At 64.0% G+C, this 56,941-nt stretch carries 47 protein-coding genes (1 of these 47 only partly in view); 20 read left to right on the top strand and 27 right to left on the bottom strand.

Annotated elements, in window-relative coordinates; translation table 11 throughout:
- Positions 1–746, bottom strand: partial view of an alpha/beta fold hydrolase gene (locus Q5H89_RS01705; RefSeq protein WP_305017557.1) — the 5' portion only. Its footprint begins 178 nt before the window's first position; 746 of the gene's 924 nt are visible here — the first part of the coding sequence; it begins with the start codon at positions 744–746; the stop codon falls past the left edge of the window.
- A 263-nt stretch (positions 747–1,009) separates the two neighbouring features.
- Between Q5H89_RS01705 and Q5H89_RS01700 the strand changes: the two genes are divergently transcribed.
- The 5 genes from Q5H89_RS01700 to Q5H89_RS01680 all read left to right on the top strand — a co-directional run bounded on the left by Q5H89_RS01700 (position 1,010) and on the right by Q5H89_RS01680 (position 4,751).
- The gene (locus tag Q5H89_RS01700) at positions 1,010–1,201 is read left to right on the top strand and encodes a cold-shock protein (RefSeq protein ID WP_151087837.1); all 192 of its coding nucleotides are present in this window, start codon (positions 1,010–1,012) and stop codon (positions 1,199–1,201) included.
- A gap of 128 nt (positions 1,202–1,329) precedes the next feature.
- The gene (locus Q5H89_RS01695; protein ID WP_305017556.1) at positions 1,330–2,529 is read left to right on the top strand and encodes a DUF1624 domain-containing protein; all 1,200 of its coding nucleotides are present in this window, start codon (positions 1,330–1,332) and stop codon (positions 2,527–2,529) included.
- Between the two features lie 112 nt (positions 2,530–2,641).
- Entirely contained in the window at positions 2,642–2,872 is a 231-nt protein-coding gene (locus Q5H89_RS01690; protein ID WP_305017555.1) for a hypothetical protein, read from the top strand.
- Positions 2,873–2,955: 83 nt separating this feature from the next.
- Positions 2,956–3,771 carry a PhzF family phenazine biosynthesis protein gene (locus tag Q5H89_RS01685; RefSeq protein ID WP_305017554.1) on the top strand — a complete coding sequence of 272 codons (816 nt, stop codon included), beginning with the start codon at positions 2,956–2,958 and terminating at the stop codon, positions 3,769–3,771.
- 251 nt (positions 3,772–4,022) lie between these two features.
- Positions 4,023–4,751, top strand: a complete 729-nt coding sequence (locus Q5H89_RS01680; protein ID WP_305017553.1) for a LytR/AlgR family response regulator transcription factor — start codon at positions 4,023–4,025, stop codon at positions 4,749–4,751.
- Here the strand turns inward: Q5H89_RS01680 and Q5H89_RS01675 are convergent.
- The 4 genes from Q5H89_RS01675 to ruvC form a co-directional block, all read right to left on the bottom strand.
- Positions 4,726–7,377, bottom strand: coding sequence for an ATP-binding protein (locus Q5H89_RS01675; RefSeq protein WP_305017552.1), 2,652 nt, complete (start codon positions 7,375–7,377; stop codon positions 4,726–4,728). The genes Q5H89_RS01680 and Q5H89_RS01675 overlap by 26 nt on opposite strands.
- Before the next feature lie 151 nt (positions 7,378–7,528).
- Positions 7,529–7,981, bottom strand: coding sequence for a hypothetical protein (locus Q5H89_RS01670; RefSeq protein WP_305017551.1), 453 nt, complete (start codon positions 7,979–7,981; stop codon positions 7,529–7,531).
- 321 nt (positions 7,982–8,302) lie between these two features.
- Complete coding sequence (locus Q5H89_RS01665; protein ID WP_305017550.1) at positions 8,303–8,797, bottom strand: carboxypeptidase regulatory-like domain-containing protein; 495 nt, start codon at positions 8,795–8,797, stop codon at positions 8,303–8,305.
- Between the two features lie 170 nt (positions 8,798–8,967).
- Positions 8,968–9,552 carry a crossover junction endodeoxyribonuclease RuvC gene (gene ruvC / locus Q5H89_RS01660; protein WP_305017944.1) on the bottom strand — a complete coding sequence of 195 codons (585 nt, stop codon included), beginning with the start codon at positions 9,550–9,552 and terminating at the stop codon, positions 8,968–8,970.
- Between the two features lie 126 nt (positions 9,553–9,678).
- Between ruvC and Q5H89_RS01655 the strand changes: the two genes are divergently transcribed.
- From Q5H89_RS01655 to Q5H89_RS01645, 3 genes are all read left to right on the top strand, one after another.
- Complete coding sequence (locus Q5H89_RS01655; RefSeq protein WP_305017549.1) at positions 9,679–10,641, top strand: lysylphosphatidylglycerol synthase domain-containing protein; 963 nt, start codon at positions 9,679–9,681, stop codon at positions 10,639–10,641.
- Between the two features lie 313 nt (positions 10,642–10,954).
- Positions 10,955–11,956 carry a glycosyltransferase gene (locus Q5H89_RS01650; RefSeq protein WP_305017548.1) on the top strand — a complete coding sequence of 334 codons (1,002 nt, stop codon included), beginning with the start codon at positions 10,955–10,957 and terminating at the stop codon, positions 11,954–11,956.
- A 116-nt stretch (positions 11,957–12,072) separates the two neighbouring features.
- Positions 12,073–12,609 (top strand): c-type cytochrome, encoded by a 537-nt coding sequence (locus Q5H89_RS01645; protein WP_305017547.1) that lies wholly within the window; start codon positions 12,073–12,075, stop codon positions 12,607–12,609.
- 154 nt (positions 12,610–12,763) lie between these two features.
- On the opposite strand, the gene pulA is transcribed toward Q5H89_RS01645, so the two are convergent.
- On the bottom strand, positions 12,764–14,827 hold the full coding sequence (gene pulA / locus Q5H89_RS01640) for a type I pullulanase (RefSeq protein ID WP_305017546.1): 2,064 nt from the start codon (positions 14,825–14,827) through the stop codon (positions 12,764–12,766).
- Between the two features lie 213 nt (positions 14,828–15,040).
- On the opposite strand from pulA, the gene Q5H89_RS01635 reads away from it, so the two are divergent.
- Entirely contained in the window at positions 15,041–15,475 is a 435-nt protein-coding gene (locus Q5H89_RS01635; RefSeq protein ID WP_305017545.1) for a hypothetical protein, read from the top strand.
- 82 nt (positions 15,476–15,557) lie between these two features.
- Here Q5H89_RS01635 and Q5H89_RS01630 read toward each other — a convergent pair whose 3' ends face one another.
- The 3 genes from Q5H89_RS01630 to Q5H89_RS01620 all read right to left on the bottom strand — a co-directional run bounded on the left by Q5H89_RS01630 (position 15,558) and on the right by Q5H89_RS01620 (position 19,550).
- On the bottom strand, positions 15,558–17,039 hold the full coding sequence (locus tag Q5H89_RS01630; protein ID WP_305017544.1) for an ATP-binding protein: 1,482 nt from the start codon (positions 17,037–17,039) through the stop codon (positions 15,558–15,560).
- 67 nt (positions 17,040–17,106) lie between these two features.
- Complete coding sequence (locus Q5H89_RS01625) at positions 17,107–18,018, bottom strand: MBL fold metallo-hydrolase (protein WP_305017543.1); 912 nt, start codon at positions 18,016–18,018, stop codon at positions 17,107–17,109.
- Between the two features lie 176 nt (positions 18,019–18,194).
- Positions 18,195–19,550: a sigma-54-dependent transcriptional regulator gene (locus tag Q5H89_RS01620; RefSeq protein WP_305017542.1), complete on the bottom strand. Its 1,356-nt coding sequence runs from the start codon at positions 19,548–19,550 to the stop codon at positions 18,195–18,197.
- 85 nt (positions 19,551–19,635) lie between these two features.
- On the opposite strand from Q5H89_RS01620, the gene Q5H89_RS01615 reads away from it, so the two are divergent.
- Both Q5H89_RS01615 and Q5H89_RS01610 read left to right on the top strand, forming a co-directional pair.
- Positions 19,636–19,932: a hypothetical protein gene (locus Q5H89_RS01615; RefSeq protein WP_305017541.1), complete on the top strand. Its 297-nt coding sequence runs from the start codon at positions 19,636–19,638 to the stop codon at positions 19,930–19,932.
- Positions 19,933–19,947: 15 nt separating this feature from the next.
- Entirely contained in the window at positions 19,948–20,340 is a 393-nt protein-coding gene (locus Q5H89_RS01610) for a YbbC/YhhH family protein (RefSeq protein ID WP_305017540.1), read from the top strand.
- Positions 20,341–20,371: 31 nt separating this feature from the next.
- On the opposite strand, the gene Q5H89_RS01605 is transcribed toward Q5H89_RS01610, so the two are convergent.
- From Q5H89_RS01605 to Q5H89_RS01565, 9 genes are all read right to left on the bottom strand, one after another.
- Positions 20,372–21,205, bottom strand: a complete 834-nt coding sequence (locus tag Q5H89_RS01605) for an ATP-binding cassette domain-containing protein (RefSeq protein ID WP_305017539.1) — start codon at positions 21,203–21,205, stop codon at positions 20,372–20,374.
- 211 nt (positions 21,206–21,416) lie between these two features.
- The gene (locus Q5H89_RS01600) at positions 21,417–22,193 is read right to left on the bottom strand and encodes an ABC transporter permease (RefSeq protein WP_305017538.1); all 777 of its coding nucleotides are present in this window, start codon (positions 22,191–22,193) and stop codon (positions 21,417–21,419) included.
- 168 nt (positions 22,194–22,361) lie between these two features.
- Positions 22,362–24,140: an OmpA family protein gene (locus Q5H89_RS01595; RefSeq protein ID WP_305017537.1), complete on the bottom strand. Its 1,779-nt coding sequence runs from the start codon at positions 24,138–24,140 to the stop codon at positions 22,362–22,364.
- A 192-nt stretch (positions 24,141–24,332) separates the two neighbouring features.
- Entirely contained in the window at positions 24,333–25,325 is a 993-nt protein-coding gene (locus Q5H89_RS01590; protein ID WP_305017536.1) for a hypothetical protein, read from the bottom strand.
- Between the two features lie 19 nt (positions 25,326–25,344).
- Positions 25,345–26,007 carry a hypothetical protein gene (locus Q5H89_RS01585; protein WP_305017535.1) on the bottom strand — a complete coding sequence of 221 codons (663 nt, stop codon included), beginning with the start codon at positions 26,005–26,007 and terminating at the stop codon, positions 25,345–25,347.
- Between the two features lie 195 nt (positions 26,008–26,202).
- Positions 26,203–26,883, bottom strand: coding sequence for an outer membrane beta-barrel protein (locus Q5H89_RS01580; RefSeq protein WP_305017534.1), 681 nt, complete (start codon positions 26,881–26,883; stop codon positions 26,203–26,205).
- Between the two features lie 195 nt (positions 26,884–27,078).
- Positions 27,079–27,753 (bottom strand): outer membrane beta-barrel protein, encoded by a 675-nt coding sequence (locus tag Q5H89_RS01575; RefSeq protein ID WP_305017533.1) that lies wholly within the window; start codon positions 27,751–27,753, stop codon positions 27,079–27,081.
- A 119-nt stretch (positions 27,754–27,872) separates the two neighbouring features.
- The gene (locus Q5H89_RS01570; protein WP_305017532.1) at positions 27,873–28,355 is read right to left on the bottom strand and encodes a DinB family protein; all 483 of its coding nucleotides are present in this window, start codon (positions 28,353–28,355) and stop codon (positions 27,873–27,875) included.
- Positions 28,356–28,416: 61 nt separating this feature from the next.
- On the bottom strand, positions 28,417–28,794 hold the full coding sequence (locus Q5H89_RS01565; RefSeq protein ID WP_305017531.1) for a group III truncated hemoglobin: 378 nt from the start codon (positions 28,792–28,794) through the stop codon (positions 28,417–28,419).
- A 51-nt stretch (positions 28,795–28,845) separates the two neighbouring features.
- On the opposite strand from Q5H89_RS01565, the gene Q5H89_RS01560 reads away from it, so the two are divergent.
- From Q5H89_RS01560 to Q5H89_RS01530, 7 genes are all read left to right on the top strand, one after another.
- Positions 28,846–29,460 carry a sce7726 family protein gene (locus tag Q5H89_RS01560; RefSeq protein ID WP_305017530.1) on the top strand — a complete coding sequence of 205 codons (615 nt, stop codon included), beginning with the start codon at positions 28,846–28,848 and terminating at the stop codon, positions 29,458–29,460.
- Between the two features lie 70 nt (positions 29,461–29,530).
- Positions 29,531–31,270: a circadian clock protein KaiC gene (gene kaiC / locus Q5H89_RS01555; protein ID WP_305017529.1), complete on the top strand. Its 1,740-nt coding sequence runs from the start codon at positions 29,531–29,533 to the stop codon at positions 31,268–31,270.
- A gap of 19 nt (positions 31,271–31,289) precedes the next feature.
- Positions 31,290–31,619 (top strand): circadian clock KaiB family protein, encoded by a 330-nt coding sequence (locus Q5H89_RS01550; protein WP_305017528.1) that lies wholly within the window; start codon positions 31,290–31,292, stop codon positions 31,617–31,619.
- A gap of 3 nt (positions 31,620–31,622) precedes the next feature.
- Entirely contained in the window at positions 31,623–31,946 is a 324-nt protein-coding gene (locus Q5H89_RS01545; protein WP_305017527.1) for a circadian clock KaiB family protein, read from the top strand.
- Positions 31,943–33,643 (top strand): sensor histidine kinase, encoded by a 1,701-nt coding sequence (locus Q5H89_RS01540; protein WP_305017526.1) that lies wholly within the window; start codon positions 31,943–31,945, stop codon positions 33,641–33,643. The genes Q5H89_RS01545 and Q5H89_RS01540 overlap by 4 nt, the downstream gene beginning before the upstream one ends.
- Before the next feature lie 41 nt (positions 33,644–33,684).
- The gene (gene dinB, locus Q5H89_RS01535) at positions 33,685–34,779 is read left to right on the top strand and encodes a DNA polymerase IV (RefSeq protein ID WP_305017525.1); all 1,095 of its coding nucleotides are present in this window, start codon (positions 33,685–33,687) and stop codon (positions 34,777–34,779) included.
- Between the two features lie 175 nt (positions 34,780–34,954).
- Positions 34,955–35,341 (top strand): nuclear transport factor 2 family protein, encoded by a 387-nt coding sequence (locus Q5H89_RS01530; RefSeq protein ID WP_305017524.1) that lies wholly within the window; start codon positions 34,955–34,957, stop codon positions 35,339–35,341.
- Positions 35,342–35,416: 75 nt separating this feature from the next.
- On the opposite strand, the gene Q5H89_RS01525 is transcribed toward Q5H89_RS01530, so the two are convergent.
- From Q5H89_RS01525 to Q5H89_RS01515, 3 genes are all read right to left on the bottom strand, one after another.
- Positions 35,417–38,065 carry a hypothetical protein gene (locus Q5H89_RS01525; protein ID WP_305017523.1) on the bottom strand — a complete coding sequence of 883 codons (2,649 nt, stop codon included), beginning with the start codon at positions 38,063–38,065 and terminating at the stop codon, positions 35,417–35,419.
- A gap of 32 nt (positions 38,066–38,097) precedes the next feature.
- Positions 38,098–38,589, bottom strand: coding sequence for a T9SS type A sorting domain-containing protein (locus tag Q5H89_RS01520; protein ID WP_305017522.1), 492 nt, complete (start codon positions 38,587–38,589; stop codon positions 38,098–38,100).
- A gap of 1,104 nt (positions 38,590–39,693) precedes the next feature.
- Positions 39,694–41,634 carry a CocE/NonD family hydrolase gene (locus tag Q5H89_RS01515; RefSeq protein WP_305017521.1) on the bottom strand — a complete coding sequence of 647 codons (1,941 nt, stop codon included), beginning with the start codon at positions 41,632–41,634 and terminating at the stop codon, positions 39,694–39,696.
- A 187-nt stretch (positions 41,635–41,821) separates the two neighbouring features.
- Between Q5H89_RS01515 and mgrA the strand changes: the two genes are divergently transcribed.
- Entirely contained in the window at positions 41,822–42,817 is a 996-nt protein-coding gene (gene mgrA / locus Q5H89_RS01510) for an L-glyceraldehyde 3-phosphate reductase (protein ID WP_305017520.1), read from the top strand.
- 204 nt (positions 42,818–43,021) lie between these two features.
- Here the strand turns inward: mgrA and Q5H89_RS01505 are convergent, their stop codons facing one another.
- On the bottom strand, positions 43,022–46,336 hold the full coding sequence (locus Q5H89_RS01505; RefSeq protein WP_305017519.1) for an AsmA-like C-terminal region-containing protein: 3,315 nt from the start codon (positions 46,334–46,336) through the stop codon (positions 43,022–43,024).
- Positions 46,337–46,554: 218 nt separating this feature from the next.
- On the opposite strand from Q5H89_RS01505, the gene Q5H89_RS01500 reads away from it, so the two are divergent.
- Positions 46,555–47,589: a LacI family DNA-binding transcriptional regulator gene (locus tag Q5H89_RS01500; protein WP_305017518.1), complete on the top strand. Its 1,035-nt coding sequence runs from the start codon at positions 46,555–46,557 to the stop codon at positions 47,587–47,589.
- Between the two features lie 135 nt (positions 47,590–47,724).
- On the opposite strand, the gene Q5H89_RS01495 is transcribed toward Q5H89_RS01500, so the two are convergent.
- The 5 genes from Q5H89_RS01495 to Q5H89_RS01475 all read right to left on the bottom strand — a co-directional run bounded on the left by Q5H89_RS01495 (position 47,725) and on the right by Q5H89_RS01475 (position 56,920).
- Positions 47,725–49,635: a DUF294 nucleotidyltransferase-like domain-containing protein gene (locus Q5H89_RS01495; protein WP_305017517.1), complete on the bottom strand. Its 1,911-nt coding sequence runs from the start codon at positions 49,633–49,635 to the stop codon at positions 47,725–47,727.
- A gap of 91 nt (positions 49,636–49,726) precedes the next feature.
- Positions 49,727–50,404, bottom strand: coding sequence for a 3'-5' exonuclease (locus Q5H89_RS01490; protein WP_305017516.1), 678 nt, complete (start codon positions 50,402–50,404; stop codon positions 49,727–49,729).
- A gap of 120 nt (positions 50,405–50,524) precedes the next feature.
- Complete coding sequence (locus Q5H89_RS01485) at positions 50,525–51,208, bottom strand: 4'-phosphopantetheinyl transferase family protein (RefSeq protein ID WP_305017515.1); 684 nt, start codon at positions 51,206–51,208, stop codon at positions 50,525–50,527.
- 80 nt (positions 51,209–51,288) lie between these two features.
- A complete protein-coding gene (locus Q5H89_RS01480; RefSeq protein WP_305017514.1) occupies positions 51,289–55,800 on the bottom strand; it encodes a Pls/PosA family non-ribosomal peptide synthetase in 4,512 nt (1,503 codons plus the stop codon).
- A 244-nt stretch (positions 55,801–56,044) separates the two neighbouring features.
- Complete coding sequence (locus Q5H89_RS01475; RefSeq protein WP_305017513.1) at positions 56,045–56,920, bottom strand: glycoside hydrolase family 16 protein; 876 nt, start codon at positions 56,918–56,920, stop codon at positions 56,045–56,047.
- Between the last annotated feature and the right edge of the window lie 21 nt (positions 56,921–56,941).

Here is a 56,941-nt window from a genome sequence, read left to right as displayed (position 1 = left end):
GGCTGGTCCCACTGCGGGAAGTGGCCGCAGTTATCAAACCAATAGAGGCGGGCGTCGGGAAATTTTTGCAGCGCCAAAGCAGCCTGGCTAGGCAGGCACACTTTGTCTTGCCGCCCCCAGCCAATAACCAGCGGCGCGCTGATGCTGCCCCGCGGTGCGCCCTGCTGCACCTCGCCATAGGCCAGGTTGCGCAGCAGCTCGTCGAACGACGGGGCCTGGGCAAACGTGCGCATCTCGGTCAGCGCCACGTGCGCCGGAACTTGCCAGGGGTGGGCCGAAAACTGGGCAAATAACAGCGTGCGGGTTACTGCATTGCCCGTCAGAAAGGGCATGGCCGGCTGCAACGCGCGCACCAGCCGGGTCGAGAGGTCGACGCTGTGGTAGAAAACCGGAATCTGCCAGCCCTGCCAAAACCCGCCGGGGTCGAGCGATACCACCGCGCCCAGCACGCCGCCGCGCCGGGCTAGCTCCAGCACCAGCCGCGCGCCCATCGAGCTGCCCACGGCATCGATGCCCAGCAGGTTGTGCTGGCGCAAAAAATCCGTTACCGCATCGGCCAGCGTGGCAATGGTTACGGGGCCGCGCAGCGGCGGCGTGTCGCCAAAGCCGGGCAGGTCCACGGCAATTACCTCGCGCTCCTGGGCTAGCCCGTCCAAAATAGTTTGCCACGAGCGCCAGCTGCCCCCAATACCGTGCAAAAGCAGCAAAGGCGGGCCCGTGCCGCGCCGAATGAAATTCATCTCCATAAAAATTCTGGTTTAAAAGAAAAATGACCCTGGCAGCTAGTGTGCGCCGTATTTTACTCTACGGCAAACCGCCCGCAATCGCCGTTCACCGGCCCGCCCGTAAGCTCATCGGCTGCCGGGCGTGGCCCCACGCAGCAAATCCGCCGTACCTTTAGGGCACAAAAGGCAAATCGCCACGTTTCAGTACCGTTAGGGTAGTTCGCTACATTAATACACAGGTTCGCTGCTGCTTGCTTTCATCACCCCATTTTTTCCCTAGCATCATGCAGACAGGAACCGTAAAATTCTTCAACGAAACCAAAGGCTTCGGCTTCATCAAAGTAGACAGCACCGGCGAGGACGTATTTGTCCACGTAACCGACCTCGTAAACGAAATCCGCGAGAACGACAAAGTGCAGTTTGAAATTGCCCAGGGCAAAAAAGGCCCGAACGCAGTTAAAGTATCGCTGGTGTAGCTTTTAGCTGCTTCAGTACGAAAAGCCCCCGCTAGCCTGCTAGCGGGGGCTTTTTTTGTTTATCGGGTGCCGGGGCAAGGAGTGCAGATACGGCGTACTTTGGCAGGGCCATTCAGGCGCTTCTCCTTATGAGCCAACCTGCTACTCTTTCGCTGCCCGGCCTGGCAGCCCCCGGCGAGGCGGCGGCCCGCCCCCGCGTGCTGGCCATTGATGTGGTGCGCGGCCTGGCCATGGTACTCATGGCCATCGACCACATCCGCGAGTTTTGGTGCCCCACCCCCGTGCGGCCCGAAGACGTAGCCCAGGCCCCAGCGGCGCTGTTTCTGACGCGCTGGATTACCCATTTTTGCGCGCCCACGTTCGTGTTTCTGGCGGGCGTCAGCATTTTTTTATATCAGCAAAAGCAGCCTGGGCGGGGCGCAGTCAGCCGCTTTTTGCTCACGCGTGGGCTCTGGCTGGTGGTGCTGGAGCTAGTGGTGATTAATTTTTTGCTGCAGTGGGGCTATCCGCTGCTGGTGCTCGAAGTAATCTGGGCGCTGGGCTGGAGCATGGTACTGCTGGCGGGGGCCATTTGGCTGCCGCGCTGGCTGCTGGCTAGCCTGGCGCTGGCCATCATTTTTGGGCAGCACCTGGTGCCCGCTGCGCAGCCCGTAACGGCGGCTAGCGCCGGTTGGGCCTTGCTCTACCATAGCCCATTTTTATTGCCCATGCAGCCCGTGTCCGTGCTGGCAGCCTATACCGTGTTGCCCTGGGCCGCCGTGATGGCCGCCGGCTACGTGGCCGGGCCCTGGTTTGGGGCGCCGCCGGCCGTGCGCACGCGTTGGCTTCGCTTAGCAGGTGGGGCGGCGCTGCTGTTTTTTGTGGGCCTGCGTGCCACCAACTGGTACGGCGACCCTAGTCCGTGGAGCATGCAGCCGCGCGGGGCCGGCTACACCCTGCTCTCGTTTTTGAACGTCACCAAATACCCGCCGTCGCTGCTGTTTCTGAGCCTCACGCTTGGCGGGGCCCTGCTGCTGCTGGCCGTGGCCGGGCGCCGGCCGAGCCGCCTCAGTGGGTGGCTGAGTACGTATGGGCGGGTGCCGCTCTTTTACTTCGTGCTGCATTTTTGCCTCATCAGCGGCGGGGCGTATGTGTGGACGCGCCTGGCTTTTGGGCAGGCTATTAACCTGTCGTTTGCCGCCGTAAAAGACTGGCCAGCCGGTTATCAGCCCAGCCTGCTGCGCCTCTATGCGGTATGGGTAGTAGTGGTGGCGCTGACGTACTGGCCCTGCCGCTGGTACCAGGGCTACAAGCAGCGGCATGCCTATTGGTGGCTGTCGTACCTGTAACGGCCCTAGGCGGGTGGCGATAGAGGGGGCTGCTTGTCGATAGCTGCCCTAGTCGGCGCCGCGCTGGTAGGTGTTAGGCAGGCAATGGGTTATAATTAATTGATTTTCAGAGATGAGTAATTTTTTGCATACCCTAGCCTCCTACACCATTACCGTGGCGGTAGACGCTACGCTGCGCGACGGTGGGTTTGCCATCACGGCGCCCGGGCTGGCCGGAAAAACGATAGTGACCTCGCCCGCCGTCACGCAGCAAATTCTGGCTTCGTCCGAGTTCGACCAGCTTTTGGCAGGGGCTAAGGCAACCCGGATTTTGGAAATCGTGCTAGCCCAGGCCGGGCACTAGGGTGGGTTGGCGGGCCAGTGCGCTGCATCTTTGCGGCCGGGCTAGGGCATCCTGGTCCCGTCGCCGCGCCTTTCCCATCCGCCATGACTACCCCGATTTACCAAGTCGATGCCTTTGCCCGCCGGCCCTTCACCGGCAACCCCGCCGCCGTGTGCCCGCTCGAAGCGTGGCTGCCTGCCGACACCATGCAGCAGATTGCCGCCGAAAACAACCTGGCCGAAACCGCCTTTTTCATTCCGCTAACCGGCGAAGAAGCTGATTTTCACTTGCGCTGGTTCACACCCACCTTCGAGATTGACCTCTGTGGCCACGCCACCCTGGCCAGCGCCCACGTGCTCTGGAACGAGCGCGGCTTTGCCAAGCCCGAAATCGCGTTTCAAAGCAAAAGCGGCCTGCTTAAGGTGCGCCGCGAGGCCGATGGCCGCCTGGTGCTCGATTTTCCGAGCCGCCCGCCGCGCCCGCTAGCTCCCGCCGAGCACCCCGAGGTGCTGCTGCGCGCGCTGGGCCCCGGCGCGGCCACGCCGCTGGCCGTGCTGGCCTCGCGCGATTTGGTGGTCGAATTTGCCCACGCCGACGAGGTGCTGGCGCTGCGGCCCGACTTTGCGGCCCTGGTCGACCTGGGCTACATTGGGCTGATTGCCACCGCGCCCGGCACCGGCAACGTCGACTTTGTGTCGCGCTTTTTCGCCCCCGAAGTAGGCGTGCCCGAAGACCCCGTGACCGGCTCGGCGCATAGCACGCTCATCCCGTTCTGGGCCGCCAAGCTGGGCAAAACCGACCTGTTTGCCCGCCAGGAATCGGCGCGGGGCGGCGAGCTGTGGTGCCGCCTGCGCGGCGACCGCGTGGATATCGGGGGCTACGCCGTCACGTTTCTGCGCGGCGATATTCAGCTGGGGTAGTAGCGGGGCACGGCCACTGGCCAGGCACCAGGTAAGCTCCTGGCTAAACGTGAAAAATATCTTGGATGTCAGGTAGTTGGCCTGAAATTTCTCGCGCTGATTTGCGCGGAAAGCACTGAGCCAGCTGCCTGGCGGCACGGCCTGGCCAGGGGCAGCTGGCGCCGCTATACGGGTGGGCACTAGTAGCTTGCAGGTTAATTACCCTCGCCTGGCTTTCGGGGCGGCGAGCACCTTACGCTTTCTTCCACAAGATGCCTACTGCCAATCGCCTGACCTGCATCATTGTCGATGACAATGAAATAAACCGCCTGACGCTGGAACACCTGGTGGACCTGACGCCTGAGCTGGAACTGGTGGCCTCGCTGCCCGGGGCGCTCGAAGCCCTAGCTTTTTTCCGGGACGGCGGGCGGTGCGACCTCCTTCTGCTCGACGTAGAAATGCCCACCCTCACGGGCCTGGAGCTGGCCAAGCTGCTGCCCAAGCCCACCCCGGCCATTGTGCTGGTAACCACCCACCGCGATTTTGCCGTGGCGGCCTTCGAGCTGCAAGTAGTTGACTATCTGGTGAAGCCCGTCGAGTTTGCGCGCTTCAACCAGGCCATTACCAAGGTGCTGGGCCAGCGCCCGGTGCCTGGCCCGGTGGTGCCCGCCGCCAAAGCCGCCGAGCCACCTACCGACCTTTTCGTGAAGGTGGGCACCAAAACCATCAAAATCAACTTCGATGAGGTGCTCTACATCGAAGCGCTCTCCACGTACTCGGTGCTGGTAACCACGGCCCAGAAGCACATTGTGTACCTCACGCTCAAGGCGTTGATTGAGCGCCTGCCCTTTGCGCACTTTGTGCGGGTGCACCGCTCCTACATCGTAAACGTGCGGCGCATCGAGGCCATCGAGGACAATATGCTCAAGCTAGGGGCCTACGAGGTACCCGTGGGCAAGTCGTACCAGGAAGAGTTTACGCGCCACCTGCGCAGCCTGTAAATGAGGAAGCTTCTGCCTCCAGCTCCTGGGGCAGCGCGGCCAGGGTGCGCTGCACCTGGCTGGCCAGGTGGGCGGCGGCGGCGGGCAGGTGCGGCAGGTCGTGGGCTGCTTCGAGCTGCTGCATGGCGTGGGCTATCTGGGGCACGCCCACCGATTCGAGGCTGGGCTTGATGTGGTGCGCGATTTTGGCGGCCTCGGCCCAGTGGCCGGCGGCGGCGGCGGCTTGCAGCTCGGCCAGGCTGGCAGGGATGTTGCGCAGAAAGGAGCGGATAATCTTCACCACAAACTCCTCGCGGCCCCGGGCCAGGGCGCGCAGCTTGGCGAGGTCGTAGGCGGGGGCCGCGGCCGGGGTGGGCAGTAGCCCCGCCAGCGTGCGGTACACATCTTCTTCCTCGAAGGGCTTGGCCAGGCAGGCATTCATGCCGGCGGCCAGGTAGCGCTCGCGGTCGGCCCGGAAGGCATTGGCCGTGAGGGCCACAATGGGCAGGCTAGCCCGCGCCGCATCGGGCAGGGCCCGGATGGCGGCCGTGGCATCGAGGCCGTTGAGGCCGGGCAGCTGAATATCCATCAGCACCACGTCGTAGGGCTGGGGCTCGTCGCGCACGCGCTGCACGCCGGCCAGGCCATCCTCGGCCTCATCCACCAGGGCGCCCCAGCCCTCGAAGAGCAGGCGGGCCACGGTGCGGTTTATCTCGTTGTCCTCCACTACCAGCAGGCGGCGGCCGCGCAGCGCGCCGGTGTCGTAGGCGTCGAGGGCCGTGGCAGATGCCGGCGAGGCGGCCTTGGGCAGCGTAAGCACAAAGGCGAAGGTGCTGCCCTTGCCGAGCTGGCTGCTGAGCATGAGCTGGCCGCCAATCTGCTCTACTAGGGCCCGCGAAATGCTCAGGCCCAGGCCCGTGCCGCCAAAGCGCCGTGTGGTGTCGGAGTAGGCCTGGGTGAAGCCCTCAAAAATCAGCTCCTGCTTGTCGGGGGCAATGCCGATGCCCGTGTCCTCCACGCTAAAGCGCACGGTGAGGGTGCTGGCTGTCTCATCCAGCTGCTCGCCGATGACGACCACCCGCCCGCCCGCCGGGGTAAACTTGATGGCATTGGCCACCAGGTTGATTAAAATCTGGTTGAGGCGGTGCGGGTCGCCCAGCACCCAGGGGTAGGCGCAGGTGGTGCGCAGCGGCGTGCCGGCAAAGTGAAGGCCCTTTTCCTTGGCCTGGTTCACGAGCGGGCGCAGGGCCTCGCCCATCGAGTCGCAGAGATTAAAGGCCACCGACTCCAGCTCCAGCTTGCCCGAGGTGATTTTGGCCATGTCGAGCACGTCGTTGATGACGTGCAGCAGGTGCTGCCCCGCGTGCCGGATGGTGCGCACAAACTCCTGCTGGCGCCCGTCGAGGGCCGTTTTGCCGAGCTGGCTGGCCATGCCCAGCACCCCATTGAGCGGCGTGCGGATTTCGTGGCTGATATTGGCCAGAAAGTTTTCGCGGGCCTGCACGGCGGCTTCGGCGGCCGTTTTGGCGCGGCGCAGCGCCTGCTCGGCCAGCACCCGCTCGGTAATATCCTGCCCGTAGCCAATGATGTAGGGTGGCTGGCCGTCTTCCTCCACCAGGTGGTTGTCGTAGAGCAGGTAGCGGCCCTCGGGCAGGGCCATGGTGCCGCGCTGGCTGCTGCTGCTGGCAAAGCCGCGCAGGTACGCCCCCACGCCGGCTTTTTGGGCGGGCGCCACCAACTCGCGCAGGTTGGTGCCGGGCAGCGAGGCTAGCGGCCGGCCCAGCAGCTCGGCCGCAGCGGGGTTGGCCGTGAGCAGGTTGCCGAGCAGGTCGTGGGTGCAGATGAGCGCCTGCGAGTGCATCATCAGGTCGCGGTACTGCTTTTCGCGCTGGGCCAGGGCATCGGCGGCCAGCTTCTCATCGGTAATATCGCTGCTGAGCACCAGCACCTGGCGCGCGCCATCGGGCCGCACCAGCAGGCGCTTGATGGTGCAGAAATAGCGCACCTCGCCCGAGGCCAGGGTAGTGGTGGTTTCAGTGGTAGAAGATTCGCCGGTGGCCAGCACCCGGGCGTCGGTGCTCATGTAGGTCTGCCACTCGGCGGCCTGGCGGGGCGTGGGCGGCGGCGCGGCGGCGCGGTTGGGGTGCAGGTAGCCCATGCGGCTGCGCAGCGCGGTAGTGGCCCGGTTTTCGAACACCGTTTGCTGCTGGGCATCGCGCACAAAAATGAGGCTGGGCGTGGCATCCAGAATCTCTCCCATCAGGGTTTGCTGGTCGGCCAGCTGGCGCTCGGCCCGCACGCGGGCCGTGGTTTCGGCCAGGTACAAGGTCAGGCTGCCCTCGGGGGGCACAATGGTGGCTTTTTGCAGCAGGAAATACCGCTCGCCCACCCGAATTTCGGGGGCCGGCCCCTCCTGGCGCACGGCGGCGCGCAGCTGCTGGCGCACCCCCACCTGCTCGGCCCGGCTCAGGCCCTGGCGCAGGGCCAGGGCGGCGGGGTTGGCATACAGCTGCCGGCCAGTAGCATCGAGCCGGATAATGGGGTTCGGATTTTGCTCCGATAAGCTGGCCAGCGTGCGCAGGCTGGCCAGCAGTTCCGCGTGCGAGGCGTCGTCGGCCGGGGCAGCCGAGGCAGAAAGCAAGGACATCGGGGATAAGAAAGTAAAGGAATCAGATAGACGTAAGGAGATAGCACAAGCGACCCGTCGGCCGCCAGTTGTTCGGCTAAGTACATAATAAAAGCTCCTTCCACCGCAAGGAAGGAGCTTTTATTATTTTAACAACCAGTGGGCGAAATACTTACCGGCCCAGCACAATGCGCACCGGCGGCCCGGGCTCGGCCCCCACGGCCAGGCGGGTGCTGCCCAGCCCCACATATTCGGCCTGCAGGCTGAGGGCGGCGTGGGCCGGCACTTGCAGCTGAAAGGCGCCCTGGGCATTGGTAACGGCAATCTGGCGTACGTTGGTCGTCGGGAAAACGCAGACGCCCGGGCAGGGCTGGCCATCGGCGCCCAGCACCAGGCCCGCCAGGCATACCTGCGGCGGCTGGGCCTCGGTGGCCGGCGCCGGCGGCTGGGCGGCGGGCGGGCTAGCGGCTACCAGGGTGGGCAGCCGGCGGGCCGGGGCCCTGGCCGCGGAGCGAGCCGCCCCGCGGCGGGCCTGGGGCCGGGTGTCTTTGCCGGTGGCCGGCAGGGTGCTGGCTGCGCGTGCAGGCCCGCCGCAAAGGAGGAGCGCTGCAACGGTCGTAGCCAAACTAATGCGAAGGCATAGCATAAAAAGGCGGAGTAGAAGAGCGGAGAGTGACAGTAGCTAGCCCCGATAACCAAGGCGCAGCACAAGCCAAAAGTAAAAGCCCGCCTTGCTGAAGTGCTAAAAACTATGCGAATGGTCCTGTTTACTGGCTAAACTGTTCCGCTTGCCTGCCCACGGGCTGTCTACCGGCCTGCTTACTTAGCCCGGCCAGCGGTAGCCGGGCCCCGGCCGCCCCCGCCGCCGACCCGGGGCGCGGCCAGGGCATAAAAAAGCCCTTCTTTCCGCCGGAAAAGAAGGGTTTGTGAAGGGGCGGGCCGACGGCTATTTGCCAAGCGTAATGCGCAGCGGCCCGGAACCCGGCGAGAGCACTTCCACCCGGCTGCTGCCCTCGCCAAAGTACTCGACGCGCAGCGACAGGGGCCCGCTGGCCGGCACCGGCAGCGTGAAAGCGCCCTGGGCATCCGTAACGACGAGCTGGCGCGGCGCGCCGGCGGGGTACACGCTGGCCCCGGCGCAGGGCTGGCCATTGGGGGCCAGCACAATGCCCTTGAGCTGCACGGTTTGGGGGGCCTCGGGGGCGGCCACCAGCACGCTGGCCACGGGCGCGGCGGCCGGAGCCGGGCTAGCCGTTTGCTTGCCGCCGGTGGCTGGCAAGGTGGTTTTGGGCTTGGTAGCCGCTACGGGCTGGCGCTTAGCCAGCGGCGGGTGCGTGTCGGTGGTGGGGGCTGCGGCGGCCGAGCTGATGAGCAGCCGCCCTGCTAGCAGGACAATAGCGCAAAAGCGGAGCTTAGCGAAAGAAGCAGTGAAAGAGAGCATAGCAGAGCGAGTACGGAAGGTAGTGGGCCGAGTTGCACATTATGCAGAAAAACTTGACCTGTACAAATGTACAGTCAGCCACTTTTACTCCGAAACCGATTCTGCCGAACGGCCGCTTTTTGTGAGCCAATGCCCGGTATTACGCGCTCAGTAGCAGTGGTGGCGCGCAGCTACTTCAGCTTGGGGCTAGCCGCCTTTTTGCGCGTGGTGGTGGCAGCCAGCGTGCGGCCGGGGTTGTCCTCCAAAAACTTGCCCCAGCTTTTGCTGCCCGCCTTCACGTTGTTGCCCTGCTGGTAGTGGTGGCACAGGGCCACGGCCAGCGCATCGGTAGCATCCAAAAACTTGGGGGCTTCTTCGATGGGCGGCAGCTCCAGGGTTTGGCGCAACATGCGGGCTACCTGCTCCTTATCGGCCGAGCCCGAGCCCGTAACGGCTTGCTTGACCTTGGTAGGGGCGTACTCCACAAACGGAATATCGCGCGAGAGGCAGGCCGCGATGGCCACGCCCTGCGCCCGGCCCAGCTTCAGCATACTCTGCACGTTTACGCCGTAGAAGGGCGCCTCAATGGCCAGCTCGTCGGGCAGGAACTCATCAATCAGCTCCAGCATGCGGGTGAAAATCCGCTTTAGCTTTACGGCGTGATTCGTACCCAGGGCCTTCATATTGATGACGTCGTATTGCAGCACCCGCACGTGCTGGCCGCGCACCTCAATCACGGCGTAGCCCATAATCTGGGTGCCGGGGTCGACGCCCATGATAACCTTCTCGGCGGGGGGCAGCCGTTGGGTGGGGGCGGAGGGGGGCAAGGTGCGGGAAACAGCCATCTAGCTCAAAGTTACGCCCCAACCCCGCCCCGGGCGCCCCGCCGCGGGCCGCGCTGGGTGCTGCTGGCCAAAATCGGGGTGAGCCTGCTCACGCTGGGGCTGCTGTACCATTCGGTGTTTGCCGCCCCCGACACGGCCGCCGCCTGGCGCCGGCTGGTGGCCGCCACCCTCACGGGGGCCGGGCGCGGGCCGGTGCTGCTGGCCCTGGCCCTGGTGCCCCTCAACTGGGGCCTGGAGGCCTGGAAGTGGCAGCGGCTAGCCCAGCACCTGGAGCCCGGGCACTCTTTTGGGCGCAGCCTGCGGGCGGTGCTGCTGGGCCTCACGCTGGGCTTTGCCACCCCCAATAGGGTGGGCGACTACGCCGCCCGCATCCTGGAGCTGCCCGGCCGGCGGCGGCTGGAGGCAGTGGGGGCCGTATTTTTGGGGCGCTACGCGCAGCTGGTGGCTACCGTGCTGGCGGGCGGGGCGGGGCTGCTGTATTTTTTGCTGAAGTTTTACCTCGGGGGCTACCCGGCGGCGCAGGCGGGCGTGGCCGTGGCAGCGGGGCTGGTGGGCGCGCTGGCGCTGCTGCCGCTCTACCGCTCGCGGCTGCTGCTGGCGGCCCTGGCGCTAGTGAAGCCGCTGCGGCGCTTCCGGCGCTACCTGGCCGTGATGCCCACCTACACCGCCCGGGAGCTGCACGCGGTGCTGGGTATTTCGGGGCTGCGCTACGCCGTGTTTTGCGGGCAGTTTTTGCTGCTGCTGTATGCCTACGGGGTGCGCGGGGGGCTAGGGCCGGCGGTGGCGGCGGTGGCGGGTACGTTCCTGTTCAAGTCGCTGGTGCCCTCACTTAATGCCCTGGCCGATGTGGGCGTGCGCGAGCTGTCGGCCACGCACCTGTTTGGCCTGCTAGGCCAGGCGCCGCTGCCGGTGCTCAGTGCCAGCCTGAGCTTATGGGTCATCAACATTGCGCTGCCCAGCGCACTGGGTTTGCTGCTGCTGCCCGGCCTGCGGGTGCTGCGCGATAAGCAGCCGCGCTAGCATGGGCGCGGGGCCAGGGCTACTCTTGCTGGTAATGCCGGCGCTGTACGCGGCCGTGTGGGCCTGGCTGCGGGCGGGGCTGGGGCAGGCAGGCGCGGCGGCCAGCCCTGAAGCAGGCGTAGCTAAGACCGAAACTGCCTTAGCTAGCACACAATCAGCCTTAGCTAAGACCGAAACTGCCTTAGCTAGCACACAATCAGCCTTAGCTAAGACCGAAACTGCCTTAGCTAAGGCACAGCCGACCCCGGCTAAGGCAAATTCGCTCCTGACCAGCCCGGCGCCGGCCTCCGGGCAGGCCGCCCCGCTCTTTTCCGTGCTCATCGCCGCCCGCGACGAGGCCGCCGCCCTGCCGCACCTGCTGGCCGCCCTGCGCCGGCAAACCCTGGCTCCGGCGCTTTTTGAAGTGCTCGTGGCCGACGACCACTCCGCCGACGGCACGGCCGCGCTGGTGCAGGCCGCCGCCCGCACCGCGCCCTTTGCCCTGCGCCTCGTTAGCCTGCCGCCCGGCCACACCGGCAAAAAGGCGGCCCTGGCCGCCGCCGAGGCCCTGGCCCGCGCCCCCTGGGTGGTGGGCACCGATGCCGACTGCCACCCCGCGCCCGGCTGGCTGGCCGCCTACGCCGCGCGGCTGGCTAGCCAGCCCGCGCTGCATTTTATCAGCGGGCCGGTGCGCCTCACGCCGGGCGGCGCCTGGTTTGATGGGCTGCTGGGGCTGGAGTTTGCCGGGCTGGTGGGGGTGGGGGCGGGCTGCATCGCCCGGGGCCGGCCCACCATGTGCAACGGCGCCAACCTGGCCTACCGCCGCGCCACGTTTCACGCCGTGGGCGGCTACGCCGACAACCTGGGCCTGGCCAGCGGCGACGACGAGTTTTTGCTCCATAAAATCCATCAGCGCTACCCGGCCGGGGTGTGCTTCCTGGCCCGGCCCGAGGCCGTGGTAGACACGCCCGCGCCGGCCACGCTACGGGCGCTGCTGCGGCAGCGGGTGCGCTGGGCCAGCAAGTTTCCGCACTACCGCCCGGCCGCCCCGCGCCAGCTGGCCCTGCTGGTGGTGGGGGCCAATGTGAGCCTGGCCCTGGGGCTAGCCCTGGCGCTGGCCTGGCCGGCGCTGCGGCCGTGGGCGCTGGCCGGCTGGCTGCTCAAGCTGGGGGCCGATGCCTGGCTGCTGTGGCCCCTGCTGGGCCTGCTGCGCCGCCGCCGCTGGCTGGCCTGGCTGCTGCCTTTGCAGCTGCTGTACGCGCCGTATGCCGTGGCCGTAGGGCTGGCCGGGCAGCGCCGCCAGGGCTACCGCTGGAAGGGCCGGCAGGTGCGCTAGCCGGGCCGCCGCCGGGCGTGAATATTTTCTGAAAAAAACTGCTTTTTCAGTAAGCAAAAGCCGGGCTCAGCAGTTCTAACCCAGGACTTTTCTATTCATTTAACTGCCTCACTGCCATGCGCACGAACCCGGCTGCCTTTGCCCTCACCTTCGGAATGGGCCTCATCATTTTGCTGATTGGGTTTTTGGCGCTGAATGTGGGCGGGCTGGTGAGCCTGGCGCCCGCCGAAGGGGACGTTGCCGCGCAGCAAATGCCCGCCGATAGCAGCGCCGCCCGCCCCGTAGCCGTGGCCTACGTGCCCGCCTCGGCCGAAGAGGCTGCGGCTATTGCCGAGGGCGACGCCTTATTCAAAAATAATTGCGCCCAGTGCCACGCCGTGAATGATAAGGTAGTGGGCCCGGCGCTGGCCAGCATCACCAAGCGGCGCACAATTGCGTGGATTGTTTCCTGGGTCCACAATTCCAGCAAGGTCATTGCCAGCGGCGACGAGTACGCCGTGAAGCTGTTCGAGGATAATGGCAAGCAGCAGATGCCCGCTTTCCCGCAATTGTCAGATAAGGAAATCAAAAGCATCATGGCCTGGGTGACTTCGCAGGAGGGAAACGGCCCTAGCTCTGGCGTGTCGCCTAGCGGCACCGTGGCTTCCCGATAGCTAACTCAACGCCAAACCTCACCCCCGGCCCCTCTCCTTGGGGAGAGGGGAGCCTGACGATTGAGCACCCGAGCGCCGCCGTGGCTCCCCTCTCCCCAAGGAGAGGGGCCGGGGGTGAGGTTTGGCGCGGTGGACGACCACCGATGTTTATCCGCTACTGCACCAGCACCAGCGCCGAGGTGGGGGCTAGCGGCACGCCGGCTGCGCCGGCCGCCAGCGGCTCGCCGAGGCCGTTTTGGTTGATGTCCAGGCCGCGCAGCACCACCTTGTAGCTGCCGGCCGGCACCGGCACCGTAGCTGGCTGGCGCAGGCCGTTGAAGAGCACCGTAATGGTTTGCCAGGCATCGCCGCCAGCGTGGTTTTTGAGCTGGTAGCCGATGGTGCCGGCGGGCAGGCCGGGCAAAAACTCCAGGTGCTGCGCAATCAGTTCCTGGCTGGGCAGGCGGAAGGCGGGGTGCGCCTTGCGCAGGGCCAGCAGCTGGCGGTAGAAGGCAAACACGGCCCGGTACTGCGCCTTGCGGCCCCAGTCGAGCTGGTTCACGCTATCGGGCAGGTTGTAGGAGTTGGACGAGCCCTTTTTGGTGCGCAAAAACTCGTCGCCGAGGGGCAGAAAAGGCACACCCTGCGACGTGAACACGATGGTATTGCACAGCGCATCCATCTGAATCAGCTCCTGCTCGGTAGCAGTGGGGTTGGCAATGGTGAGCTTGTCCCAGAGCACGCGGTCGTCGTGGCAGGCCACATAGCTGATGGCCTGGCCCGGCTGGCTAGCCCAGGGCGCCTTGCTGTAGTTGACCTTAGCGTAATCGAGTTGCGGGTGCTGGGTGGCGGCCACGATGCCGAACTTCACGCTCTCTTCCAGGCCCGGCTGGCCGCCCACGAAGCCGGCCTCGGCCTGGTGCGCATAGTGGCCCTTCACGCCATCGCGCAGTTCGTCGCCGAAGGCGGCGATGCGGTCGAGGCGCAGCACGTTGGTCTTCACGGCGCGTTGGCTTTCGGGCAGGGGGCTAGCCCCGGCCGCCCAGCCCTCGCCATACACGAAAATGCTGTGGTCCTGCTGGTCGAGGGCCACGCGCACGGCGCGCATCGTTTCCAAATCGAGCACGCCCATGAGGTCGAATCGGAAGCCATCGACGTGGTACTCGCGGGCCCAGTGGCTCACGGCATCCACGATGAGCTTGCGCACCATGGGTCGCTCGGAGGCCACCTCGTTGCCGCAGGCGGTGGCGTTGGCGAGCTTGCCGTCGGCCTCATGGCGGAAGTAGTAGCCGGGCACGAGCTGCTCGAAGGCGCTGGTGCCGGCGTCGGCCACGTGGTTGAACACCACATCGGCCACCACGCGCAGCTGGTGGTCGTGCAGGCTCTGCACGGCCTGCTTAAACTCGCGGATGCGCGCCGCCGGGTCGGTAGCCGAGGTAGCATACGAGCCCTCGGGCACGAAATAATTAAGCGGGTCGTAGCCCCAGCTGTAGCGCGTGGGGCTAGCCGGCTGGCTCTCATCAATGGCCGCGAAATCGTTGACGGGCAGCAGGTGCACGTGCGTCACGCCCAGTTCCTGCAAGTGGCTGAGGCCGGTGCGCACGCCCCCCCGCCCGGTGGTGCCCGGCTCGGTCAGGCCCAGGTACTTGCCCTTGTTTTTGATGCCCGACTGCGGGTCGGCCGAGAGGTCGCGCACGCTCACCTCGCCAATCACGATGCCGGTGGGCGCGCCCATTTTGGGGCGCAGGTCTTCGGCCCAGCCGGCGGGGCTAGCCAGGGCGGGGTTGAGCCAGGCGCCGCGGTGGCCGTTCACGCCCACGGCACGAGCGTAGGGGTCGGCTACTTCGGCCATTGTGCGGCCGGCTATGGTGGCCTGCACGGTGTAGAAGCCCGTGGTGCCGGCCGGCAAGGCCAGCGTCCAGGTGCCGCTGGTGCTGCGGGCTAGCTGGTGGGTGGCCACGGCCGCGCCGCCCGCCCCGGCCGCGTAGAGGCGCAGGCGCAGGGCCTCGGCGGTGGGCGCCCACACGCGCAGCGTGCCCTGGCCCTCGCGGTCGAAGGTCAGTCCCAAATCGGGGCCCTGGTAAAAGGGGTACTGGCTGAGCGGGTAGCGGGCGGCATCGGGGTAGCCGGCCGGGGCGGCGGTGGTAGGCTTGGTTTTGATTTTGGGGGAGGTTTGGGCCAGCGCGGCTGGCAGCACACTGGAAAACCCGAGCAGCAGGGGCAAAACGCGACGAATCATACGGGCAAAGTAAGCCGGCCGGGCCGGTAGTGGCCGGGCCTCACGCAGGCTACAGCTTGTGCGCCTAGTTTAGTGCCAGCAGCATCCGAACAAAACACCCCATTGGTCTAGAAAGCCCCGCCACCGGCCGAACAAAGCGCCCATCCGACTAAACCTCGGGCAACCTTCGCCGTCGAAACCACCTCTGCCTAGTAGTCTTAATTCTTGTATCCTATGACTGCCGTGCCCACCTCCAACTACCTCCAGCAAGAAGCCGATTTTCTGGAGCTGCGCTACCGCCCCGATGTGCAGCTGCTGGTGGCGCGCTGGCGCCGGCCAGTATCCGGGGCCGAGCTGCGGCAGGGCTACTATGCCATGCTGCGCCTGGCCCGGGAAGTAAATTGCGCGTGCTGGAAGGTCGATTTGCGCAGCCGCAACGCTCCCGAAGAGGCCGACCGCAACTGGGTGACTGCCGAGTTTTTGCCAAGTGCGGCGCTGCGCCTCGATGGCCCCGTGTGCCTGGGCTACTTGCTCACGCCCAGCCTGCTGGCCCAGCTAGGCACGCCCACCGCCGGCCCCGGCCGGGTAGCGTTCTTCTCCGAAGAAGGTTCCCTTACAGCCTGGCTCATGCAGTGCCAAAGCTGCCAGGCTAGCCCCGCGGCGGCGTAATAGTTGCCTATCAAAAAACGGCCGTCATGCTGCGTGGCGCGCAGTATGACGGCCGTTTTTTGATAGGTTGTTTCCACGCTTGTTACCCCGCCATCGGCAGCGTGAAGGTGAAGCAGCTGCCCGCGCCCGGCTGGCTTTCCACCCACAGCTGCCCGCCCTGCGCCGTGATAAACTCGCGGCTGATGCTCAGGCCCAGCCCCGAGCTGCCGCGCTGCTGCCCGGCCGGCCCCAGCACCCCGCCAAAGCGCTGAAAAATGCGCTGGTGATACTCCTTGGCAATGCCCGGGCCCTCGTCTTCCACGCTCAGCTGCACCATCTCGCCCCAGGGCACCACCCGGATGGTGAGCGCCGCGCCGTGCGGCGAGTAGCGAATGGCGTTGGAAAGCAAATTGATAAGCACCCAGGTGGTTTTTTCGACGTCGGCCTGGGCGCAGGGCAGGGGCTCGGCCAGGTGCACGGCCAGGCGCAGGGCCTTGTCGGTGAGCTGGGCGCGTACAATATCGGTGGCGTAGCGCACCACCTCGGGCAGGGCCACGGGCGCCAGGTTGAGGCGAATTTCCTTGCCCGCATCGAGGCGCGAAACTTCGATGAGCTGGCCCACCATGCCCAGCAGCCGCTGCGTTTCGGAGCGGATGCCACCCGCTATTTCCTGGCGCCGGGCGGCGTCGAGGCGCTCGTCCTGCATCAGCATCAGACTCAGGTTGATGCTGGCCAGGGGTGTTTTCAGCTCGTGCGAGATGGTGGCCAGAAACTCCGACTTCACCTGGTCGAGGTTCTTGAAGGCCGACACATCGCGCAGGCAAAAAACGTGGCCCGCCGGCACCGCCTTTTTCAGCTCCTCGTTCAGCTCCGTCACCTCGCTCACCGTGAGCTGGTAGTGCAAATTCTCGCCGTGCGGCCGCACCCTAAAAACCGGGCCGGCCGGGCGGCTGGCCTCGGCCGCGCCATCAGGGGCGGGGCTAGCGGCGGGCGCATCGAGGGCGCGCAGCCACTCGCGCAGCATCTCGTTGTGGCTAGCCACGGCGGCGGCGGGCTGGTCGAGCAGCGCTTTGGCGGGCTGGCCCAGCAGCAGGCAGGCCACGGGGTTGGCCAGCACAATGAGGCCGTGCTGGTCGATGAGCAGCAGGCCCTCATCGAGCCCGCGCACGAGGCTATCGGTGCGGTTGCGCTGGGTAATCAGCTCGGCCAGGGTGGCGCGGCGCTCGTCTTCGGCCTGGCGCAGCACGCGGTTTACGGCCGCGGCTACCGAGCCCACTTCGTTGTTTTTGGTCACGGCCACGCGCGTTACGGGGCCGGGCGCAGCCACGCGCTCCACGTCGGCGGTGAGACGCGTGAGCGGGCGCGTGACGAGGCGCGGCAGCCGCACCATCAGCACGATGCCCATCAGGGTGCTGATGGCCAGAAATAAGTATACGGCCCGCTGCGCGGCCAGCGCGTTGGCTTGCTGGACGCTGGGCGTTTCTGTTTCGAGCTGGTGGATAGTGAAAACGACGTAGCTGCCCAGGCTCAGCAGCAGCCCCAGCATAATGAAGACGCCCAGGCGAATTTGGGTTTTTAAGGACATAGCGCGGCATAGATAGCCCGGGCGGCAAAGTAATTACGCCCGGCGTGGCTTCTGCGGCGCGGGGTCCTCACAAACCTAGCACCAGGTCCTCTTCGGCTACCCGGAAGCCCTGCCGCAGCACCTCGGCGCGCTCGGAGCTAGCCGGGTTCAGCAGCGGGTTGGTATGGTTGAAGTGGATGAAATAGACCTTGGCGCGCTGGGCGGCCGGCAGGTTTTGCAGCAGCTTAATGGTTTCTTCCACAAACGGGTGCGGCACTTCGGCCATGTCGCGCGGTAGCTCGCCGTTGCGGTAAAAGGTGGCGTCCAGCAGCACGTAGTCGGCGTGCTGCACTACGTCGGGCAGGCTTTGCGGCCACTTACTCCACTTGTCGATATCGGGGATAAAAACGGCCTTTTTATGCGCGCCCTGAATCTCGAAGCCCACAGTTTCGGTAAACTCATCGCGGTGCGGCACCAGAAAAGGCGTCACTTTTAGCTGCTTATTCAGCGTTATTGGCTGGCCGGCTGTCAGCGCCCGCAGCTGAATGTTTTTTAGCGTAAGCAGCTGGCTCCACGGCGCGTTAGTTGCCAGAAAGCCAGCCATGCGCGGCATTGCGTACACCGGCACCGCGCTGGCCCCGCTAGCCTCGCGCCCCAGGTACATCAGGCCGGTGTAGTGCCCGATGTGCCCGTGCGTGAGGAAGATACCCGTGGGCAGCGTGCCCGGCGTGGGCCAGAACTCATTGAGCGCGTAGAGCTGCGCCGGTAGGTCGGGCGTGGCCTCGAAGAGGAATTTTTGCCCGGCCTGCTCATCTACCACCCCTAGCGAAACTACTTTTTGCCGCGCTCGCTGGCCCAACTCCACGGCCGCAAATTCTTGCGTGGCGCCAATTTGCGGGTAGCCCGCATCCTGCGCCACGCCCAGCACCACAAGCTGCTGGTTTTGGGCCAAGCCGTGGGTGCAAGTGAGGAGCAGGGAGAGGAGGAGCGGTAGTTTCATAAGTAGCGCAGGGCGTTTCTCTTAACGGACCTCTACTGGCCTTTACTGGCGCGAGTTTAGCGCAGCGTAACTCGTGCCGACGATTGATGTGGAGGCACAGCCTCCACGTCATAAATTGGCACGAGTTACGCTGCGCTAAACTCGCGCCAGCGAGGAAGGGAGGAATGGCTAAAGGGTTACTCTTCCAGGCCATATTCCTGCAGCTTCCTGTACAAGGTTGTGAGGCCGATGCCCAGCTTTTTGGCCACCTCAGGCTTGTTGCCTTGCAGGTCACTCATCAGCCGCTTGATGTGCCTGGCTTCCAGGGCCCGCAGGCTTTCGTCCTCGGTCGAAAAAACCGGCCGCCCGCCGCCCTGAAACTCTTCCGGCAGGTATTCGAGGGCTAGCGGCTCGCCGGCCGGGGCCAGGATGGCGGCGCGCTCCAGCACGTTTTTGAGTTCGCGCACATTGCCGGGCCAGGCGTAGGCTTGCAGCGCGGCCACGGTAGCGGGGGCCAGGCCGGGCAGGCGCTTGGCGAGCCGGGCGGCGAAGTGTTGCAGGAAAAAATCGGCCAGCAGCGGCACGTCGCTAGCCCGCTCTTTCAGCGAGGGCACCAGGATGGTAAACACCGAAAGCCGGTAGTACAAGTCGGGCCGGAAGCGTCCCTCGGCGGCCTCCTGCTTGAGGTTGCGGTTGGTGGCGGCCACCAGCCGGATATTCACGCTCGTGGGCTTGGTATCGCCGAGCTTGGTAAACTGCTGCATCTCCAGCACCCGCAAAAACTTGGCCTGCACGTTCAGTTCCAGCTCGCCGATTTCGTCCAGAAACAGTGTGCCGCCGGTGGCCTCTTCCAACAGCCCTTTCTTATCCGTCAGCGCCCCCGTAAAAGCCCCCTTCTTGTAGCCAAACAGCTCGCTCTCAAGCAAGTCTTTCGGAAAAGCGCTGCAATTGACGGCCACAAACGGCTTGCTTTTACGCCCGCTAGCCTCGTGCAGCGCCTGGGCAAACAGCTCCTTGCCCGCGCCGGTGGGGCCTTCGAGCAGCACCGTGCTGTCGGTGGGCGCCACCTGCCGGGCCAGGTGCTGGGCGCGGCGCAGGGCGGGCGCCTCGCCAATCATGCTCTCGAAGCGGTGGCGCTGGCCCACGCGCTTTTCCAGCTCGGCCACCCGGCGCTGGAGGCGGGCCTTTTCGGCGGCGCGCTCCACCACCACCACCAGTTGCTGCTCAAAATCGCCCTTGGTGAGATAGTCAAACGCCCCCAGCTTCATGGCCTTCACCCCATCGGGGATGGTGCCGAAGGCCGTGAGCAGCACCACCTCGGCCAGCGGCGCGGCGGCCCGGTAGCGCGGCAGCAGCTCCACGCCGTGGCCATCAGGCAGCTTCACGTCGCTGAGCACCACCAGCACCTCGGCGGCGTGCTCGGCCAGCAGCGCCAGGCCCCGGTAGGCGTCGGGGGCTTGCAGCACGGTGTAGCCCTCCAGCTCCAGCACCTGGGCCAGCAGCTGGCGCAGGCGCGCTTCGTCATCGATGAGGAGCAGGGTTCCGGTGGGCATGGGGGTCGGGCTTGGGTCGGATGGCAAAGAACGGCAAGCTTAAGCGGCTACTTTTGGCTGTCCTATCCAATAAATTCAATTTAGCATGAGTGATGAACAGAAAAGGGTTGAATGCTGTACCCACGGAAAAAGATATCCCGCGTATGTCTGCCAGCATCTGAACCTGCAAACGCCCGTTGGCTTTTACGAGCCGCTAGCCTCTGACCCAGGCGTGACGTATGCCGATGACGAACTCAATGCGTGGTGCGATGCCTGTGACGAGGAGCTAACAAGAGTTGGCAAATGGAATGAAGAATCGGAAGCTTTCGCACAAATTAAGCTGGTTTGTGATGCGTGCTATTTCGATATGAAAGAATTAAATCTTGGGTACAGAATTGGTTAATTATTTTGTCTTATTATGAATTTTAAAAATAGTTGTTTAGCTGTCTGCTTATTAGGAATAGTATTTCCTAGTTGTGCCCAGAAAAAAAATGAGAGACTCAGACTTGGTTTAGAAGTAGCAAAAGAAGAGTTGAAAACTGCGTTGAAGGACTCATCACAACATAATGTAGTGAGTAGCGTGAAAATGTTGATTGCTGATAGTATCACTGCTGTGCAAGTAGCAGAGCCTATTCTATTCAAAATCTATGGTAAGGCGGCAATCGTTAAAGAGCGACCTTACGAAATGCACTTTATTAATCACTACTGGATAATTAATGGCACGCTGCCTACAGGATGGCTCGGCGGCACTTTCTTAATTATTCTGGATGCGCGAGATAGCCGTATTATTAAATTGACACACTATAAATAATTTTGCTGATTAGCTAATATTCTGCTTCGTCCTAACTCCCCCTTATCTCCGCCTTTATCCCTTCCACAAACTGGGCAAACTCGGGTTCGGCCTCCACGTCGGGGTGCCAGGCCAGGCCAAGCTGGGCCAGGTTGTACTGGTGGCGGGGGCTGATGGTGGCGCCGGGCAGCAGCTGGCCGGTGGCCGGGTCGCGCTCGGGGGCTAGCAGCCACAGGCGGTCGGCGAGGGCGGTGGTGGTGGCGATGTCGTGGCTCACGATGAGCACGGTGTTCAGCTCGTCCATGGTCGTGACTTCCACAATGATTTTCTTGACCTCATCAATCATGGCCACGTCGAGGCCCGAAAACGGCTCATCGAGCAGGATGAGGTGGTCGGAGCACAGCAGTTGCTGCGCGATGGCCGCCCGCTGGCGCTGCCCACCCGAGAGGTGGGCCGGAAACTTGCGGGCGTGGGCGGCCAGCCCGAAGCGGGCGAGGTAATCGGCGGTGCGGGCCTGGGCCTCGGCGGGGGTGTGCTTGCGGCGGGCGGCCAGCAGCAGGTTGTCGAGCAGCGTGAGGTGGTTGAACAAGGGGTAGCGCTGCTGCACGTAGCCCACGGCGCCGGGGTGCACGGGCTGCTGGGCCTCGCCCACCCGCACGGTGCCGGTGCTGGGTGCGGCTAGTCCCGCCAGTAGCCGGCACAGCACCGACTTGCCGATGCCCGAGCGCCCGTAGATGCCCACCACCTGCCCCTGGCTCATGCCGGGGCGAATGACGTCGAGCACCTGCACGTTGAGGTCGCGCAGAATAACCTCGCTGCCGAAGCTCATCGACACCTCTTGCAGCGTCAGCAGCGGGTCTTTGTAGGAGTGGGGGAGGGCAGTCATGGTGAGTTTCGGTTTTCGCCCTGCGCGTAAGGCCCCACCCCCCGGCCCCCTCCCCTGCGGGAGAGGGGGAGCCGCAGCGGCGCGCATTGTGCGTCAGGCAATTTTAGATTTAATTACTGAATTGATTAATGCGCCTGATTAATCGTCAGGCTCCCCCTCTCCTTTTCGGAGAGGGGGCCGGGGGGTGAGGCGCCTCGCTAGAACGGCTAGCCTACCCCGCCGCCCCCAGCCCCGCGTAAGGAAAAAACACTTTCCGCAGCGCCTCGAAGCCATAATCCTGGGCCACGCCCACGGCCAGAATAACGAGCTGAATGGCCACCACGCCATCGAGGTGCAGGTAGCGGTTTTGCTTATACAGCAGCAGGCCGATGCCGCCTTCCGATTGGTAGAGGGTTTCGACCAGCGTTATCAGGGTCCAGATGATGGCGAAATTCTGGCGCACTACTTCAAGCATATCGGCCAGCTTGCCGCGCACCACCACCTGCCAAAAGCTACCCCACTCGCCCAGGCCCAGCGTGCGGGCGTGGTCCAGCTCCTCCTGCGTGGTGCTGAGGATGACGCGCGTCATGCCCGTAACCAGGTACACCGTGGCCCCGAATACCAGCACCGAGAGCTTTACCTGGTGCCCCGAGCTGAGCAGCAGCGCCATAAAAAACGTGAGCCCGGTGAGGGTGAGGTAGCGCAGCTTGCTGGCTGCGAAGGCCAGCGGCCGGAAAAACGGTAGCGCCGTGAGGTAGGAAATGAACAGCGCCAGCACCGTAGCAATGCCCAGCGCCTGGAAGGCCGTGGTGAGGCTAGCCCACAGCTCGGGCAGCAGCCCTTGCGTGGTAACAAGGTCGCCGAGGGCCCGCAAAACCTCACGCAGGCTGGGGAAAAGCTGAAGCGGGAAGAACAGCCACAGCGCCAGCAACACCAGCACCTGGCCGGCCACGAGCGCGGCTAGGGTAGCGCGGCGCGGGTGGGCATTGGGGGTAAAAAGGGGGCTCATTATAAAGTCTGTTTAATATAAAATGACCGTCATGCTGAGCGCAGCGTAGCGGAGTCGAAGTATCTCTACCGCTTCGTTGCTAGCGTTAGGAGTTAGTTCGCCGAGCGAGATGCTTCGACTCCGCTGCGCTCAGCATGACGGTCTTTATTTTGAGCAGTTAAGCGCTGCTTAATTGCCCAGTACCACTTCCACGCGGCGGTTGGCGGCTTTGCCGGCCTCGGTGGTGTTGGGGGCTACCGGCTCGGCGGCGCCGTGGGCGTACACCTGCACGCGGCCCTGCGGGAAGGCGCTGGCGCTTTTGGCTTCGAGCCAGTGGGCCACGGCCTCGGCGCGGGCCTGGCTAAGCTGCTGGTTGGCGGTGGGGTTGCCGGTGTTGTCGGTGTAGCCGTGCACGGCCACTTTGAGGCGGCCGGCCACCACGAGGTCGTCGAAAAGCTGACTGAGTTCGCGCTGGGCGGCGGGCGTGAAGGTGCTCTGGCCGGTGTTGAACTCGATGTTCCAGGCGCGCTTGCTCACGCTGCGGCGGATTTCGTCGTCGGCGGCAAACTGCTGGGTTTCGGCCGGGGCCACGTTCTTGCCCTTGTACTGGGCTTGCAGCTTGCGCAACAGCGTCAGGTCGAGCATGTTGGCCAGGGGTACGTAGCTCGGTAGCTCCTTGGGGTAGAGCTTGCTCTGCACGTCGCCGAAGGTTTTGTACACGGCGGCGTAGATGTTAGTGCCGCCCTCGTCGAGGCCAAACAAGCTCAGGTTGTCGCTGAAGTTGAAGGCTTTGCTACCCCCTAGCTCCACCACCTGGCCGGTGCGGTCGGCCTCGCTGGTGCCCTTGTAGTACTTCAGCCAGTAGGCGCCGGGCTTGTCCTGGTCGCCGTAGACCTGGGCCGAGATATCGGCGGCGCGGGCCAGGGCTTCGGGGTGGCTTTTCACCTGGTCGCCGGCCACGGCGAAGGCCGTCATCAAACTCAGCACGGCGGGCTGGTGGGCGTCGTACCAGCGCTTGGTCGTCACCATGATGTTGGGCATCTGGTTGGAGTAGTCCTTGGTACTCACGATGTTGACGAGGCCGCCTTTCTGCTTGGCAATGTTCACGTCGCCGGGCGTCCAGGTGGCTACGGCGTCGGCCACCACGTCTACTTTCACGCCGGTGCTGTGGCCGCTCACCACCTTGGTGCGGCTCTCGGGCTTGCCCACAATGTACTTCTCGGCGGCCACCAGGAAGTCGCTGGCAGCCATGAAGTTCACGGCTTCGGGGTCGTAGGTCGTCTCGTCGGGGTTCACCTTCAGGCCGTTATCGGCGCACCATTTCAGGGCAATGTTGTGGTCGCCGTCGCGCAGGTAGCAGGCAATGGTTTTGCCTAGGGCCGCTTTGGGGTTATCGAGCCATTCCCTGGGGCCCATCAGCTTGTCTTCACCAAAGCTTTTACCCACCGAGTAAGGAATGATTTGCAGGCTGGTGCCGGCCTTTTCAAGCTGGCTCTGCACGGCCGAGAAAGCCGGCAGACCGTCGCCCATAATGCTCACAATCAGGCCCGGCGTACTAGGGTTGCTTTGCAGGTCGAGGGCGTTTTTCACCAGGTCGGCCTGCATCTTGCTCACGTCGTCCTGGCGCACAATCTGCATGTCTACTTTGTTGGCCGCCAGCGTTGAGCCCATTGTGGTGCGCGGGCCGCCGTTGGCCAGCATGCCGGCCATTTGCGAGTTCCAGGCCATTACTTCCCACACCATGGGCGTGCCGTTTTCGGCGGGGGCGGTGCCGGGCAGCGGGGCTAGCGGCACTACCACCGTGGCGCGGTTGCTGCCCGCCGCGGCCGGCAGCTCAATCGAGCTGAGTAGCACCGATTGCGTATCGGCTTTTTGAAAGATTTTATTGCTGGCAATCAGCTTGTTGATGCCAAAGTACAGCAGTGCGAAGATGAGGGCACCGAGTACAATTTTACCACGAGTTGTCATTGGAGAGTTGAAGTTTTAAAGGTTGAGTGAGTTGCCCTTTGTGCAGCCCCGCCCCCGGCCCCTCCCCTGCGGGGGAGGGGAGCCACGGCGGCGTGATGCTCGGCTTGCGTCAGACTCCCCTCCCCCGCAGGGGAGGGGCCGGGGGTGGGGCTTTACAGCAGCACCGCAATCAGCAGCAGCGCCAGGCAGCCACTAATCAAGCAGGCTAGAATAGGCATCATCGGAGGCTTTTTTGGTGGCGGCTACGGAGGTAGCTACTGGCTTCTTGTCGGTGTCCAGCAAGGCGTTGAAGTCGCCTTTCTGGTAGCGGTCGAGCAGGCGCTGGCCCTTCTCGCTCATCACGCCGTTCTGGATGTCCATCTCCTTCACGAACTCCTGCGAGTAGCGCATGGCCTGCTTTATCTGGCCGAGCTGCTGGGCCATATCCTGGGCCACGCGGTCGGTGGCCAGGTCGAAGAAGTACTTCTTGTCGGGGTCGCCGCGCAGAATGTTCATGGCGGCGCGCATGCCCGAGCTGGTGCGCTTCACCAGCTCGTACTCATCCTTCAACAGGTTGACCTTGAACTTGCTGCCGTCAATCTGGCGCAGGGCGGCTTTCAGAATCTGGCGCATCACCACGCTCACGTTGGCCGTCGTCGTCGCCATCGGTTGCAGGCGCTGGTTGTAGTCCAGAATTTGGGCGGCGCGGCTGGCGTAGGCTTCGGCGGCGTCCTTTTCGTTTTGGCGGGTAGCCGAGTCGGCCAGGGCCAGGTACTCCTTCATCTGGGCATCGTTGGCGGCCAGCTTGCGCTTCACCAGCTCGTGGGCACCCTCGATGTGGCCGATTTCGCCCTCCATCTGGCGGGCTTCCTTCTCGGTGTTCGAGATGTAGTCCTCCATGATGCCGATGGGGTCGGTGTTCACGAAAATGCCCGCCGCCGTGCGCAGAATGCGCTGCCCGGCGTACCACAGCCCGGCCTGAATGCGCTTGTTGGTCAGCAGCAGAAACAGCACGAACAGCGCCCCTAGCCCAATGCCCAGCTTCACGCTATTAAACACGATGTCAACGAGGTAAGGCACGATTTTGCCCCAGTAGTACACGCCGGCCCCGGCACCGGCGGCCAGCACCACCCAGCCGGCCACTTTTTCGGGCTGCTGCCACTTGGGCAGGGTGGAGTTGAGTTCGGGAGAAAGCAAGGTTTTCATACTCAGAAAGGGGGTTTAGTTACTTGATTAGAAAGGATTTAGTGGCTTGCTGGTGGGCTTGCAGCTCGGCCACGGCGGCGGCGTGGGCTAGCTCGTAGCTGGCGAGGGCGGCCTGGGTTTTGGCGCCTTCCTGCTGCAGCTGCTGCTGGGTGTCGCTGAGCTGCCGGCTTTTGTCGGTAAGCTGCTGGGTGAGGGCGGCCACAGCTTGCTGCAGCCGGGCTTCCTGCTCGCGCAGCTGGGCCAGGGCACTGGGTGGGCCTTGCAGCGGCACGGCCTCGCCCATTTTTTCGCGGTGGCGGGCCTGCACTTTGGCGCGGTCGTCGGCCAGCTTCTGGGCCAGGTCATCGGCCGAGGTAAGCAGGCTAGCCAGGTCGGTGCCGGTCACGGCCGCGAAGGCGTTGAAAGCCGTTTGGTAGAGCAGCGGGCCGCTGAGGCCACTGGCCGCCAGGCTCTTCACCATTTTGGTGAACGCCCCGAAATCTTTGCCATCGCCGGCCAGCAGCTGGGCCACGTGGTCGAGGTGGCGCTGCTCGGGCTGGGTGGCGCCGGGCGGCAGGCTGGCCAGCGGCTGGGCCGGGGCTACCGGCACGGCAGGCGCCGGGGCCGCCGCGGCCGGGGCTTCGGCGCCGGGCTCGACGAAAAAGTCTTTGGCGGCTCTCGTCAGGTTATCCAGAATGGCCATGTCGGTAGGGGCAGCTAGGTGAGGTATGGGTACCTATTGCCAAGACCAGTGCCGATTCGGAAAGAGAAGAAAATTATTTAAGTAAGTACTTGTAGTTGAAGCAGCTAAATAAAAAATCCCGCCCGGCGCTAGGCCGGGCGGGACGCTTTTTTTTCAAAATGGAAAGCCGTTTTTACCAAAAGAAAAACGGTTGGGCTATTGCTGCCCGCCAAAGCGGTAGCGCAGCCCCAGCGAGCCGGCCAGGCCGGGCGGGCTGCTCCAATGGTTGGGAACGCCCACGAGCAGGCCGTCGGCTACGGCCTCGAAATGCGCGCCAAAGCGGTAGCGCGTGCTGAGGCCAGCCGTGAAAGTATTAAGCGAATAAGTATGATTATCAGTGCTGTAACTGCTAACGTAAACCGAATTGGTATTGTCGATAGCTGTGTAGCTATGGTAGCTGGTGTACACCTCCCGCTCCTGGGCGTAGCCGGCCAGCAGCTCGACCTGCAAGCGCCGTGTGGGTTGCCGCAGGCTATAGCGCGCTTGCACCGAGAGGGTGGTGCGCCGCCATATCGACTGGCCTTCGTAGCGCTGCGTCACTAGCAGGGCACCCGGCGTAGTATCCGTTGTATTGAGCGTGCTGTAGTCAAAAGTGGGCCGGTTGTAGGCCACGCCAACTTGCAAGGCCAGGCGCGGCCGCAACTGGTAGCCCGCCGTGAACTGCACTGGCACTTTCAGGCCACTAAATGAATTGCCAGAGATGCTCTGAAAATTGCTGAGGTAAGTGCCCAAGCCCACGTAGAGCCGGCCGCCGGCTGGGGGCGCGGGGCGTTGGGCGAGGGCTAGGCACGGGCAAGCCAGTAGCAGAGCGGCTAGCGCAGGGTAACGTTTTTGCATGAAGCTGAGGGGGAAAAGGTTGCGTAAATAAACGTTAGCAACGCGCATATCTCGCAATCAGCCAGCCGTTGCCGAGCAAAGAAAGCCGGGCCTGGGCAAGCTGCCCGGCTTGGCACCTGGCGCAGGCCCGGGGTGGAAGCTTAAAGCTGTAGCCAGGGCAGGAAAATCAGGCTACATAAAAAGCGGCTTGGCGCCCTAGCTAGGGCCGAAGCGGTAGCGCAGGCCAAGCGCCAGGGAGGTGTTTAAAGCATGATAGCTGCCGGTGAGAGGGGTATAGAAAAGAATATCACACACGGCTTCGAGGCGGGGGCCAAAGCGATAGCGAAAGCCAGGCCCCAGGCTGACTAGCAGGCTGTTGTAGGCGCCGGAATACTCATAAGGCCTGACCTCGATAGTGCCCTGGCTGGCGTAGGTATCGGTGCCGGTGATGCGGTAGAACGAGTGGTCGAAGGACAAGCCACCCACCGCATCGACCTGGAAGCGGTGGCTAGCCCGGCGCGTGAGCGTGTAGCGGGCCAGCAGCGAAGCAGAGGTAGCCCGCCGCAACGAGGTGCTGCTGGTGCTATACGTTATGGGTATCAAGTTGCTGTCTACATAATTGTAGGTATCAGCGTAATCGGACTTGCCGCCGCTGTAGGCCAGCCCGACCTGCAGAGCCAGCCGGGGCCGCAGCTGGTAGCCTAGCGTGGCCTGCACGGGTATGTTGAGCCGCTCGCCCCTGTAAAAGCCGCGCACCGACTGGTTGGAACCATCATAGATAGCCAGGCCGCCATAAAATCGGTGGGCCGGCACGGGGTCGGCTGCTTGGGCCAGGGTGGCCAGGGGGGCGCCTAGCAGCAGGGCGGCGAGGGCAGCAAAGTATGCAGACATAGAATTGGAGAAGGCGTACGGTAAGCAAGAAGCCGGCTGCCCGCAAAGCGTTGCATACCGGCTTCAAACTTAGCGCGCACCCCGGAGCGCCACTGGCAGGCAAGGCGCAGGCAAGTGGCTTAGCCCCAGGCCCCTAGCAAGCGGCGTAGCAAAATAATCTCGCCAATGTGGTACGCCGCGTGGTCGCCGATGAGCAGGGCTTCGCGCAGCAGGTTCTGGCCTTCGCCGTGGGCTAGCGGGGCAAAGAAATCGGCGGCCGGGTCGTTCAGCAGGTTGATAAACTGCTGCTGGTCGTGGGCAATGGCGTGCAGCGCGGCCTGCCAGCCGGCCTCCTCCACGGCCTGGGTTTTGTCGGGCCAGTAGTCGGCGGGCCAGTCGAGGGCTACGTACTGCGGGTTCACGCAAAACTCCAGAATATCGGCCTGCGCAATGCGCAGGTGCTCCACAAGGTGCCAGATGGTGTAGGGCACGCCGGGCACGGCCTGGTTGCGCAGCGGCGCGGGCAGGTCGGCCAGGGCGTGCGCAAGGGTGGCGTGGGCGTTGCCGCCGGCTAGCAGGGCAGTAAGCTCGGCCACGAGGGCGGCGCGGGTGGGCTGGTCCATAAAAAAAGCAGGAAGTAAAATGAAAAGGATGTCGAGTTTCAACCGCCAGGCTCGCCAACAGTTACCCGATATCGGGGCGCAGCAGCCCTAGCCGGGTGGCAAATACCCGCCCAATGTGCAGCGCCTGCTGCTTGGCCAGCTCGGCGGTGGGCCCGGCAAAATTGGCCTCCACGGCGGCCTGAAACAGGCCTAGCCACCGCTCAAAATGGGCTAGCCCGATGGGCAGCGGAAAATGCTTGCGCATGGGAAAGCCCCGGTACCGATTGGTGCCCAGCAAGATGCCACTCCAAAAATCGTAGAGCTGCGGCAGGTGGTGGCTGAAATCGACGTGGGCAAAGTCGATAAAAACCGGGGCTAGTACGGGGTCGGCTTGCACACGCTCGTAGAAGCTGTCTACGAGCAGCTGCACGTCGGCTTCGGTGGTGATGTCGGGTAGCATGGCGCTCGGCGGGGCGGCGCGGGGCCGCCCGGTTTACTTTTGAAGGTACAAATGAACGACCCCGAAATCCGCGCCCGCCTCTACCCGCTGCTGCTAGGGGGCGTGTACATAGATGAGCTGCCCACCGGCAGCACCCGCGCCGACGTGGTGCACATCACCGAGCACTTTATGCACGGCTACGAGGTAAAGGGCGACGGCGACACTTTGCAGCGCGTGCAAAATCAGCTGCGCTGCTACGCCGAGGTCTACGACTTCGTCACGTTCGTAGTCACCGAAAAGCACCTGCCCAAGCTGCTGCCGCAGCTGCCCGAGTGGGTGGGCATTCTGGTGGCCCCGGCCGAGAGCCGCGAGCTGCGCCTACACCGCGCGGCCGGCTACAACGCCACCGTGCAGCCCGCCCCGCTGGCCGGCCTGCTGTGGGTAGAGGAGGTAAAGCAGTACTTGCTGGCGCGGGGGCTAGCCGGGGCCAGCACCCTGCGCCAGCGCGAGGTGGCGCAGTACCTGCGCACCGCCCACACCGTACCGCTCTCGCACCTGGCCCACTACGTGCGCCAGCGCCTGATGGCGCGGCTGCCCGAGCGCCTGCTGCTGCGCGAGGCCCGCAAGGCCGAGCGCGAACGCCTGGCCGCTTTGCGCGCCCGCCGACAAAAAAAGAAGAAGCGCTAGGGGCCAGCGCCGCTTTTCCCGCCCGGCTGCCTTAACTTTCGGGGCTACTCTGCACTGACCTATCCCTTTTATGCAAGAAGCTACGTCCTTACCGGCGGCCACCCTGCCCAGGCTACTCAAGGCACCCACCGGCATAGAAGGCCTCGATGAAATAACCGAAGGCGGCCTGCCGCTGGGCCGCCCCACGCTGGTGTGCGGCAGCGCGGGCTGCGGCAAAACCCTGTTGGGCATTGAGTTTCTGGTGCGCGGCGCCCAGGAGCACGGCGAGCCCGGCGTGCTCATGACCTTTGAGGAAACGGCCGACGAGCTGGCCGCCAACGTGGCGTCGCTGGGCTTCAACCTGCAGCAATTGCAGGCCGATAAGAAGCTGCGCCTCGACCACGTGCACCTCGACCGCTCGGAAATTGAGGAGGCCGGCGAGTACGATTTGGACGGCCTGTTTATTCGGCTGGGCTACGCCATCGACAGCATCGGGGCCAAGCGCGTGGTGCTCGACACCATCGAGGCGCTGTTTTCGGGCTTCCCTAATGAGGCTGTGCTGCGCTCTGAAATTCGGCGCCTGTTTCGCTGGCTCAAGGACAAAGGCGTCACGACAGTTATCACGGCCGAGCGCGGCGAAGGCACTCTGACCCGGCAAGGGCTGGAAGAGTACGTGTCGGACTGCGTGATTTTGCTCGATAACCGCGTTATCGACCAGATTACCACCCGCCGCCTGCGCATTGTGAAGTACCGCGGCAGCACCCACGGCACCAACGAATACCCGTACCTCATCAGCGAAGACGGCATTTCGGTGCTGCCCGTCACCTCGCTCAGGCTCGAACACGCGGTGTCCGACGAAATTATCTCGTCGGGCGTGCCGGGCCTCGATGAGATGTTTACGCGCCGGGGGTGGTACCGGGGCACCAGCACGCTCATCACCGGCACAGCCGGCACGGCCAAAACCACGCTAGCCGCCGCCTTTGCCCTCGAAACCTGCCGGCGCGGTGAGCGCTGCCTGTTTTTTGCCTTCGAAGAATCGCCGGCCCAGCTCATTCGCAACATGCGCACGGTGGGCCTTGATTTGCAGGCGTATGCCGACCAGGGCCTGCTGCGCATCGAGGCCTCGCGGCCCACGCTCAACGGCCTGGAGCGCCACTTAGTCACGCTGCACCGGGCCATCGCCGAGTTTCAGCCGCACGCCGTCGTCATCGACCCCATCAGCAATCTTATTTCGGTGGGCAGCCTGAGCGAAGTGCGCAGTATGCTCACGCGCATGATTGACTTTCTGAAAGTTAATGGCGTTACGGCCTTGTTCACGGCGCTCATCAGCGCCCGCAATGGCCAGATGGAAATGACGGAGGAAGGCGTGTCGTCGCTGGTCGATACCTGGATTTCGGTGCGCGACCTCGAGGGCGTGGGCGAGCGCAACCGGGGCCTGAGCATCCTGAAAGCCCGGGGCATGTCGCACTCCAACCAGGTGCGCGAGTTCCTCGTCACCGAGCACGGCATTCAGCTGCTCGACGTCATTATCGGGCCCGAGGGCATTATTACGGGGGCCGGCCGCCTCACCCAGCGCATTCAGGAGGAAGCCCAGCGCGTGGTGCGCGAGCACGAAACCGCCCGCCGCGACCGTGACCTTGAACGCAAGCGCCGCGTGCTCGAAGCCACCATTGCCAACCTGCGCACCGAGTTTGAAACGGTGGAGGAAGAGCTGCGCCGCGTGAGCCACGAGGAGCATACCCGCGATGCCGCCCTGCGCGACGGCCGCTCGGCCCTGGCCTCGGGGCTCGGTACCGATTATTTTACGGCGCAGCCCAACACCCGGCCCTAGGCGCCGTATGCCACTAGTTATGATGGAACTGAGGGAAGAAATGACGAACGATACCGAGCCGCCCGCCGGCGAAACCTGGGAGCTGCGCCTGTACGTGGCCGGCCAAACGTCGAAGTCGGTAGCGGCGCTGGCCAACCTGCGCCGCTACTGCGAGCAGCACGTGCCCGGCCGCTACCAGCTGGAGGTAATCGACCTGATGCAGCACCCGCAGCTGGCCGAGGGCGACCAGATTCTGGCCATTCCGACGGTGGTGCGCAAGGTGCCCGAGCCCATCCGCAAGGTTATCGGCGACCTTTCAAACGAAGAGCGGGTACTCGTGGGGCTCGACCTGCGCCCCCAGCTCCGCTAGGCCGTGGTACTGGACTCTGCTGCCGCGCCCGGGGCGCCGCTCTACGAATTGCACCTCTACGTGTCGGGCGCTACGCCCAATTCGACGCGGGCCCTGCGCAACATCAAGGAAATCTGCGAGCAGCATTTGGCGGGCCGCTACGTGCTGCGTATCATTGATATGTATCAGCAGCCCCAGCTGGCCCAGCAGGAGCAGATTATTGCCGCGCCCACGCTGGTGCGCCAGCAGCCGCTGCCCCGCCGCCAGCTAGTAGGCGACCTTTCGAACCGCCCGGCCGTATTAGCAATACTAGGCCTCGACCATCTGCCGCCTCCCGCCACGCTATGAACCCCACCGCCGCCGACCTGGCCCGGGAAAACGAAGAGCTGCGCCAGCGGCTGCGCGAAGCTGAGGAGCTGATTACGGCCGTGCGCACGGGCGCTGTCGATGCGCTGGCCATTCACGGCGACGATGGGCCGCGCATCTTTACGCTCGAAAGTGCCGACCACGGCTACCGCCACCTCATCGAGCAAATGAGCGAAGGCGCCGTGCTGCTGGGCCTCGATGGCCTGGTGCTGTACTGCAACGCGGCACTAGCCCACGCGCTAGGATGCGGCCTGAGCGAAATTCTGGGCCGGCCATTCACCTATTTTGTGCCCCCCAAGTACCAGGCCTACTGGGCCGAGCTGTGGCAGGTGGGCTGGAACATGCAGGCGCGTGGCGAGCTGCCCCTGCAAAACGGCCGCGATGGGGCGTTGCGCCCCTTCTCGGTGTCGATGAACGTGCTCACCTTCAGCGGGGCGCCCACGCTGGCCGTGCTGCTGGCCGATATGTCGGCGCACAAAGAAATTTCCACCATTCGCTCGGTGGTGGCCAAGCAGAATGCCCTGCTCGACCGCAAAAACGAGGAGCTGGTGCGCCAGCAGGCCGCCCGCCAGGCCATAGAGCGCACCGCCGCCGAGGTCAGCCGCGTGCTCGAAGGCATTCCGCAAATAGCCTGGACGGCCGACTTGCAGGGCCAGAGCACGTACTTCAATCAGCGCTGGTTCGATTTTACGGGCGAAATATTGGTATCGAACGTGCAGTTGCAGGCGCGCATTCACCCCGACGACTTTGGGCCGGCGGTAGCTAAGTGGCGGCAATGCCTGCTTAGCTTTGAGCCGCTCGAAATAGAGTGCCGCATGCGCAACCAGGCCGGCGACTACCGCTGGATGCTGGGCCGCGCCCAGCCTTCGCGCAACGAGCAGGGCGAAGTGGTGCAGTGGATTGGCACCTACACCGACATCCACGAGCATAAGCTGGCCCAGGAGCGCGTGACCCAGGCCCAGAGCCTGTTGCGCGATAACAATGAGGAGCTAACCCGCGTGAACGTGGACCTGGATAGTTTTATCTACACGGCCTCGCACGACCTGAAAGGCCCGATTACCAATATTGAAGGCCTGCTGGCGGCCCTCACCGACGAGCTGCCCATTGAGGCCCGGCAGCGCCCGCCGGTGCATGATATTCTGGGTATGCTCACCAAATCGGTCGAGCGCTTTCAGCGCACCATCGAGCAGCTCAGCGACGTGGCCAAGCTGCACCGCGAGCACGGCCTGGCCAGCGCGCCGGTGCCGCTAGCCCCCGTAATGCAGGGCGTGGCCCTCGACCTGGCTCCGCTGGTGCGCAGCGCGGGCGCGCAGCTCGACATTGACCTGGCCGAGGGCGTGGCCGTGCACTTTCTGGAAAAAAACCTGCGCAGCCTGCTCTACAACCTCCTCAGCAACGCCCTCAAGTACCGCGACCCCGCCCGGCCGCCGCACGTGTGCCTGCGTGCCTACCCCGAGGGCCAGCAGGTGCGCCTCACGGTGCAAGACAATGGCCTGGGCATCAGCGCCGCCGGGCAGCGCAAGCTGTTCGGCTTGTTCGAGCGCCTGCACAGCCACGTGGAGGGCAGCGGCATTGGCTTGTTTATGGTGAAGAAGATGGTGGAAAACGCCGGCGGCCGCATCTTGGTCGAAAGTGAGCTAGGGGTGGGCTCCACCTTCACGGTGCTGCTGCCACAGTAGAAAGCCTGGCCGCCCGGGCCCGGCTAGGGTAAATTTGTGGTGTGACGCCCACTTCGCCGGCCGCCGAGCCGCGCAAAATCATTCACCTCGACATGGATGCGTTCTACGCCTCCGTGGAGCAGCGCGACGACCCCGCCTTGCGCGGCCGGCCCCTGGCCGTGGGCGGCACCCGCGAGCGCGGCGTGGTGATGGCCGCCAGCTACGAGGCCCGCCAGTACGGCGTGCGCTCGGCCATGCCGGCCAGCACCGCGCGGCGCCTGTGCCCCGAGCTGCTGTTTGTGCCACCGCGCTTCGAGGTCTACAAAGAAGTGTCGGGCCAGGTGCGCGAAATTATGGCCGAGTACACGCCGCTCATCGAGCCGGTGGCGCTCGACGAGGCCTACCTCGACGTGACGCACAACCTCAAGCACGAGCCGCTGGCTAGCCAGGTAGCCCGCGACATCAGGGCGGCCATCCTGGCGCGCACCCAGCTCACGGCCTCGGCGGGCATCTCCTACAATAAGTTTCTGGCCAAGCTGGCCTCCGACCACCGCAAGCCCAACGGCCAGTTCGTGATTCCGCCCGGCCGGGGGCTGGCTTTTGTGGAGAAGCTGGCGGTGGGGCAGTTTCACGGCATTGGGCCGGCCACGGCGGCGCGGCTGCACGCGCTGGGCATCTTCACCGGCGCCGACCTGCGCCAGCAGCCCGAAGCGCTGCTGCGCCAGCACTTTGGCAAGGCCGGCGCCTACTACCACGCCATTGCCCACGCCCAGGACCACCGCCCCGTGCAGCCCGACCGCCAGCGCAAGTCGGTGGGCGCCGAAACCACCTTTGCCCACGACCTGCACGAGCTGCCCGAGCTGCTGGGCGCTTTGCTGCCCGTGGCTGCCAAAGTCTGGGCCTACTGCCAGCGCACCGGCCAGTCGGGCCGCACGCTCACGCTGAAAGTGAAATTCAGTGATTTCCAGCAAATAACCCGCAGCCGCACGCTGCCAGCCTCCGTGCCCGACGAAGCCGCGCTGCTGCGCACCGGCCAGGAGATGTTAACTGCGCTCCTGCCCTTGCCCAAGGGCGTGCGCCTGCTGGGCTTGTCGCTTTCCAGCCTTGATGGCGAGGCGCCGCCGGCCAGCCCCGGCGGGCAGCTCACGCTCTTTTAAGTAGATAAGTAGCAAGGACGCTTGGGCTAAAAAATACGGTCGTCATGCTGAGCGCAGCCGAAGCATCTTGGTTGCTTCGCTGGGAAATCCCCCTGGCGCCCGCGACCAAGATGCTTCACTGCGTTCAGCATGACGTTCTTTGTTGCCTACTCATTATTTACTATTGACTGAGAAAATGTCTGCCATTCAGGAAATCGAACAACTGGAGCGCCGCCGCTTCGACGCGCAGGTTGCCAAAGACCTGCCCACGCTGGAAACCATCTTTGCCGACGACCTCATCTACACCCATTCCAACGGCCACCAGGATGGCAAGGCGAGCTACCTGGCCTCCATCGCCAGCGGCCAAAGCCGCTACGATAAGGTTGATATGGAGAACATTACCGTGCGTCCCTACAACGACGACCGCACGGCCATCGTCAACGCGCTCATCCAGATTGACCTCGGCCCCGGCGCCGATGGGCAGCCTGGCTTCACGCGCATCAAGTACGTGGTGGTTTACATCAAAGACGACGCAAAAGGCTGGCAGCTAGTGCTCTGGCACGCCCAGAAGCAGGCGAGCTAGCCCCGCAACACAGGCAACGGCTACCAACAAAAAAATCCGGACTCACGCCCGGATTTTTTTGTTGCGGCAAGCTCATTACTGCTTGCTCCTGGTCAGAACATCCTGGTAGGATGCTTTGTAGCGCGCCTGGTATTTGTGGATAACTTCTGCCTGATACGAGGTATCCGTAAAAAGCCGGGTCAGGCCCGGGTTATTCTTGAGCGAAAGCCCCTGCTTGGCAAAGGAGTCTTTCAAATAGGCAATGGCATCGGTCATTACCTTGTCGCTCAGCTCGGAGGGCATGTTTTTTACAAACAGCTCATCGCGCGTGAGTTCCTTGGCTGGGCTGGCTTTGGCGGGTGCGGCGCCCAGGCTGGCGGCCACCGGCTGCGAAGCCGAGCCGCCTTCCAGGGCCAGCAGCCGCTGCTCGAAGGTGGTGAGCTTGGTTTCCAGGGCTTTGAGCTTCGTGTCGTGCTCGGCCGCGAGGTTTGCCAAGTCATTATTGTTCAGGCCGATGGCCATGTTTACGAGCGTAATGCCGCCTTCGACCAGGGCTTCGGACCACGCTACGCCCACAATCTGCTTGTACTGGTCTGCTTTGATGGCCTTGGGCGACACGGCGATGCCGGTGCCGTCATTCAGGCCCGAGGGCAGGATGTAATCGCCGGAGAAAACGAGGCCGCGAACCTTCACCGGAATCTGACCCATGAAAGCAACTTTCTCAAAGGTGGCTTCCTGGCCCGTGGGGGGCATGTTGCCGAGCACGGCCGGCTTGGTCGAAATAACCATAAACTGCGGAGCCCCAACCGTATACTTGGAAATTTTGCCGCCATTAACGGCTACGATGTCGCCGGCCGCTATTCTTTCGGCCGCGTTGCTTCTTTCCAGCCATTCGGCATAGTCGGCCGAGCCCGACTGATACGTAACGCCGGGGCTTTGGAAGGCGAAAACGTTGTAGCTGACGATGTTGGCATCGGCCAGGAGCTGGTTTGCCACGGCTTCGGCAATACACCCCACGCATTCGCCTGCCCCCGCGCTGGCAATGAGCCCGCCCACAACTACCGGCACTGGCAGCGCCGCCGATACCACGTTGGCCAGCGCTACGCCCGCCGTCGCAACCAAGTTCGCATTGGTGTAAATGTATTCGGGGTCGAGGGCGATTTCCGCTTTGGTTTGGCCCTCAATGCTGCCAACGGCATCGCCGGAGCTGTTGAGGAAGGTGACGAAGTTATTGGAGTTGTCGGGGGTGCCGGCGTTCAGCTTAATGGCGATACCCTGGCTGCTGCCCTGCACCCGCAGCGGATAGGCGCTGTAGCTGTCGTCGCCACCGCTCGTAGCCGTGTTGATGGTAACCTGGCCGTTGGCCGCCAGGCTGTTGTTGAAGGTAGTGGCGCCGGCAACGGCTAGGCTGCCGCCCAGGGTGGCCGCGCCGCTAACCCCGAGCGTGCTGCGCAAGGTGGTGGCGCCCAGCGTGTTCAGGCTATTGTCCAGCGTGGTGGCCCCCACCACGTGAAGTGTGTTATTGAGGGTAGAGGCCCCGGCGACCCCTAGCGTGCTGCCCAGGGCGGTGGCCCCATCTACGCCCAGGGTGTTGCGCAGGGTGGTGGCGCCCACCGTATTCAAGGTGCTGGCCAGACTGGTAGCCCCCGTAACCCCGAGCGTGCTGGCCAGATTGGTAGCCCCCGTAACCCCGAGGGTGCTGCCCAGGGTGGTGGCGCCCAGCGTGTTCAGGGTATTATCCAGCGTAGTACCCCCCACTACATGGAGCGTATTATTGAGGGTAGAGGCGCCGGTGACCCCTAGCGTGCTGCGCAAGGTAGTGGCCCCCAAGGTGTTCAGGGTATTGTTCAGGGTGGTAGCCCCGGTCACGTCCAGGGTATTGCGCAGGGTAGTGGCCCCCACCGTATTCAGCGTGCTGGCCAGGTTAGTAGCCCCCGTCACGTTCAGCGTGCCGCTCAGGGCAGTTGGGCTGGCGTTGGCCACGGTTAGGGGGCCGTTGTTCAGGGTAGCGCCGCCCGTTGTGTTAAGGGTCACGTTGCGATTCACCGTCAGGTCGTTGCCAATCCCCAGGTCGTTGCGAATGGCCACGTTGCCCTGGCTGGTAATGGTGAGCCGCTCAGTGTTGTTGGTGATGAGCACGAGGTCGGCCGCATCGGTAGTGCCGAGGCGGTCGGTTTTGGGGTTCACCCCCGAGTTGCCAAACAGCGACCACACCTGAGACGGCACGCCCGGCCCAGCCGCCGAAGCCATGCTCCCGGCACCCGTGCCAGCCGTGCTGCTGCCGCTGAGCTGCCCGGCAGTGCCGGCGTAGAAGGCATACGGCACCGATAGCAGCTCCGAAGCCCCCATGAGGCGGAAGTTGCGCCCCCCGGTGGGGTCCATCTCCACGCGCAGGAAATGGTTGGCGCTGCCCCAGGCTATGCCGCCAAAAGTGCCCTGCGTGGCGTTGCCGCGCCCAATGGCCAGGGCAAAGGAGCCCTGGTCGGTGGTAGTGACGAGGTGCGTTTCGGCGTAGGCCACCCGCCCATCGGCCCCGCCCGCCAGCACGCTGATGCGCAAGGCCACAAGTTTATTCTGCAAGGGCTTGCCGCTGGCGTCGCGGGTAATGCCCTGGTAGTTCATCGCCTGCGGCAGGGGAGTGGCTGCCTGCGCCGGCTTGGTTTGCGAGGTTTGGGCCTGCGCCGAGGCAGCGTGCAGCAGCAGGGCTGCCGATACGATGGAGGGGAAGTGTAAGCGTGTAAACATAACGTGGAGGTAGGTTGAGAAAAAAGGCGTGCTTAGTCGTTTTTAACCAGAACGTGAAAGGTGCGGTGGCCACTAGCGGGGTCGTACACGCTTAGTACATAGCCAGCTACGGGCAGGTCGGCCAGGTCCAGGTGCAGCGTGCCCCCCTCCGCAGTGGCCGAAAAGGTGCGCACCTGCCGGCCCTGTAAGTCGTAGAGCGTGAGCTGCGCCGCTGCTGCAGTAGCTGGCAAGCGTACCCAGGCTTCTGACCGGAACGGGTTGGGGTAAACTGACACGGCTTCGGGGGCCGCCACCGGCTGCCAGGGGCCCCGGTGAAATCCTTCCAGCAGCTGCGCCGCGCCGGCTGGCTGCCAGGCAGCCACGGCCACTTCGCCCACCGTCCAGTCCAGCAAGATGCCGGCGGCGCTGAATTCCTGCCCCGCTGCGCCAAGCACCGTAGGGGCGGGGCTAGCCTGGCTGCGGGCGGCAAAGCTTCCGCCAAGCAGCCCAACGGCAAGCAAGCCATAGGGTCGTATTTTTTTCATAAGCATACAGGGGGAAAACAGGGTGAGAGTTGAATGCAATGACTTGCTATGCAAGATGTTAAGCAGAGCAGTGAATGGCCAGCCGCGCTGTTCCGGAATCTGGCAGGCTCGCCGGAGGCCCGCTGCCTTCCGGCTACGAAAGGGAGGCTGGTGCAGCACCCCAGCTTCTTAGCCGCCGCGCTCCGTAGAAGTAGGGCTATGCTATAATAAATGGCTTGTGCGGACACACGGCGCCGCAGCCGGGCCCCGGCGCACGCAGCACGGGCCAGCGCCTGGCACCCGGTTATCGGGCACGTGCCGGGCTAGCGTGTGGCGCCGCCGGCCTGCTGTGGCTGTTCTGCCGCCGTAGGCGCCAACGGCGCCTGTGCGCGCGTGCCCGCCGTACCTGAGGGCGCCGGTAGGCCGCGCCTTAGGGCCGCCCGGCCGCGGTAGTACGCCCCCGCAGCCGCGCTGTGTGGGGTAGCGGGGCGGGCACCAAGTGCCCCAGCTAAGGCCTGCCGCCTGGCAGAAGTAAAAGTTTGCATAGCTGAGAGGAAAGGGAGTGGGGCAATCCGGGAGGCCGGCCCTTGGCGGGCAGTAAGCTTGGCCTTGTTTCAGGCTTGCTAATAAGCCAACAGCCTGAAACAGTGGACCAAAAATAGGCAGCTTGTTTATTTTTTAAACACGTATAAATACCCGTTTTTCTAAAAATACTTCTATTGGCTTACCCCGCCGGCCGGTGAACGGCCGGCGTAAGAAACGGCGGCAGACCAGAGTGCCCCACTGGCCGGAAGCCGCCGCAGCCACCAACAGCCGCTAACTACTTCGGCCGGTAGTGGCACATAAATAGTGCTGCTACCGGCCGAAGCAAATTGAAAAACCCACCATCCAAGCCTACCATCTAAGACAAATAGGCAAGTCCCATCACCCTGGCCCTGGCTGGTAAGACCGGAAGGGTGCCTACAACTACACCAAGTGGCTAGCCTGCCTTCTGCACGCGGCGCCTGCTTCACACCGCCCGGCCAGCAGCTTGGCGCGGCTTGCTGTGCCCTGCAACGGCCCCGCTGGCTAGTCCCACACTGACAAAACGGATTATGTCCGGCGACAGCCAAGGCCCTACGTTGCTTACTGCAGCACGCGTAGCGTGAGGCCCGAGGCGTGGCCTGCTTCGTGGTACACCCGAATGGTAGCCTTTTGGAAGTCTTTGGCCTCGGCCGTGGAGATATTGACGAACTGCTGCGGGTTGCGGTCGACGAGCGGAAACCAGGTGCTTTGCACCTGCACCAGCAGGCGGTGGCCCTTCTTAAAGGTGTGCAGTACGTCGTTCAGGTCATATTTTACCTCGGTGGGCACGTTGGGCTGAAAGGCCTCGGGCTTCGCGAAGCTGTGGCGGTAGCGGCCCCGAAACACGTCGGCCCGCACCAGGCGCTGGGTGCCGGCCGGGCCGTCGGGCAGCACGTCGATGAGCTTCACCACAAAGTCGGCGTCGGTGCCCGAGGTGCTCACCCACAAGTCGACCCCTAGCGGGCCGGCCACGGTAAGGTCCTGGGCCAGCGGCTGGGTCTGGAACGTGAGCACATCGGGCCGTTTGGCGGCGAAGCGTTGGTCTTCAATCATATACTCGCTGTCGCGGCTAGCCTTCACGCCGTCGGTGTAGGGCACGGGGCTGGCCGGGTCGCTGACGTATTCGGTGAAGGCTGGCGGGGCGGGTGGTTCTGGTAGCTTAGCCGGAGGTGTATCTACGTTAGGATAACCAAGAACCTTGTTGTTAATCATATGAGCTAATCGGGTTTCCAAAAGCAGATTTCCTTTCGCCTGTAATAAAAGCATGCGCGGCTGGCTAGCCTTCGGCGGCCAGGCCGGGTAGGTTTTCCACTCATTCGTGCCCGTGTCAAACACCGTAGCCTCGGCCGCGTTGAAGCTGCCTTTGCCTTTCAGGTAATAATTGAAAAACGGCGTTTCCAGCTGCTGGCGGTAGTAGGAGGCGGTGTTCTGGCCGAAGCTCAGCGGGCCGTAGGTGCTCCAGTCGGGGCGGCCCCAGGCGCCGTGGGTCCAGGGGCCCATCACGAGGCGGTTGGTGGCGCCGGGGTTTTGCTTTTCGATGGCCTGGTAGGTGTGCAGGGCGCCAAAGAGGTCTTCGGCATCGTACCAGCCGCCTACCACGAGCACGGCCGGCCTCACGCCCGTGAGGTGCGGCCGGATGTTGCGCGCCTGCCAGTAGGCATCGTAGGTATCGTGGGCCAGGTACTCGTTCCAGATGCGCGCCCGGCCGTTGAAGTACTGGGCTTGATTTGCATTTTTGATGGGCCCTAGCTCCAGAAAGAACTGGTAGGCGTCGCTGATTTTTAGCGGGAATAGCTCCGGGTAGGTGGCCACCGGCTGGGGCCGGGGCACATCGAAGTAATTGGTAAAATCGAAGTTATCGAGCAGGAAAAACGCCCCGTTGTGCCGGGCATCGTCGCCCATAAACTCATCCGTAACCGGCGCCTGCGGCGACACGGCTTTGAGGGCCGGGTGCGCCCCGGGCAGGCTGGCGGTGGCATAAAAGCCCGGGTACGAGATGCCCATGATACCCACGCGCCCGTTGTGGCCGGCCACGTTTTTGAGCAGCCACTCAATGGTATCGTAGGTATCGGTGCTTTCGTCGTGGGGCGTGCTTTTGCCTTTTAGGCCGGGTTTGGGCGGGTTGTTGAGGGCGGGCGTCATCTCCTCAAACTGCCCCTCGCTGAGGTAGCGGCCCCGCACATCCTGGTACACGAAAATGTATTTTTCCTGGCTAAGCTCGCGGCTGGGGCCGGGGCCGCGCGTGGGGTAGTTGTTGGCCCCGCGCGGGCCGGCCGAGTAGGGCGTGCGCTCCAGCAGGAAAGGGTAGGGGCGGGCCGCGCTGGCATCGAGCGGCACGTAGAGGATGGTAGCCAGCCGGGTGCCGTCGCGCATCGGGATGAGCTGCTCGACCTTGCGGTAGGTTTGGCGCACAAAGGCCGAATCCTGAGCGCGGGTAGTGGTTTGGGCAGCAGCCGGCCGGGCTAGCCCAGCCAGGCCAAGGAGAACTATAAAGCGGAGCATAGGGCGCAAAGTAGCAGATTGTAGCTTATGGTTGCCGCGGCTCTGCCCGCAAAACCGGCTGTCGGTGCGAGCTTGCAGCGCAATTGCACCGGTGCGCAGCTGCTCGGGCGCCGGTGCGGTGTGATTGCCCCGCAGGCTTGTACTAGCCAAATAGTTTGTAATCAGTACCTAATATCAGTTCACGCCCATGACCTACCTGGCTAGCCCCACCCGCTACGACACTATGCACTACCGCCGCAGCGGCCGCAGCGGCTTGCAGCTGCCCGCCATTTCGGTGGGCCTGTGGCAAAATTTTGGCGAGGTGAATGCCCTGGCCGGCTGCCGCGATATTCTGCGCACGGCCTTCGACGCGGGCATTACGCACTTCGACCTGGCCAACAACTACGGCCCGCCCCCCGGCGCGGCCGAAGAAACGTTTGGCCGGCTGTATAAAACTGATTTTAAGCCCCATCGCGACGAGCTGATTATCTCGACCAAGGCCGGCTACGGCATGTGGCCCGGCCCCTACGGCGACGGTGGCTCGCGCAAGTACCTCGTGGCCAGCCTCGACCAAAGCCTGCGCCGCATGGGCCTCGACTACGTGGACATCTACTACCACCACCGGCCCGACCCGGCCACGCCCCTGGAGGAAAGCATGACGGCCCTCGACCACCTGGTGCGCCAGGGCAAGGCCCTGTACGTGGGCCTGAGCAGCTACTCGCCCGACGAAACGCGCCGTGCCTGCGCCATCCTGCGCGAGCTGGGCACGCCCTGCGTTATCCATCAGCCTAAATACTCGCTGCTGGTGCGCGACCCCGAAAACGGCCTGCTCGACGCGCTGGCCGAGGAAGGCGTGGGCTGCATCGCCTTCTCGTCGCTGGCCCAGGGTGTACTGACTGACAAGTACTTGCACGGCGTGCCGCCCGATTCGCGCGCGGCCCGCAAGCTCGGCAACGGCGCCATTGAGGAAAGCCAGCTCAACCCTGCCAATATTGAGAAAGCCCGCCAGCTCAACGGGCTAGCCCAGCAGCGCGGCCAAACCCTGGCCCAGCTAGCCCTGGCCTGGGTGCTGAAAGACCCGCGCCTCACCTCCGTTATCATTGGGGCCAGCAAGCCGCAGCAGGTGCTCGACGCGGTGGGTTGCCTCAAAAACTACCAGTTCAGCCCCGACGAGCTGGCGCAGATTGACGCTATGCTGGGCTAGCGGCTGGCTTTCATAAAGAAGCTGCTTTAATTTTAGTTACAAGACCTCTAATCCGTCATGCTGAGCGAAGCGGAGCGTAGTCGAAGAATCTTGGCATAGCACACATAAGCCGTATAACAAACCGGCTAATATGCTTCGACTACGCTCCGCTTCGCTCAGCATGACATGACGGAAAGACTATTGCCTACCCAGCGTAAAACTTCTTCAGGGCGAGGTGGCTAGCTTGCCGGTGGGCACAATGGCAGGCGCACGCGGCAGCAGGCGCAGCGTAGTATCGAGGCGCTGGGCGATGACAAGCTGGCGCAGCTGGCGGCGCAGCGTGGCCTGGGCCTGGCGCTGCTCCTGCTTCTGGAAAACCTTAACGTGGTATTTGGTGTGGGATGCCTCCCGGCTCAGGTTCACGTAGCTGAGCTTGGCATCGTGGCGGGTGGTGGCCTCGCCGGCCTGAATGCGGGCAACGCGCTTGCTGTTGCTACCTAGCAGGGCGTGCAGCGGGTTCATGCCTACGTAGAGGTCGGCGCGGCCGTCGAGGTCGTAGCGGCCGTTTATTTGCAGCTCGGTTAAGTTGCTGTTCAGCTGAAGATTAGGAATGAGCAGCTCGCCCCGGCTCAGCACAAACTCGCTGCTCACCGGCTCAAAATACAGGTGGCTGGTGCGCTTCTTAAAGAACTTGAACGCCTCTTCCAGGGCTTCCACATTCACCAGCTCCAGGTTGTGGATATCAGCCTTGAGGTAGGCGTTCGTATTATCGAGGTTGGGGATGAATTTCTCATCGAGGTCGGTGCGCAGGGCGGCGGCGCAGCGCAGGCTGCCTTCAATATTATTGCTGCTCAGCACGTTAAGCCGCATGGCGGTCGTCATGCCAAACAGCGCGGGGAGGTGAATGTCTTCCAGCAGCGCCTGCACCTGCAAGGGGTGGTGCAGCCGGCCGGCATTAGTGATGAGCCGGCCCCGCAGCGTAATGCGGCCCCCAAGGGCGCTCACGGTGCAGTCGTCAAGGATAGCCTCGCCGGCCTGTAGGTGCGTTACGAGCTGAAACTGGGTGCCCTGCACAGCGGCGTAGCGCACGTGGTCGGCCTCCACGCGCAGCAGTGCCGTAAACATGCCGTTGGTAATGAGCGAGCTAGGGGCCGCACCGGCGCCCAGGCGCTTGGCGCGCCGGGCGGCCCGCAGGGCGCGCCGCGCCACCAGGGCCGCCGAGTCGGTGCGCGGCGGCGCCACGCTGGCCAGCATCCGCAGCAGGTCGGGCACATCGAGGGTGGGGTAGCGCAGGTAGAGGCTGGCATCGGCGCGGGCAATGCGCAGGCCCTCGACCTGGGCCGTGGCCGAGCCACTGCCGATGCCGCCCTGCGGCGCCACAAAATATACGTAGGGCAGGTGCAGGGTAGAGCCCTGCTTGTCGAAGCGCAGGCGCAGGTCACGCAGCTTTTCACCGTTGGGCAGCAGCAGCGAGTTGATTTCGTAGCTCAGCTTGCCGTTGGCAGCCAGCAGCAGCTCGCGAATGGCCGGGCTGTTGGGCGACTTGCGCGAGCGCCGGGGCGGCCGCGAAAGCCGCTCAAGCAGCGACTTATAGTTGAGTGTATCAAAATGAAAATCAACGTTATAGGAAACTGGCACCACCCGGTTGGCCGAGTCGGTGGGCCACTGGGCCTCGCCGCGCACTTCGCCATCCCAGAGCCGGCCCCGAATGCCGGTGAGCTGCACCCGCTCGCCATCGTGGCGAATGCGCACGGCCATATCGCGCAGGGTGTCGGTAGCCAGAGCTAGCCGCCCGCAACGCAGCGCCACATCGAGGTGCATGCCGGCCGGAATAATGTGGCTGCCCAGTGTGGTGGCAATGCGCCGGCGGGCAGCCTGGCTGCGCGCCGGCCGGCCCTGGCGCGCCACAAGGGGCCCGGTGGCGCTGGGCCGCAGCAGCTGCCGCAGGCGCCCCAGGTCCAGGGCATCCACCTCAAAACTCCCCTTAATATTGGTAGTAGGATGCTGGCCGGTGAAGTAGTCTAGCAAATAAGTAGTGGTAGCCGAGGCTTTAAAATTCATGCCCGCCAGCACCCCCGAGGCGTTGGAAAGCTGCCATAGACTGTCGTTCAGGCCAATGCGCACGTTGAGGCCGTGCAAGTCGCCCTGGTGGCCGGCTAGGGCAAAGGCCGCATTGCGCAGGGTAGCGGTGCCCTGTATAGCCATATTTTTGCGAAACACCCCGCGCTGCCGCTGCTGGCCCACTGCGGGTAGCAGCCCGTGCAGCCGCACATCGAGGTCGGCAATGCCGCGGCGGGCGTACCAGTGCGCGGGCGAGAGCAGCGCCATAAGCGCCGGCAGCTCGGTGCGCCCGTGCAGGCGGCCGCTCACGTAGGGCTGCCGAAAATCGCGTAGCGAAAAAGCCATGTCGAGCTGGCCGGCCGGCGAGTATACGCGGCACTGGCTCAGGGTCAAGGACATAGACTGGGGGGCGTGGGCAGGGCCGTTGTCGTAGGTGCCCTGCAAGTCCCAGCGGTCGATGCGCTGCGCCGAGTCGGGCCACTGAATGCGGGCACCGCGCAGCCCAAAGTGCAGCACAATGCGCGGGCGCACTTTGGGCCCGCTCAGCCCCGACATCAGGTACTCGATGCGGGCCTTGCTAGGGCTGCTGGCGCCTTGCAAAATGGGCCGCAGCGAGGGCGGCAGCGCCGTGTGCAGCACTGCCAGCAGCGGTTGGCTGCCCGCAAAGCGTAGGTTGAGCACGGTGCCGCGCGGCGGGCCATTGCCGGCCGCCACATCGGCCGCATGGGTACCGCTGACGCTGATGGTATCGCCGTTGAGGGTGGCGCGGCTATCGAAAAACTCGCCCTGGCGCTCGGCAAACCTGTAGCGGTAGTGCAGCCAGGCTTGCACGGGCTCGTTGGTGAGCAAATCGCCGCTGCGGTTGCGCAGCTGGTCGAGGCGCCCCACAAAGCGCCCGTGCACTGCCAGCACCCCCTTTTGCAGCTTGGCCGACAGGCGGGCTTGAAATACGCGCCCGCGCAAAGCGCTGTGAATAAAATCGTTGCGAGTGAAGATGCCGAAATTATAGATGATAATGGAATCCAGGGCGAGGTCGATTTTGGGCGGTGGCGCAGCGGCGGCCTGCTTCTTGCCCCGCAGGCCCCAGGTGCGTCCCAGCGAATCGACCCGCTGGCCGATGGCCACGTCGCGCAGAGTGAGGCGCGTAACCTCCACGCGGCGGTGCAGCAGCTCGCGCAGGTTCAGGCGCATGTCGGCGCGGCCCAGGCGCAGCACCGGCAGCGTACGGTGGTGCGAGCTGTCGCGCAGGGTGAGGTGCGTAAGCGAGGCCGTGACGTGCGGAAAATCGCGCCACACCGAAAATTCCACCTCAAACGGGTCGAGCACCAGCTCCGAGTTGCCAGTGAGCTTTTCGCGCACCAGCTGCTTCACGTAGGGCTGGGCGTAGCGGGTCGTGAGCAGCCAGCCCCCTACCCCAAGGACCAGCAGCAGAAGTAAAAAACCAACACCCAGCACGCGCCAGAGGGGAAACGACTTCATATGGCAAGCTACACTACCCGAGCTAATACCACCAGCAACGTGCGCCACCGGCCGGGCGTTCTCCCCCATACGTAAGCCCGGCAGTTTTGACCGACCACTTAAGCTGGAACGGCCGCTAGCTCCTGCCGTGTTGGCCAGCAGTAGGCGCATTAGCTGGCCCAAACCCATCTTTGCAGCCAGGACTGCCTGCTGCGCCTTCGTCATTTTTCTGCTGCTCTATGAATCGTCGCGCTTCCATCACCGACCTGGCGAAGGCCCTGGGCCTGTCAGCTTCGACCATTTCGCGCGCCCTGGCCGACCACCACGACGTGAGCGAGGCCACCAAGGCCCGCGTGCGCCAGCTAGCCAAAGAGCTACACTACCAGCCCAACCCCCTGGCCGCCGGCCTGCGCCGGGGCCGCAGCAATACGCTAGGGGTTATCGTGCCGCACATCACGGGCTACTTCTTTCCCGAGGTCATTCATGGCATTGCCAGCGAGGCCAGCGCGGCTGGCTTCAACGTGATGATATGCCAATCGAACGAAGACGCGCAGCAGGAGCGCCAGATTATCGAGCTGCTGATGGGCGCGCAGGTAGCCGGTATTCTGCTCTCTTTATCAGACACCACTACTGACTTTGAGCACTTTGAAGCTGTGCGCCAGCAGGGCGTGCCGCTCGTGTTTTTCGACCGCGTGGTACAGGGCTTCAAGGGGCCGAACGTGACGTCGGTAACGCTCAATGACTACCTCGGTGCCTACCAGGTGGTCGAGCACCTCATTGCGCAGGGCTGCCGGCGCATCGCCCACTTCACGGGCCCGCTGCACGTCAACATCCACCAAAACCGCCACCAGGGCTACCTCGATGCCCTAGCGGCTCATGGCCTCGCGCCCGACCCGCGCCTCATTGCCTTCTGCGAGCTGAGCCAGCAGGGTGGGGCCGCCGCCATGCGCGGCCTCATGCGCCTCTCGGCCACGCGCCGGCCCGATGGCGTGTTCAGCAGCAACGACTTAGCGGCCGTAGGCGGGCTGCAGGTAGCCAAAAAGCTCGGTTTCCGAGTGCCCGAAGACGTGGCCATCGCCGGCTTCAGCAACGAGGTTTTTACCCAGCTCACCGAGCCGGCCCTCACCACCGTAGACCAGCGCTGCGAGCAAATGGGCCGCACCGCCGTGCAGCAATTGCAAAAAATGCTGCCCAGCCCCGGCCACAACCCCGCCACGCCGCGCGGCATCGTGCTCAAGCCCAAGCTCATAGTGCGCGACTCGTCGCAGCGCTAGGGGTGGTTTTGCCCAAATGTTTGCCCAAACGTCCGTCATGCTGAACGCAGTGAAGCATCTTGCCAGGGGGCGCTAGGGGTAGTATCCTGACGTTGCGAGTAAGATGCTTCACTGCGTTCAGCATGACCGCGTTTTTTAGCTCAGCATCTTGGCAAAGTTCACTTTGATTTTGAGCTGCAAGTCGGAAATTACTTTGAAAATCTCCTTCAGTGTCACGCGCTCTACTTTGGTTAGCTTCTTGGGGTCGAGGTAGTTATCGGGCGGAAGCTTGTCGTGCATCATCTGGGTTGCCTGCTTTTTAAGGCGCATACCCATCAGGTAATAGTACGATTGCAGCAGCTCCTGATACTCCTTCTCGGTGAAGACCCCTAGCTGGTGCAGGGCGGCCAGGCGCTGGCCGGTGTTGGTGGCGAAAACGCGGTTTTTGAGGGCAAACACCCGCACGGCGTCCACGATGGGCGACATGATTTTTTTGAGGTTGACCACCTGCTGGTCGCCCACCGCAAAGGTGCGAATGTTGTTGAAAAACGTGAGCGGCGGCTCGTATTGCAGGGCATTGGTAGCCATGTAGTGCAAAAAGCGGTCGAGCGGCTTTTGCAATTCGGTATCCAGGAAGTCGCGCAACTCGTCCAGGATATCAGCTTCGCCATACAGAAAGCGGATGTCGAAAAACGCCGCGAAGCGCATCACGTTTTCGGGGTTCGACTCGTGCAGCCACTCGGTGTAGTTGCGTTTCCAGTGCGAGAGCGAGTGCGTCCACTTCGGGTTTTTGGCCATGAAGCCGCCGTCGCAGAAGCTGAAGCCAATCTCGTTGAGGCGGTCCGATACCTCGGTGGCAAAGCGCAGGAAGTAATCGCGCACCAGCTCGCGCTGCTCGTTGGCCTTGTCTTCGTAAATGATGGCGTTATCCTGGTCGGTAAGCAGGGTTTGTTCCTGCCGGCCTTCCGACCCTAGCACGATAAACACGAACTTGGCCGGCGGGGGGCCTAGCTCACGTATCACATCTTCAATGACTTTCAACGCAATCGTGTCGGCCACGGTCGTGATTACCTGGTTCACGATTTCGGGCTTCACGCCCCGGTCGAGGAGCTGAAACACAATGTCGGGCACCTTCTGCCAGTTGCGCCGCAGCTCGCGCAGCGACACGGCCTGCTTCACGCCCTGAATAAAGAGAAATGGCGACTGGGCCTGCTCGGCCAGCAGCTTGTTGCGGCTGATGAAGCCCAGGTACTCGCCACTAGGCGCCTCTATCAGCAGGTAGCGCGTCTTGGTGCGGAACATCAGTAGCAGCGCCTCATACACGAAAGCCTCGCTGCTGACGGCGCGCGTGGGCGCATCGAGGTAAGTGCTAATCGGCAGCCGGGCATCGCCCAGGCCCGCTACCACCTTGTCGCGCAGCGTGATATCGGTGACGTAGCCCACGATTTTCTCGTCGTCATCGCCTAGCACAAAGTAGCAGCTGCTGCGCGCCTTGGCCATGCGCCGGGCCACCTCGTGGGTGGGCGTGCTGCCGGGGCAGGCTAGCACCGGGCGCAGCTCTACAGCGGCCATACGGCGCGAGTACAGCTCGTCGGCGGCAATAAAGTTCTGGGCGGCCTGCGGGCCGGGATGCACCAGCTGGGCGTACTCCTCGTCGAGCATCAGCCGGCCGTAGCGATTGGTAAAGTGCTGAAAGAAAGACTCGTAGCCCAGGCACAGCCCCCGAAAGTCGTTGCGGTGCAGAAAGTATACCCGCGTGCCAGCCCGCGCCTGCACCGTGCGCAGCGAGCGCTTTTTATTGAGCAGCACCGATACGCCGCCGTAGCAGGTGCCGGGCCCATAAAACTCGGGCAGGCGCCGGGCCTGCTGGCCATCGAAGAAAAAGGTGTCGTAGCCGCCCTCCAGTATCAAATCGACGCCCCGCAGCTTGGTTTCGCCCTGGTGGTAGATAACGGCCTCGCGCGGGTGCGTCACCTCTTGCAGCAGCAGCGCCACCTCCTCCAGCACCTCGGGTGGCAGCAGGTTAAAAGGCTCCACGGTGCGAAGGAAGGCGAGGCGGGTATCCATAGGTAATTAGGAGTTGTGAGTTATAAGTGATGAGTTTATGGATTGCGGCGGGCAACTCATAATTCAAAACTCATACGTCATAACTGCGAAGCTAAATCATGCCCAGCCAGTATTTCCAGAAGGGGCGGCGGGCGGCGGCGAGGGCGGCGTGGGTGGGCGGCGGCTGCAGCGGGCGCTGGCTAGCCAGCGTTTCGGCGTCGATGTCGCCGGTGCGGCGCAGCTCAAAAAAGCATTGTGCGGTGGCCTCCGCGTCGGCCAGGGCATCGTGCTGCTTACCCATAGGCCGCCCAAACTGCCGCTGGTACAAGTCGGCCAGGCGCAGGTACTGCTGGCGCACGGGCTGCAGAAAGCGCTCGGTGAGCCGCATAGTACAGAACGTGGGCAGGCCTAGCAGTGCATTGGAGAGGCCCGAGCGGTGAAAGCTGACCCCCACCATGTGGTAGTCGAGTTCGATGAAGTGGCCCACCACCAAGGGCTTGTAGTGCAGCAGGTCGTCGTGCAGGCGCTGCATCACGGGGCGGCGGGCCTCGCCGTGCTCGTGCAGGTAAGCCAGCGTGAGGCCGTGCACCTGCATCGAGGCCGGACTGAGGTCGTAGTCGCTGGGCCGGATGTAGTGGTTTTCGGTCTTTACCAGCTCGCCAGCGGCCGTGTAGATAAGCCAGGCCACCTGGGCCACGTGCGGCCACGCGCCCGGCTCGGCATAGGGCCGCCGCCAGTCGGTGGGCAGGCCCGACGTCTCGGTATCAACGAAAAGCAAGTACTCGGGCACGGCGTAAAAGTAAGGAGCAGCGTGCAATCAACAGTGAGCCATTACTTACCGTGCCTGCCCATACCTATTTATTCGCGGCTAGCGGGCCCGGCTGGGTAGTGCCAGGAAAGCGCCAGGTAGCTATAAATCAACCGGATACCGGAAGTATTGCGGGGCGGGCGCCGCGCCCCGGGCCAGCAGCGCCACGGCCCCCTGGTAGCCTGCCCCCACGGCAAAGCTGTGCAGGCTAGCCCCGGCCGGAGCCACTAGTGCGGGCGGCCCGGCGGCGCTGGGCCCCAACACCGAAAACTCAGCGAAAGGCATCGATAAACCCATGCCCAACGCTTTGGCATAGGCCTCTTTGCGCGTCCAGATGGTGTAGAAGAGCGGCCCGCTCGCCGCCCTGGCCGTCGCGGTGCGCAGTACCAGCTGCTCGGCAGCCGAAAACAGCTCGGCTACCAGCGCTTCCTCCCCGCTGATGGGGGCTAGCTGCTCCACATCGGCCCCCACCGGGCCCGCGTCCGAAACAGCCAGCAGCGCCCGGCCCGGGCGGTAAGAAAGGTTGAAATGAAGCTTGAAGGCAGGCAAAAAGGGCTTGCCATGCTTATCGGTATCGAGGTATAAGGTGCTGGCTGGCTGAAAGGTATACAGCTCCAGCACCGCCCGCAGAAAGCTATGGGCACGGCCGTAGGTCTGGCGCAGGGCCAGGGTGCGCAGCTGGTGCTGGCGGGTTAGCTCGGGGGGCGACAGGGTGTTGCCGATGGTTCGCCAAACTGCGTCATTGGCTGCTAAATCGGCCTGCCAAATGTGCAAAAATGACGGCATGTACTGCTAGGCGGGTGGGGTTGCAAAATAAGTTGTGGGTACCCCAAACTTACGCCGAACCCCCAAGGCTTCCTGCATCACTAGCTGCCCGAAATAAAGGCGCTCGGAATGCCTTGCCAGCGGGTGTTGGCCGGCAGCTGCTCGCCCTTCATCAGCAGCGACAGACTTTTGAGGGTGGCGCCGGGGCCGATAACGGAGTCGTAGAGCACCACGCACGAGGTGCCTACGGTAGCGTAGCGCCCAATGCGCAGGTTGGACATTTTCATGACCCGGTCCTCAAACAAGTGCGTTTGAATGGTGCTGCCGTTGTTGAGTACGGCATGGTCGGCCACCCAGGCCAGGTCAAATTCGGTGATTTCCGTGGTATCCATGTACACCGAGTGGCCGAAGTGGCTGCCCATGAGCTGAAAAAACCAGGTGGCAAACGGCGTACCCAGCAGCGCAGCCTCCCAAAAAGGATACACATAGCTTTCGCACAAGGAATTAACCAGCTCGTTGCGCCACACAAACGACGACCACAGCGGCTTTTCGGAGGGCCGGTAGCGGCCAATAAGCACCCACTTAAGCAGGGCTGTGAGCAGCGAAAAGCCGAAAATAAGGCCCACCAGCGCGCCCGTGCCCGCCACTACGCTGCTCCAGAAAGGATAGTGCAGCAGGTGCCAGTGGCTGTAGTGATAAAGCACGGCAAACGTAATAAACGTGAACGTAACCGGCAGCACAATTTTGACTAATTCGATGAGGCGGCGCGCCCATACCAGCCGGGCCGGCGGGTCGAAGGTAAGCTCGGGGGCGAAGGAGGTAGACACCGGACGGTTGGGCAGCAAAAAGGCGGGCGAGCCCACCCACGACGTGCCATCGGGCGGCGTATCGGCGGGGGCCGAGGAGAGGGCGCCAATCAGGTTGTTGGTGCCCAGCACGGTGCCGCCGGCCAGCACCGCGCCGTTGCCCACGAAGGTGCGCGCCCCCACCACCGTGGGCAGCACCGACACCAGCCCGTGCTGCACGCGCGGCGCGCCCACGCTCACCGAGTCGGCCAGGAACGAGCCGGCGCCCACGGTGAGGTGCTCGGCCGAGATGTGGTTGAGAGTCGAAACCTCGGCACGGTAGCCGATTTTGGCCCCTAGCAGCCGCAGCCAGAATGGCGTGTAAATGGTGGCGTAGAGCGACTTAAGTAGCGTTAGGCTCTGGGCCAGTACGGCGTCGGCCACCCAGTGGCGCACGTAGGCCAGGCTATAGAGGGGCAGCGTGCCATCGGCCTGGCGGCCGGCTACTAGGCGCTTGGTGCCGGCCAAAATGGCCATCAGCAGCAGCACGTAGAGGGCCGACAGCGGGAAAAGCGAAAGCAGCGAGGGCTCGGCGCCGAAGCGCTGCACGCTTTCATAGAGCAGGGCAATAATAGGCAGCGAGGCCACTGTGGGCACCAGCAGCATAAGGGCAATGGCCCCGAGCTGGGCCAGCAGGTAGCCCGCGCCGGGGCCGGCGGCCGGGCGCAACGGCGTCACGGGCACCTCGCGCACGCGCCGGGCCGGCGAGCCCAGCCAGCCTTCCTGGGCCGGAATGTGGTGGCCGGCGGGCAGCACCGAAAGGTCGTCGAGCTCGGCGCCCTCGCCCAGGCTGGTGCCGCCTTCCAGGATGGCGCGCAGGCCCACGTAGGCATCGCGGCCCACGGTGGTAGGGCCGATGATGAGGCGGTCGCGCTCGATGCGGTAGCCTAGCAGGGCCGCTTCGCGGGCCAGGCTGGCGCCGTCGCCGATGGTCAGCAGGTCGAAGCACAGCACGCGGGTGGTGCCCAGGTACACGTTTTTGCCGATTTTAGCCCCTAGCAAGCGGTAGAAGATGGCCAGAAAAGGCGTGGCCGACAGCAAAGGCGTGGGCGCGGCTTCTACCAGCTTCTTCACCACCCAGAAGCGGAAGTAGTAGAAGCCCCACAGCGGGTACTCGCCGGCGCGGAAGCGGCCGATAATCAGCCACTTCACGGCCACCACCAGCAGACAGGCCAGCGGCACGTAGAGCAGCACCGAGGCCACGCCTGCCAGCACCAGCTCTGGGTACGACCACTCGGCAAATACGGGCCGGAAATGCAGCGAAACGTTCAGAAAAAACACCGGCACGGCGTAGAACGCGGCAATCGACACCAGCTGCAAAATGGCTGTGAGGAGCCGCGTGAGTGTGCTGGCGCGCACCACCGGGCTAGCCAGGGCCGGGTCGGGCGCGGGGCTGGCCGCCTCGGTAGCGGCCTGGGCTGCTACCGAGGCGGCCAAGGCCTCAATGGTGCGCTGGGTGTACATTTCCTTCACCGAAAGCCCTTGGAAATCGGGCTGTTGGCGTAGCTCCGACACGATGAGCGAGGCAAGCAGCGAATTGCCACCGATGTCGAAAAAATCGTCGGTAATGGAAATATCGGCCGTGTCGAAGCGTTTTTGCCAGGTGGCGTAAATAGCGGCTTCGAGCGGGTTGCGGGGCAGCGTGAGTTCGCGGGCGGGCGGCTGGTCGCCACTCACGGGATAGGGCAGGGCCTTGCGGTCAACCTTGCCACTGGTAAGCAGCGGAAACGCCGTGAGCGGCACCAGCGCGGCGGGCAGCATGTAGGGGGCTAGCAGCTCGCGCAGGTAGGCCCGCACGGCGCGCTCGTCCAGCAGGTGGTCGGGGGCCAGAATGAGGTAGGCGATGAGTTTTTTCACGCCGTCGGTGCCTTCCTTGAGGGCTACGGCGGCGTTGCGGATGCCCGGCCATTGCAGCAGCAGGCTCTCAATTTCGGCCAGCTCGACGCGGAAGCCCCGGATTTTTACCTGCGTGTCGATGCGACCCAGAAAGTCGATGTTGCCATCGGCCTCGAAGCGCGCCAAGTCGCCGGTGCGGTAGAGGCGGCCCGCAAAGCCGTTCTGCAACTCGCTAATCGTGTTAAACTTAGCCGCGCTCAACTCGGGCCGATTGAGATAGCCGGCGGCCAGCGCGGGGCCGCCGATGCACAGCTCGCCAGCCTGGCCCAGCGGCACAAGCTGCCCTAGCTGGTCGAGCAGCAGTGTTTCGTAGCCCGCCAGCGGCCGGCCGATGGTGAGGCGCTGGCCAGGCACGAAGTCGGCGGCGGTGGCTACCACCGTGGCCTCGGTGGGGCCGTAGGTGTTCACCACCCGGCACTGCCGGCTGGCCCACTTGGTGAGCAGCTCGGGCGGGCACACTTCACCGCCCAGGATGAGCAGGCGTAGCGTTGGAATGCTGGCTGGCAGCAGCGAGAGCAGCGTGGGCACCGTCGAAAAAACCGTAACCTGCTGCTCGACCAGGAAGCCGGGCAGCGCGTCGGGGGCCTTCATGGTGTCTTCGGGCACGGGCACTAGGGCACCGCCGGCGCCCCAGGCTAGCCACAGCTCTTCGAGCGAGGCATCGAAGGCCACCGAAAAACCCTGCACCACCCGGTCTTGCGGCGTAGGCTGAAACAGCACTTGCTCGGCCCGCACCAGATGGCAAATGCTGCGGTGCGGAATGAGCACGCCCTTGGGCAGCCCGGTGGTGCCCGAGGTGTAAATGACGTAGGCAATCGAATCGGGCCCGCCGGCCACCGGCTCATTGAAAGAAGGCACGGCCGGCGCGGGCACGCCAGGGTCGATGACCAAGCCTTCCCAGCCCGCAAAGCCCTCGGGCAGCGGCCGGTTATGAAGCAGGGCCCGCGCGCCGCAGTCGCTCAGAATGAATGTGATGCGGTCGGCCGGAAACGATAAATCGAGCGGCACGTAGGCCGCGCCCGCCTTAAGCACGGCCAGCATGCCCACGTATAGCTCGATGGACTTGGCCAGGAGCAGGCCCACGAAGTCGCCGGCCCGCACGCCCTGGCGCTGCAGGCGGAAGGCTAGCTGGTCGGCTTCCTCATTCAGCTGCTGGTAAGTGCGCGTGTCGCCTAGCCAGCTCAGCGCCAGGTTATTAGGATAGAGCCGGGCGGTTTCCTCAAACAGCTGGTGCAGCAGCTGGGGGCCACCCTCGGCCACGTGCTGCGGCGCGGTCAGGAACTGGCGCAGCAGGCTCACTTCTTCCTCGGCCAGAAAAAATACGTAGCCTACCGTGGCTTGCGGGGCACTGGCCAGCTGCTCGAACACGCGCTGCACGTGGGCCGGCAGGTAGGCGGCGCCCCAGGGCCCGGGCAGCCCGCCCGTGCAGGCAAAGCTGACGGCCACCGTGTGGTCGGCCGCAAAATCCAGGGTCACGCACCACTCGTGGTCGGGATTTTGGGCCTCGGGAGCCGGAAAGGAGAGGCGGCAGCGCGTGATGGCCGCCCCTAGCTGCTCGGCCACGCCGGCCAAGCCCATCACGAGCTGGCCGGCGGCTTCGGCTTCCAGCTCGGCCAGGGTCAGGGTATCGCTGAGGTTGAGCAGGGCCGTGGCGGGCGGAAAGGCAGCCACCGCATTTTCGACCCGCAGCGTGGCTTGCAGCTGGGTGGGGCTGCGCTCGGCCGGCTGGCGGTAGTACACCGCCGCAAAGGCGGCCAGGTAGCCGGCAATCAGGGTTTCCTTTTGCTGAAAGGCGAGTTCAAAGTCAGCCGCTTTGGGGGCGGCGTCGGGCTCCGAAGCCGGAACGAGGGGCAGGTCGATGGTCGGGGTCATGGGTAGGCAAAGGGCACCGCCAGGGGCAGCGGCGGCAGGCAGGGCAACCGGGCCTCAAATAGCGGCGCAGTGCGTGAACCGGGCATGAGGTTTGGGGCTGTACCGCGCCAAAATAAGCGCCGCTGGCAGCTAGCTGGCACTTACGCCAAAGTGCCGCTTTAGGATACTAACCCCAGCGGCCGGCAGCAACAAAAACGGCCCCGCCGTAGCGGAGCCGTTTTGTGAGGTGTCAAGCTTGTTTTCCTTATTGCTTATACTGGTAGTAGCGCACGTAGTCGACCTGCATCTGCTGCGGAAACACGGTGGAGCCATCCGGATTGCCCAGGAAATTGCCGCCCACGGCTACGTTCAGCACCCCAAAGAAATTGTTGTTGAAAGGGTAGGGCGAGGCATCGTTGCTGGTGAAGGTGTAGTACAGCGTACCGTCGAGGTAAAACCGAATCTGGTCCTTGCTGCGCACGGCGCTGTAAACGTGGAAATCGTCGGCCAGGCTGGCGCTGCTAGGGGTGCGGATGTGGTCAACGCCGGCCTGCTTGTGGCTGGCCCCATCGTTGCCGAAGTGCATGGTCGTCAGAAACTCGGTGGGGTTTTGGCCCCGCAGCTCCATAATGTCGATTTCGCCGCACTTGGGCCAGTTGTTCTGGTCAATATCGCTGCCTAGCATCCAGATGGCGGGCCAGATGCCCTGGCCCTTGGGCAGCTTGGCGCGCACGTCGTAGCGCCCGTACTGGAAGTTTTGCTTGCCCTTGGTGAGAATGCGCCCCGACGTGTAGCTGCTGCCCGACTTAACGGCCTGGATAATCAGGTTGCCGCCGTTCTGAAACACGTTGTCGGTCGAGGTAGTGTAGGTTTCCAGCTCATTATTACCCCAGCCGCCGCCGCCCGTGTCGTAGGCCCATTTAGTGCCATCCACGGGCCCGGCGCCGTTAAACTCGTCGCCCCACACCATTTCCGTGTACTGGGCATAGTCGCGGGCATCAGCGTTGGTAGCGGCCGGTACTACTACGGGCGCCGGAATGTCGGGCGTTTTGTTTTCGGTGCAGGCCGTGCCAAGCAGCAACGACAGCAGCAGGCCAGCGCCCTGGGCCGGCCGGCGAAATGGGTGGGATAAGGGTAGCATAAAGCTGAAAAAAGAAAGGGC

This window comes from Hymenobacter cheonanensis, from assembly GCF_030581075.1.
Lineage (GTDB): Bacteria > Bacteroidota > Bacteroidia > Cytophagales > Hymenobacteraceae > Hymenobacter.
Note: the sequence above shows the minus strand (reverse complement) of the source record. Positions and strands in the feature narration are given on the sequence as shown.

Coding starts and splice junctions, on each gene's coding strand:
- Q5H89_RS01700 (WP_151087837.1), top strand. CDS start 1,010: ATGCAGACAGGAACCGTAAAATTCTTCAACGAAACCAAAGGCTTCGGC.
- Q5H89_RS01695 (WP_305017556.1), top strand. CDS start 1,330: ATGAGCCAACCTGCTACTCTTTCGCTGCCCGGCCTGGCAGCCCCCGGC.
- Q5H89_RS01690 (WP_305017555.1), top strand. CDS start 2,642: ATGAGTAATTTTTTGCATACCCTAGCCTCCTACACCATTACCGTGGCG.
- Q5H89_RS01685 (WP_305017554.1), top strand. CDS start 2,956: ATGACTACCCCGATTTACCAAGTCGATGCCTTTGCCCGCCGGCCCTTC.
- Q5H89_RS01680 (WP_305017553.1), top strand. CDS start 4,023: ATGCCTACTGCCAATCGCCTGACCTGCATCATTGTCGATGACAATGAA.
- Q5H89_RS01675 (WP_305017552.1), bottom strand. CDS start 7,377: ATGTCCTTGCTTTCTGCCTCGGCTGCCCCGGCCGACGACGCCTCGCAC.
- Q5H89_RS01665 (WP_305017550.1), bottom strand. CDS start 8,797: ATGCTCTCTTTCACTGCTTCTTTCGCTAAGCTCCGCTTTTGCGCTATT.
- ruvC (WP_305017944.1), bottom strand. CDS start 9,552: ATGGGCGTCGACCCCGGCACCCAGATTATGGGCTACGCCGTGATTGAG.
- Q5H89_RS01645 (WP_305017547.1), top strand. CDS start 12,073: ATGCGCACGAACCCGGCTGCCTTTGCCCTCACCTTCGGAATGGGCCTC.
- pulA (WP_305017546.1), bottom strand. CDS start 14,827: ATGATTCGTCGCGTTTTGCCCCTGCTGCTCGGGTTTTCCAGTGTGCTG.
- Q5H89_RS01635 (WP_305017545.1), top strand. CDS start 15,041: ATGACTGCCGTGCCCACCTCCAACTACCTCCAGCAAGAAGCCGATTTT.
- Q5H89_RS01630 (WP_305017544.1), bottom strand. CDS start 17,039: ATGTCCTTAAAAACCCAAATTCGCCTGGGCGTCTTCATTATGCTGGGG.
- Q5H89_RS01625 (WP_305017543.1), bottom strand. CDS start 18,018: ATGAAACTACCGCTCCTCCTCTCCCTGCTCCTCACTTGCACCCACGGC.
- Q5H89_RS01620 (WP_305017542.1), bottom strand. CDS start 19,550: ATGCCCACCGGAACCCTGCTCCTCATCGATGACGAAGCGCGCCTGCGC.
- Q5H89_RS01615 (WP_305017541.1), top strand. CDS start 19,636: ATGAGTGATGAACAGAAAAGGGTTGAATGCTGTACCCACGGAAAAAGA.
- Q5H89_RS01610 (WP_305017540.1), top strand. CDS start 19,948: ATGAATTTTAAAAATAGTTGTTTAGCTGTCTGCTTATTAGGAATAGTA.
- Q5H89_RS01605 (WP_305017539.1), bottom strand. CDS start 21,205: ATGACTGCCCTCCCCCACTCCTACAAAGACCCGCTGCTGACGCTGCAA.
- Q5H89_RS01600 (WP_305017538.1), bottom strand. CDS start 22,193: ATGAGCCCCCTTTTTACCCCCAATGCCCACCCGCGCCGCGCTACCCTA.
- Q5H89_RS01595 (WP_305017537.1), bottom strand. CDS start 24,140: ATGACAACTCGTGGTAAAATTGTACTCGGTGCCCTCATCTTCGCACTG.
- Q5H89_RS01590 (WP_305017536.1), bottom strand. CDS start 25,325: ATGAAAACCTTGCTTTCTCCCGAACTCAACTCCACCCTGCCCAAGTGG.
- Q5H89_RS01585 (WP_305017535.1), bottom strand. CDS start 26,007: ATGGCCATTCTGGATAACCTGACGAGAGCCGCCAAAGACTTTTTCGTC.
- Q5H89_RS01580 (WP_305017534.1), bottom strand. CDS start 26,883: ATGCAAAAACGTTACCCTGCGCTAGCCGCTCTGCTACTGGCTTGCCCG.
- Q5H89_RS01575 (WP_305017533.1), bottom strand. CDS start 27,753: ATGTCTGCATACTTTGCTGCCCTCGCCGCCCTGCTGCTAGGCGCCCCC.
- Q5H89_RS01570 (WP_305017532.1), bottom strand. CDS start 28,355: ATGGACCAGCCCACCCGCGCCGCCCTCGTGGCCGAGCTTACTGCCCTG.
- Q5H89_RS01565 (WP_305017531.1), bottom strand. CDS start 28,794: ATGCTACCCGACATCACCACCGAAGCCGACGTGCAGCTGCTCGTAGAC.
- Q5H89_RS01560 (WP_305017530.1), top strand. CDS start 28,846: ATGAACGACCCCGAAATCCGCGCCCGCCTCTACCCGCTGCTGCTAGGG.
- kaiC (WP_305017529.1), top strand. CDS start 29,531: ATGCAAGAAGCTACGTCCTTACCGGCGGCCACCCTGCCCAGGCTACTC.
- Q5H89_RS01550 (WP_305017528.1), top strand. CDS start 31,290: ATGATGGAACTGAGGGAAGAAATGACGAACGATACCGAGCCGCCCGCC.
- Q5H89_RS01540 (WP_305017526.1), top strand. CDS start 31,943: ATGAACCCCACCGCCGCCGACCTGGCCCGGGAAAACGAAGAGCTGCGC.
- Q5H89_RS01530 (WP_305017524.1), top strand. CDS start 34,955: ATGTCTGCCATTCAGGAAATCGAACAACTGGAGCGCCGCCGCTTCGAC.
- Q5H89_RS01525 (WP_305017523.1), bottom strand. CDS start 38,065: ATGTTTACACGCTTACACTTCCCCTCCATCGTATCGGCAGCCCTGCTG.
- Q5H89_RS01520 (WP_305017522.1), bottom strand. CDS start 38,589: ATGAAAAAAATACGACCCTATGGCTTGCTTGCCGTTGGGCTGCTTGGC.
- Q5H89_RS01515 (WP_305017521.1), bottom strand. CDS start 41,634: ATGCTCCGCTTTATAGTTCTCCTTGGCCTGGCTGGGCTAGCCCGGCCG.
- mgrA (WP_305017520.1), top strand. CDS start 41,822: ATGACCTACCTGGCTAGCCCCACCCGCTACGACACTATGCACTACCGC.
- Q5H89_RS01505 (WP_305017519.1), bottom strand. CDS start 46,336: ATGAAGTCGTTTCCCCTCTGGCGCGTGCTGGGTGTTGGTTTTTTACTT.
- Q5H89_RS01500 (WP_305017518.1), top strand. CDS start 46,555: ATGAATCGTCGCGCTTCCATCACCGACCTGGCGAAGGCCCTGGGCCTG.
- Q5H89_RS01495 (WP_305017517.1), bottom strand. CDS start 49,635: ATGGATACCCGCCTCGCCTTCCTTCGCACCGTGGAGCCTTTTAACCTG.
- Q5H89_RS01485 (WP_305017515.1), bottom strand. CDS start 51,208: ATGCCGTCATTTTTGCACATTTGGCAGGCCGATTTAGCAGCCAATGAC.
- Q5H89_RS01480 (WP_305017514.1), bottom strand. CDS start 55,800: ATGACCCCGACCATCGACCTGCCCCTCGTTCCGGCTTCGGAGCCCGAC.
- Q5H89_RS01475 (WP_305017513.1), bottom strand. CDS start 56,920: ATGCTACCCTTATCCCACCCATTTCGCCGGCCGGCCCAGGGCGCTGGC.